Annotated in this window: 53 protein-coding genes, 1 other RNA gene and 3 pseudogenes (2 of these 57 running past the window's edge); 26 read left to right on the top strand and 31 right to left on the bottom strand. The window is 41.2% G+C overall.

Going from position 1 to position 57671, the window contains the following annotated elements; genetic code table 11:
• Positions 1 to 205, top strand: partial view of a UDP-N-acetylmuramoyl-tripeptide--D-alanyl-D-alanine ligase gene (locus tag ACPZ3T_RS26770; protein ID WP_490272463.1) — the 3' end only. Its footprint begins 1133 nt before the window's first position; the window shows 205 of its 1338 coding nt (coding positions 1134-1338); its start codon lies off the left edge, out of view; it ends in the stop codon at positions 203 to 205.
• Between the two features lie 131 nt (positions 206 to 336).
• On the opposite strand, the gene ACPZ3T_RS26775 is transcribed toward ACPZ3T_RS26770, so the two are convergent.
• Complete coding sequence (locus tag ACPZ3T_RS26775) at positions 337 to 2460, bottom strand: hybrid sensor histidine kinase/response regulator (RefSeq protein WP_490272464.1); 2124 nt, start codon at positions 2458 to 2460, stop codon at positions 337 to 339.
• 365 nt (positions 2461 to 2825) lie between these two features.
• Here ACPZ3T_RS26775 and ACPZ3T_RS26780 point away from each other — a divergent pair, with 365 nt between their 5' ends.
• The 4 genes from ACPZ3T_RS26780 (at position 2826) to ACPZ3T_RS26795 (ending at position 5822) form a co-directional block, all read left to right on the top strand.
• The gene (locus ACPZ3T_RS26780; protein WP_490272465.1) at positions 2826 to 3545 is read left to right on the top strand and encodes a pyridoxine 5'-phosphate synthase; all 720 of its coding nucleotides are present in this window, start codon (positions 2826 to 2828) and stop codon (positions 3543 to 3545) included.
• Between the two features lie 339 nt (positions 3546 to 3884).
• Positions 3885 to 4601: a SnoaL-like polyketide cyclase gene (locus tag ACPZ3T_RS26785; RefSeq protein ID WP_490272466.1), complete on the top strand. Its 717-nt coding sequence runs from the start codon at positions 3885 to 3887 to the stop codon at positions 4599 to 4601.
• Between the two features lie 117 nt (positions 4602 to 4718).
• A complete protein-coding gene (locus tag ACPZ3T_RS26790) occupies positions 4719 to 5048 on the top strand; it encodes an MgPME-cyclase complex family protein (protein WP_490272467.1) in 330 nt (109 codons plus the stop codon).
• Positions 5049 to 5171: 123 nt separating this feature from the next.
• Positions 5172 to 5822 carry a hypothetical protein gene (locus tag ACPZ3T_RS26795; protein ID WP_490272468.1) on the top strand — a complete coding sequence of 217 codons (651 nt, stop codon included), beginning with the start codon at positions 5172 to 5174 and terminating at the stop codon, positions 5820 to 5822.
• Positions 5823 to 5833: 11 nt separating this feature from the next.
• Here the strand turns inward: ACPZ3T_RS26795 and ACPZ3T_RS26800 are convergent, their stop codons facing one another.
• The 5 genes from ACPZ3T_RS26800 to folD all read right to left on the bottom strand — a co-directional run bounded on the left by ACPZ3T_RS26800 (position 5834) and on the right by folD (position 9916).
• The gene (locus tag ACPZ3T_RS26800; protein ID WP_490277385.1) at positions 5834 to 7066 is read right to left on the bottom strand and encodes an RNA-guided endonuclease InsQ/TnpB family protein; all 1233 of its coding nucleotides are present in this window, start codon (positions 7064 to 7066) and stop codon (positions 5834 to 5836) included.
• Positions 7067 to 7096: 30 nt separating this feature from the next.
• On the bottom strand, positions 7097 to 7330 hold the full coding sequence (locus ACPZ3T_RS26805) for a hypothetical protein (RefSeq protein WP_490272469.1): 234 nt from the start codon (positions 7328 to 7330) through the stop codon (positions 7097 to 7099).
• Positions 7314 to 7781, bottom strand: a complete 468-nt coding sequence (locus ACPZ3T_RS26810; protein ID WP_490272470.1) for a divergent PAP2 family protein — start codon at positions 7779 to 7781, stop codon at positions 7314 to 7316. Before ACPZ3T_RS26810 ends, ACPZ3T_RS26805 begins: the two co-directional genes overlap by 17 nt.
• Before the next feature lie 158 nt (positions 7782 to 7939).
• Positions 7940 to 8869: a geranylgeranyl diphosphate synthase CrtE gene (crtE, locus tag ACPZ3T_RS26815; protein WP_490272471.1), complete on the bottom strand. Its 930-nt coding sequence runs from the start codon at positions 8867 to 8869 to the stop codon at positions 7940 to 7942.
• 147 nt (positions 8870 to 9016) lie between these two features.
• Entirely contained in the window at positions 9017 to 9916 is a 900-nt protein-coding gene (folD, locus tag ACPZ3T_RS26820; RefSeq protein WP_490272472.1) for a bifunctional methylenetetrahydrofolate dehydrogenase/methenyltetrahydrofolate cyclohydrolase FolD, read from the bottom strand.
• Between the two features lie 434 nt (positions 9917 to 10350).
• Here folD and ACPZ3T_RS26825 point away from each other — a divergent pair, with 434 nt between their 5' ends.
• From ACPZ3T_RS26825 to ACPZ3T_RS26840, 4 genes are all read left to right on the top strand, one after another.
• Positions 10351 to 10734 (top strand): hypothetical protein, encoded by a 384-nt coding sequence (locus ACPZ3T_RS26825; RefSeq protein WP_490272473.1) that lies wholly within the window; start codon positions 10351 to 10353, stop codon positions 10732 to 10734.
• A gap of 33 nt (positions 10735 to 10767) precedes the next feature.
• Positions 10768 to 11193: an NUDIX hydrolase gene (locus ACPZ3T_RS26830; RefSeq protein WP_490272474.1), complete on the top strand. Its 426-nt coding sequence runs from the start codon at positions 10768 to 10770 to the stop codon at positions 11191 to 11193.
• A 227-nt stretch (positions 11194 to 11420) separates the two neighbouring features.
• On the top strand, positions 11421 to 12521 hold the full coding sequence (locus ACPZ3T_RS26835) for an AI-2E family transporter (RefSeq protein WP_490272475.1): 1101 nt from the start codon (positions 11421 to 11423) through the stop codon (positions 12519 to 12521).
• 277 nt (positions 12522 to 12798) lie between these two features.
• Complete coding sequence (locus ACPZ3T_RS26840; protein ID WP_490272476.1) at positions 12799 to 14025, top strand: flavin monoamine oxidase family protein; 1227 nt, start codon at positions 12799 to 12801, stop codon at positions 14023 to 14025.
• 168 nt (positions 14026 to 14193) lie between these two features.
• Here the strand turns inward: ACPZ3T_RS26840 and psaB are convergent, their stop codons facing one another.
• A complete protein-coding gene (psaB, locus tag ACPZ3T_RS26845) occupies positions 14194 to 16422 on the bottom strand; it encodes a photosystem I core protein PsaB (protein WP_490272477.1) in 2229 nt (742 codons plus the stop codon).
• Positions 16423 to 16808: 386 nt separating this feature from the next.
• Positions 16809 to 16967: a hypothetical protein gene (locus ACPZ3T_RS26850; protein WP_490272478.1), complete on the bottom strand. Its 159-nt coding sequence runs from the start codon at positions 16965 to 16967 to the stop codon at positions 16809 to 16811.
• 454 nt (positions 16968 to 17421) lie between these two features.
• Between ACPZ3T_RS26850 and ndhI the strand changes: the two genes are divergently transcribed.
• Together ndhI and ACPZ3T_RS26860 are read left to right on the top strand one after the other, a co-directional pair.
• The gene (ndhI, locus tag ACPZ3T_RS26855) at positions 17422 to 18000 is read left to right on the top strand and encodes an NAD(P)H-quinone oxidoreductase subunit I (RefSeq protein ID WP_490272479.1); all 579 of its coding nucleotides are present in this window, start codon (positions 17422 to 17424) and stop codon (positions 17998 to 18000) included.
• 4 nt (positions 18001 to 18004) lie between these two features.
• A complete protein-coding gene (locus ACPZ3T_RS26860) occupies positions 18005 to 18619 on the top strand; it encodes a DUF4142 domain-containing protein (RefSeq protein WP_490272480.1) in 615 nt (204 codons plus the stop codon).
• Positions 18620 to 18725: 106 nt separating this feature from the next.
• On the opposite strand, the gene ACPZ3T_RS26865 is transcribed toward ACPZ3T_RS26860, so the two are convergent.
• From ACPZ3T_RS26865 to ACPZ3T_RS26875, 3 genes are read right to left on the bottom strand one after another with little or no spacing between them, the layout of a single operon-like run.
• Positions 18726 to 19469 (bottom strand): creatininase family protein, encoded by a 744-nt coding sequence (locus ACPZ3T_RS26865; RefSeq protein ID WP_490272481.1) that lies wholly within the window; start codon positions 19467 to 19469, stop codon positions 18726 to 18728.
• A 15-nt stretch (positions 19470 to 19484) separates the two neighbouring features.
• A complete protein-coding gene (locus ACPZ3T_RS26870) occupies positions 19485 to 20615 on the bottom strand; it encodes a mechanosensitive ion channel family protein (RefSeq protein WP_490272482.1) in 1131 nt (376 codons plus the stop codon).
• A gap of 5 nt (positions 20616 to 20620) precedes the next feature.
• Positions 20621 to 21718 (bottom strand): mechanosensitive ion channel family protein, encoded by a 1098-nt coding sequence (locus ACPZ3T_RS26875; RefSeq protein ID WP_490272483.1) that lies wholly within the window; start codon positions 21716 to 21718, stop codon positions 20621 to 20623.
• A gap of 515 nt (positions 21719 to 22233) precedes the next feature.
• Here ACPZ3T_RS26875 and ACPZ3T_RS26880 point away from each other — a divergent pair.
• On the top strand, positions 22234 to 23013 hold the full coding sequence (locus ACPZ3T_RS26880; RefSeq protein WP_490272484.1) for an S-layer homology domain-containing protein: 780 nt from the start codon (positions 22234 to 22236) through the stop codon (positions 23011 to 23013).
• Between the two features lie 238 nt (positions 23014 to 23251).
• Complete coding sequence (locus ACPZ3T_RS26885) at positions 23252 to 23605, top strand: hypothetical protein (protein ID WP_490272485.1); 354 nt, start codon at positions 23252 to 23254, stop codon at positions 23603 to 23605.
• A gap of 175 nt (positions 23606 to 23780) precedes the next feature.
• On the opposite strand, the gene gcvP is transcribed toward ACPZ3T_RS26885, so the two are convergent.
• From gcvP to gcvT, 3 genes are all read right to left on the bottom strand, one after another.
• Positions 23781 to 26711: an aminomethyl-transferring glycine dehydrogenase gene (gene gcvP / locus ACPZ3T_RS26890; RefSeq protein WP_490272486.1), complete on the bottom strand. Its 2931-nt coding sequence runs from the start codon at positions 26709 to 26711 to the stop codon at positions 23781 to 23783.
• Between the two features lie 185 nt (positions 26712 to 26896).
• Complete coding sequence (gene gcvH, locus ACPZ3T_RS26895; RefSeq protein WP_490272487.1) at positions 26897 to 27289, bottom strand: glycine cleavage system protein GcvH; 393 nt, start codon at positions 27287 to 27289, stop codon at positions 26897 to 26899.
• Between the two features lie 356 nt (positions 27290 to 27645).
• Entirely contained in the window at positions 27646 to 28773 is a 1128-nt protein-coding gene (gene gcvT / locus ACPZ3T_RS26900) for a glycine cleavage system aminomethyltransferase GcvT (RefSeq protein WP_490272488.1), read from the bottom strand.
• Between the two features lie 221 nt (positions 28774 to 28994).
• On the opposite strand from gcvT, the gene ACPZ3T_RS26905 reads away from it, so the two are divergent.
• From ACPZ3T_RS26905 to ACPZ3T_RS26915, 3 genes are all read left to right on the top strand, one after another.
• Positions 28995 to 29168 (top strand): hypothetical protein, encoded by a 174-nt coding sequence (locus tag ACPZ3T_RS26905; protein ID WP_490272489.1) that lies wholly within the window; start codon positions 28995 to 28997, stop codon positions 29166 to 29168.
• Between the two features lie 252 nt (positions 29169 to 29420).
• A complete protein-coding gene (locus tag ACPZ3T_RS26910; RefSeq protein WP_490272490.1) occupies positions 29421 to 30161 on the top strand; it encodes a cytochrome c biogenesis protein CcdA in 741 nt (246 codons plus the stop codon).
• 92 nt (positions 30162 to 30253) lie between these two features.
• On the top strand, positions 30254 to 31630 hold the full coding sequence (locus tag ACPZ3T_RS26915; RefSeq protein ID WP_490272491.1) for a cytochrome c biogenesis protein: 1377 nt from the start codon (positions 30254 to 30256) through the stop codon (positions 31628 to 31630).
• A gap of 89 nt (positions 31631 to 31719) precedes the next feature.
• Here the strand turns inward: ACPZ3T_RS26915 and queF are convergent, their stop codons facing one another.
• The 5 genes from queF to ACPZ3T_RS26940 all read right to left on the bottom strand — a co-directional run bounded on the left by queF (position 31720) and on the right by ACPZ3T_RS26940 (position 33790).
• Entirely contained in the window at positions 31720 to 32118 is a 399-nt protein-coding gene (gene queF, locus ACPZ3T_RS26920; RefSeq protein WP_490272492.1) for a preQ(1) synthase, read from the bottom strand.
• Positions 32119 to 32377: 259 nt separating this feature from the next.
• On the bottom strand, positions 32378 to 32773 hold the full coding sequence (locus ACPZ3T_RS26925) for a hypothetical protein (protein ID WP_490277386.1): 396 nt from the start codon (positions 32771 to 32773) through the stop codon (positions 32378 to 32380).
• 202 nt (positions 32774 to 32975) lie between these two features.
• On the bottom strand, positions 32976 to 33362 hold the full coding sequence (locus ACPZ3T_RS26930) for a phasin family protein (RefSeq protein WP_490272493.1): 387 nt from the start codon (positions 33360 to 33362) through the stop codon (positions 32976 to 32978).
• Between the two features lie 27 nt (positions 33363 to 33389).
• Positions 33390 to 33486, bottom strand: an RNA gene (gene ffs, locus ACPZ3T_RS26935) — signal recognition particle sRNA small type.
• A gap of 37 nt (positions 33487 to 33523) precedes the next feature.
• On the bottom strand, positions 33524 to 33790 hold the full coding sequence (locus ACPZ3T_RS26940; RefSeq protein WP_490272494.1) for a YciI family protein: 267 nt from the start codon (positions 33788 to 33790) through the stop codon (positions 33524 to 33526).
• 60 nt (positions 33791 to 33850) lie between these two features.
• Between ACPZ3T_RS26940 and ACPZ3T_RS26945 the strand changes: the two genes are divergently transcribed.
• The 3 genes from ACPZ3T_RS26945 (at position 33851) to ACPZ3T_RS26955 (ending at position 35754) form a co-directional block, all read left to right on the top strand.
• Positions 33851 to 34414: a 2'-5' RNA ligase family protein gene (locus tag ACPZ3T_RS26945; protein ID WP_490272495.1), complete on the top strand. Its 564-nt coding sequence runs from the start codon at positions 33851 to 33853 to the stop codon at positions 34412 to 34414.
• A gap of 91 nt (positions 34415 to 34505) precedes the next feature.
• Positions 34506 to 35231: a glycoside hydrolase family protein gene (locus ACPZ3T_RS26950; RefSeq protein ID WP_490272496.1), complete on the top strand. Its 726-nt coding sequence runs from the start codon at positions 34506 to 34508 to the stop codon at positions 35229 to 35231.
• Between the two features lie 205 nt (positions 35232 to 35436).
• The gene (locus tag ACPZ3T_RS26955; protein ID WP_490272497.1) at positions 35437 to 35754 is read left to right on the top strand and encodes a hypothetical protein; all 318 of its coding nucleotides are present in this window, start codon (positions 35437 to 35439) and stop codon (positions 35752 to 35754) included.
• 138 nt (positions 35755 to 35892) lie between these two features.
• On the opposite strand, the gene ACPZ3T_RS26960 is transcribed toward ACPZ3T_RS26955, so the two are convergent.
• Positions 35893 to 36471, bottom strand: a complete 579-nt coding sequence (locus ACPZ3T_RS26960; protein ID WP_490272498.1) for a Uma2 family endonuclease — start codon at positions 36469 to 36471, stop codon at positions 35893 to 35895.
• A gap of 46 nt (positions 36472 to 36517) precedes the next feature.
• On the opposite strand from ACPZ3T_RS26960, the gene ACPZ3T_RS26965 reads away from it, so the two are divergent.
• A complete protein-coding gene (locus ACPZ3T_RS26965) occupies positions 36518 to 36691 on the top strand; it encodes a histidine kinase (protein WP_490272499.1) in 174 nt (57 codons plus the stop codon).
• On the opposite strand, the gene ACPZ3T_RS26970 is transcribed toward ACPZ3T_RS26965, so the two are convergent.
• The gene (locus ACPZ3T_RS26970; protein WP_490272500.1) at positions 36685 to 37623 is read right to left on the bottom strand and encodes a phosphoribulokinase; all 939 of its coding nucleotides are present in this window, start codon (positions 37621 to 37623) and stop codon (positions 36685 to 36687) included. The genes ACPZ3T_RS26965 and ACPZ3T_RS26970 overlap by 7 nt on opposite strands.
• A gap of 291 nt (positions 37624 to 37914) precedes the next feature.
• Between ACPZ3T_RS26970 and ACPZ3T_RS26975 the strand changes: the two genes are divergently transcribed.
• Positions 37915 to 39516 carry a peptide ligase PGM1-related protein gene (locus ACPZ3T_RS26975; RefSeq protein ID WP_490272501.1) on the top strand — a complete coding sequence of 534 codons (1602 nt, stop codon included), beginning with the start codon at positions 37915 to 37917 and terminating at the stop codon, positions 39514 to 39516.
• A gap of 385 nt (positions 39517 to 39901) precedes the next feature.
• On the opposite strand, the gene ACPZ3T_RS26980 is transcribed toward ACPZ3T_RS26975, so the two are convergent.
• The 4 genes from ACPZ3T_RS26980 to ACPZ3T_RS26995 all read right to left on the bottom strand — a co-directional run bounded on the left by ACPZ3T_RS26980 (position 39902) and on the right by ACPZ3T_RS26995 (position 45719).
• A complete protein-coding gene (locus tag ACPZ3T_RS26980) occupies positions 39902 to 41023 on the bottom strand; it encodes a DUF2705 family protein (protein ID WP_490272502.1) in 1122 nt (373 codons plus the stop codon).
• A 24-nt stretch (positions 41024 to 41047) separates the two neighbouring features.
• On the bottom strand, positions 41048 to 42154 hold the full coding sequence (locus ACPZ3T_RS26985) for an ABC transporter permease (RefSeq protein WP_490272503.1): 1107 nt from the start codon (positions 42152 to 42154) through the stop codon (positions 41048 to 41050).
• A gap of 35 nt (positions 42155 to 42189) precedes the next feature.
• Complete coding sequence (locus ACPZ3T_RS26990; protein WP_490272504.1) at positions 42190 to 44190, bottom strand: ATP-binding cassette domain-containing protein; 2001 nt, start codon at positions 44188 to 44190, stop codon at positions 42190 to 42192.
• A 155-nt stretch (positions 44191 to 44345) separates the two neighbouring features.
• Entirely contained in the window at positions 44346 to 45719 is a 1374-nt protein-coding gene (locus tag ACPZ3T_RS26995; RefSeq protein ID WP_490272505.1) for an HlyD family secretion protein, read from the bottom strand.
• Between the two features lie 95 nt (positions 45720 to 45814).
• Here ACPZ3T_RS26995 and ACPZ3T_RS27000 point away from each other — a divergent pair, with 95 nt between their 5' ends.
• Both ACPZ3T_RS27000 and ACPZ3T_RS27005 read left to right on the top strand, forming a co-directional pair.
• Entirely contained in the window at positions 45815 to 46444 is a 630-nt protein-coding gene (locus ACPZ3T_RS27000; protein ID WP_490272506.1) for a TetR/AcrR family transcriptional regulator, read from the top strand.
• A 57-nt stretch (positions 46445 to 46501) separates the two neighbouring features.
• Positions 46502 to 48061, top strand: a complete 1560-nt coding sequence (locus ACPZ3T_RS27005; protein WP_490272507.1) for a cation:proton antiporter — start codon at positions 46502 to 46504, stop codon at positions 48059 to 48061.
• Between the two features lie 189 nt (positions 48062 to 48250).
• Here the strand turns inward: ACPZ3T_RS27005 and ACPZ3T_RS27010 are convergent, their stop codons facing one another.
• Positions 48251 to 48454 carry a hypothetical protein gene (locus ACPZ3T_RS27010; RefSeq protein ID WP_490272508.1) on the bottom strand — a complete coding sequence of 68 codons (204 nt, stop codon included), beginning with the start codon at positions 48452 to 48454 and terminating at the stop codon, positions 48251 to 48253.
• A gap of 59 nt (positions 48455 to 48513) precedes the next feature.
• On the opposite strand from ACPZ3T_RS27010, the gene ACPZ3T_RS27015 reads away from it, so the two are divergent.
• Both ACPZ3T_RS27015 and ACPZ3T_RS27020 read left to right on the top strand, forming a co-directional pair.
• On the top strand, positions 48514 to 49692 hold the full coding sequence (locus ACPZ3T_RS27015; RefSeq protein ID WP_490272509.1) for an RNA-guided endonuclease InsQ/TnpB family protein: 1179 nt from the start codon (positions 48514 to 48516) through the stop codon (positions 49690 to 49692).
• Between the two features lie 74 nt (positions 49693 to 49766).
• Entirely contained in the window at positions 49767 to 51683 is a 1917-nt protein-coding gene (locus ACPZ3T_RS27020; RefSeq protein ID WP_490272510.1) for a GTPase family protein, read from the top strand.
• 205 nt (positions 51684 to 51888) lie between these two features.
• Here the strand turns inward: ACPZ3T_RS27020 and ACPZ3T_RS27025 are convergent, their stop codons facing one another.
• The 5 genes and pseudogenes from ACPZ3T_RS27025 to ACPZ3T_RS27045 form a co-directional block, all read right to left on the bottom strand.
• A complete protein-coding gene (locus ACPZ3T_RS27025) occupies positions 51889 to 52908 on the bottom strand; it encodes an alpha/beta hydrolase (RefSeq protein ID WP_490272511.1) in 1020 nt (339 codons plus the stop codon).
• A gap of 521 nt (positions 52909 to 53429) precedes the next feature.
• A pseudogene (gene arfB / locus ACPZ3T_RS27030) lies at positions 53430 to 53735 on the bottom strand (alternative ribosome rescue aminoacyl-tRNA hydrolase ArfB); the annotation flags it as partial.
• A 3-nt stretch (positions 53736 to 53738) separates the two neighbouring features.
• Positions 53739 to 55052 (bottom strand): annotated as a pseudogene (locus ACPZ3T_RS27035) (RNA-guided endonuclease InsQ/TnpB family protein).
• A 317-nt stretch (positions 55053 to 55369) separates the two neighbouring features.
• The gene (locus tag ACPZ3T_RS27040; RefSeq protein WP_490272512.1) at positions 55370 to 56350 is read right to left on the bottom strand and encodes a PEP-CTERM sorting domain-containing protein; all 981 of its coding nucleotides are present in this window, start codon (positions 56348 to 56350) and stop codon (positions 55370 to 55372) included.
• A gap of 112 nt (positions 56351 to 56462) precedes the next feature.
• Positions 56463 to 56603, bottom strand: a pseudogene (locus ACPZ3T_RS27045) (low molecular weight phosphatase family protein); the annotation flags it as partial.
• Positions 56604 to 56842: 239 nt separating this feature from the next.
• Between ACPZ3T_RS27045 and ACPZ3T_RS27050 the strand changes: the two are divergent.
• Positions 56843 to 57671 carry the 5' portion of an RNA-guided endonuclease InsQ/TnpB family protein gene (locus ACPZ3T_RS27050; RefSeq protein WP_490272513.1) on the top strand. Its footprint extends 425 nt past the window's final position, so 829 of the gene's 1254 nt are visible here — the first part of the coding sequence; it begins with the start codon at positions 56843 to 56845; its stop codon lies beyond the right edge, outside the window.

Raw genomic sequence — 57671 nt, forward strand, 5'->3', positions numbered from 1 at the left:
ATTAGATGCTTTGTTAGTGTTAGTTGACGGACAAGATGCCGAAACCATAGCCAAAAGTGCCGATGGCATCCCCTCAGAACACTTTACCACCCACAGCGATTTAGTAGAAAGATTAAAGACATTTATGCAACCAGGCGATCGGATATTATTCAAAGCCGCCCATTCTGTAGGATTAGATCGGGTAGTCATTGAGTTGTGTAAATAGGGGCATGAATCAATTCAAAATTCAAAATTCAAAATTCAAAATTAAATAGTTTTACTCCCCCTGCGTGCGTCTTGTCTCCCTTGTCTCCCTTGTCTCCCTTGTCTCCCCTAAACCCCTACACCCCCACACCCCTACTCCCTAACAACCAACCGACAGACAGCAGCCACCAACTCTTGAGCATTCAGAGGCTTGGCTAAGTGGATTTGATAACCGGCGGCGAGTGCTTGCTGTTGATCGTATTGTCTAGCAAAAGCAGTTAAAGCGATCGCGGGAATTTCTCTATTTTGTTGTGTGGAATTTCTCAGTTGTCGCATCAACATATAGCCGTCCATCTCTGGCATACTAATATCACTAACTAATACATCCTGCCCAGATGTCGCTAATGTTTGTAAGGCTTCTGATGCCGAAGCTGCCACAGTGACATCAGCACCTTCTTCCTGTAAGACAAAAGCCAAAAAATCTCGTGAATCATAGTCATCATCAACGATTAACACCTTCACACCAGTTAGGGATAAGGGTTTAGTATTGAATGATAATAAGTGATTATTTTCATCCCTCACATCCAAATTATTCTCTGGAAGTAACGGTAATCGGACGGTAAATTTTGCTCCTTGTTCTTCTCCTATACTTTCAGCTTTGACTGTTCCACCGTGAATTTCTACAATTTTGCGGACAATTGCCAATCCTAATCCCAAGCCGCCAAATTTGCGCGTAGAACTGCTATCAGCTTGACGGAAGTAATCAAAAACGTAGGGTAAAAAATCTGCACTAATTCCTTTGCCTGTATCAGTTAAGACAATCTCTGCATAATCATCAACTTGGCTTAAGTACACCTCTACCTTTCCTCCCCTGGGTGTAAATTTCACGGCATTGGAAAGGAGATTCCAAACTACTTGCTGTAAACGAGCCGCATCACCCATGACTGGCCGCAAGTTTGGTGTAAAGATGGTTGTGATCTCAATTAGCTTAGTTTCTGCGGCTAAACGCATAGTTTCTAGTGCTGCCAAAACTACAGTTTCTAAGTTGACTGTAGTAACATTCAGCACTAATTTGCCTTGTAAAATTCTCGAGACATCTAGCAAATCTTCAATCAGTTGCACTTGTAATGTCGCATTACGTTCAATTGTGGCTAAAGCTTGTGCTGTTCTTGTCTCATTTAAACTACGACTTTGTAATAATTTAGACCAACCTAAAATGGCATTTAACGGAGTGCGTAATTCATGGGAAAGTACAGCCAGAAATTCATCTTTCATGCGATTAGCTTTTTCAGCTTCAGCCCGTGCCGCTTGTTCCAATTCCAGTAATTTTGCGCGTTGTTCGAGAATTTGTTTTTGCTCGTGAATATCTGTACAAGTACCGAACCATTTTACAACATGACCCTGTGGATTTTTGAGTGGTAAAGCTCGTGCTAACTGCCAACGATAAGAATTATCACTTGCCCGTTTAAATCGATATTCGTTTTCATAAACATCGCCAATGTTAACAGCATTTAACCAAACTTCATAGGCTCTATTCACATCATCTGGATGTAAAGCTGCTACCCATCCAGATCCTATTGATTCTTCTAATGTTAATCCAGTATATTCACACCAATTTTGATTAAAATAATCAGTCTCACCCTGAGCATTACTAGTCCAAACGAGTTGGGGAATTGCTTCCGTCAAGTAACGATAGCGTTCTTCACTTTGTCTAAGAACTTCTAAAATGCGCTGACGTTCAGCAATTTCCTGTTGTAATTTTTCGTTGGTTTTAGTAATTTCATGAGTACGCAAGGCAACTAATTCTTCTAAATGATTCTGATATTTTCTGAGTTCTGCCTCTACTCGTAGTTTTTCAGCAATTTGGATTTGTAGTTGTTGATTTGCTTGTTCTAGTTGAGCAGGACTTGGAAGTGCTAAAGCTTTTGGGACTAAAGGAACTAATTCAATAGCTGTAATTAAAGATATTGTGGCAGTGACCGCTTTGACAAATCCTGATAGCCAATAGGTAGGATACCAAAGTGTCCAAATCTCTAAAAGATGAGTTGTGCCGCAAGCTACGATAAATCCACTAAATAATAGAAATATCCAATGAAAAGGCAAATCCTGCCGTTTACGAACAAAATAGAAAAGTGTGGCTGGAATGGAATAATAAGCTAAGGCAATTAGCCCATCAGATATGATATGTAGCCAAACTAATTCTGTTTTCCATAAATAGCAGTGTCCATGAGGGATAAATGTCCCTGAGTTAAAAAAGTAAGTCCACAATTGTGACATGATGTGTCAGGTGACAGGTGATGTTAAAAGCAGGGGAGGAGGTTAGCAGGAGAGCAGGGGAAGCTCTAGACTAACAATTTCCGTAGGTTTTAAACCTTATGTTTTAAATAAACAATTCTATATCTAATTATCAGGCGATCGCTGTTTTTATCTACAATACTAAGCCTAATATTTCTTCTTACCATAGGTGGAAAATCAACTTTTGGTCATGCCAACCAAACTCTGAACACAACCACTAGTTTGCTTGATTTTTTCTGCTTAATCCTATTCTATGCTGAGAAAGTTGGGGATGCTTGATCATTAATTTTGTTCACAATCTCAGGTAAGATAAATTCCTGTGAAGCTTGGATAGGGAGATACAGGGGTTGCCTACACTTGGTGTAAACATAGACCATATTGCCACCATTCGCCAAGCGCGGCGGACGGTAGAACCAGACCCGGTGGCGGCGGCGGTGCTGGCAGAATTAGCCGGTGCTGATGGAATTACTGTGCATCTGCGAGAAGACAGGCGGCATATTCAAGATCGGGATGTGCGTTTATTGCGTCAAACAGTACGGACGCACTTAAATTTAGAAATGGCCGCTACAGAGGAAATGTTGGGAATTGCCCTTGACATTAAACCCGATTATGTGACCTTAGTTCCCGAAAAGCGGGAAGAAGTGACTACAGAAGGCGGTTTAGATATAGTCGGGCAAATTGCTAGAATAGGTGAGATAGTCACTAAATTGCAGGGTGCAGGCATTCCAGTGAGTTTGTTTATTGATGCTGAACCTGCACAAATCGAAGCTTCTGTCAAGGTGCAGGCAAAGTTTATTGAACTACACACTGGTAGATATGCAGAAGCTAGAGATGAAACGAGTCGTCATCAAGAGTTAGCTGTGTTAGCTGAAGGATGTTCACAAGCCATTCAAGCTGGCTTGCGAGTGAACGCCGGTCATGGGCTGACTTACTGGAATGTATATCCGGTGGCTGCATTGCCAGGGATGGAAGAGTTAAACATAGGTCATACCATCATCAGTCGGGCTGCATTGGTGGGGATGGAAAGAGCCGTTCGGGAAATGAAGGAGGCAATTTGTAATTCGTAATTCGTAATTCGTAATTCGTAATAGCCTAAGGCAAGGCTTGCGCCTACGTAATTCGTAATTCGGATTGGTGATTTCTTTGTTTTTTCCCGTTTTCACAACAATTAGGGGCGGTTGCACGATGAATATTTCGCTCAACTTCCCCTACAGAGTCTAAATTGATGTGGAAAAATCCGGGGTAAACTTACCCGTTGCTATTTAGATGGGTTTTAACTGAGGGGTTTTCACTGCGGAATCTGGAAAATCTTGGGTTTGTACCAGGCTTGGGAACATAGTTCTGACAAGTCAGGATACTTACCATCAATGGTTTTCTCAATTGTGAATTGTGAATTTTAAATTGTTATGAGCGCAACACAATCTAACGAGCTTCCGCTTTGGGTACAAGATAGAGAAACAGTTATTGCTGAAAGCACTGATGTTCAGTGGCGTTATGATGCTCCGCCAGATTATTCTCGTTCCAATGAGAATTTAGCTCAAGAGAGTACACGCAATCATCTTGAGGGTACACTGGAGGCGATGGTTCAAAATTTAGTCAGAACCTTTGAAATGGAGGTTTCTTTCAAAGCTGATCCTCAGCAGTGGTTGTCAATTGTCAATGACCAATTTCGTATCAGTACCAATGGGGGACAGCAGTTTACAGCAGCAGATGTATCAGCCCAAGGTACTTATAATTTATTCATGGCTAATTCTGAGCATTACAAAGCCTCTGAAGAAAGCTTTGAATCATCTGCTAAACTCTTTCACACGACATTTCCCCAAGGTTTCCCTTGGGAAGTTCTGGAAGTTTACTCAGGCCCACCTACTGTTACCTTCAAGTGGCGGCACTGGGGACATTTTCGAGGGGCATACAAAGATTATGCACCTACAGGAGAAACTGTAGAAATTATCGGTTTGAGTGTTGCTCATGTCACCGATGACTTAAAGATTATTTCTATGGAACACTACTTTGACAACACCCTGTTTTTAGAAAAGTTAACAGGTGGTGGTAAAGTAGCAAGTGAAACTCAACAACAGGGTTGTCCTTTTAGTTCTTGGTTTAAAAAATCACCCAAGAACTAAGCTAGTTGTGAGTGCTGAGTAGTCAGTGGTGAGTGTTGAGAGTTGACTCAGCACTCATTTTTGAGCATTGAGTAAGCGTAAGCTTTAAAATAATGAGTTAGTAATTACAGGATGACAATGCAAACATATTATTACGTTTTAGCCAGCCGTCGCTTTTTGTTGCAAGAAGAACCTATAGAGGAAGTGCTGAAAGAACGGACTCGTCATTATCATGAACAAGAAAAAGAAATTGATTTTTGGTTAGTTCCACAACCAGCTTTTTTAGAAGCACCTGAGATGGCTGAAATCAAAGCTAAGTGTCCTCAACCGGCAGCTGCGATTATTTCTACTAATTCTCAATTTATTACTTGGCTGAAACTGCGGCTAGAATACGTGATTACAGGAGAATTTGTAGCTCCTTCGGAAACAATTCCTAATGCTATAGCATCTCTTGCTCCAGTATCTTGAGAGATTAGTTAATCATCATGAGAGACGTGATCAATCGCGTCTCTACAAGATGCAATAGTAAGCAGCTTGTTTACTATTAACTAGTAACTAATAAATAAGAAAAATTTTAAACAAAATTAACTTATGCGTCCCAATTCTGTGCAGAAATTTGCCACTCTATCCAGTGTATTCGGAATAGCGATCGCAGGTGCAGGTTTAATGGGCAGCATAAATCCCGTAATTGCCCAAACAGCCTTGCCTGTGTGTCAACCGCCCACTGCCGGGGAGTATCTGTTGCTGGTAGTCAGTCCCACAGCAGAAAATCAGAAACAGTTACGCAACGCTTTACCCACTCAAATTAAAGCTACTACCTGTAAGTATTTGACCGAGACAGTAACACGCATAGGAGGATTTAGCAGCATTGATGATGCCAACCGTTGGGCTAGGTATATCAATACTATTGTCGGTTTGTCTGCCATTATTACCACTAGACCAGGGCAAGCAGTCCAACCGCCACCCCAAATCACTTATAATCCCCAAATGTTGGGGCAGGGTTTTGCTGTCTTAGTCGATTATTTCAACCGTCCAGAACTCGCAACCAGTTTACAGCAAGCCGTTGGTGGTAATGTTGGTCTAGCATCCTATGGACAGAAACCCTATTTGCTGGCAGTGTATACCACTAACCAACAAGAAGCTTACAACACATTACAGAAACTTAACGATCGCGGTTTTTTTGCTGTCCTAGTAGATAGCCGTAAAGTTATGTTACTGCGATCGGTTGTTAGGGTAGATTGACACTCCCCAGCCTAAAGGCGTGGGGATTCTACATTCACAGACTCGCCGTTAGACGACAGGCCGCGGCCAATCGCCCAAGAGGGTAAATCTCCTGTAGCGTAAGTTCCGGTATGCCCTACCGTACTGAGTCCTCGTCTCAAAATGTTGATTGCTGCGTTGATGTCTCTATCTTCCACATATCCGCAATGTGGACAAACATGAGTCCTTGTAGACAGAGATTTTTGTACTTTCTCACCACAGTTAGAGCAATTTTGGCTTGTATTACAGGGAGGAACAGCAACAGTTACTTTCCCATATTTCTGACCAAAATATTCTAACCACTCTCGGAAAGTTGACCAACCAGCATCAGAGATTGATTTTGCTAGATGTCGATTACGTACCAAACCCTTGACATTCAAGTCTTCATAGGCGACCAAATCGTTAGATTGGATGACGGAGTATGCTAATCTCTTGCAATACTCTTTTCGTTGCCTACTTACTCTTAAATGCTTACGGGCATATCTATTTCTAGCTTTGTGGTAATTGTTGGATTGCCTGGCGCGAGCTTTCTTCTTTTCTTGGCTGAACTTCTTAGACTTTTTGCGATTTGCACGGTTTAACTGTTTTTCTGATTTGCGGTAGAACTGGGGGGATGGTTCTACATTGCCTCTATTATCAGCAATGAAATACTTCAATCCCAAGTCAATACCCACTAATTGATTTGTAGGTTGACTTTCTATCCTTCCATCAATATCAATTGCAAATTGAGCATAATACCCATCAGCACGACGCACCAAACGGACACGCTTAATTTGCTTGATGTCGTAGTAATTCAGGTCGTAAGTCCCCTTTAATTTCAGAGTTCCAATCCCTTTCTTATCTGAGAAAGTTATTGACTTACGATTAAGAGTTAACTTCCATCCCGTTGATTTGTATTCAACTGAACGGCAGTTTTTCTTAAATTTAGGAAACCCCTTTTGACCTTTGACCTTCTTTTTACAGTTATCGTAAAACCGAGAAATTGCACTCCAAGAACGTTCCGCCGCCGATTGTCTAGCCATTGAGTTGAGTTCGTCAGCAAAAGGAAATTGCGCCGCTAATACAGCACAATATTTATTCAATGCGTACTTATCTACCTTTGAATCCTTGTTATCCATCCAATAGCGCAAGCACTTATTTTGAATGAATTGGCTGGTACGAATTGCTTCATCTATTGCCTGATATTGCTTTTCTTTACCCTTAACCTTAAACTCGTAAACAATCATGGGTATCGACCAATTAACCACATACTTATGCTAACACAAAAAGCATAAAGCTGTCCTAGAAGCGATGCACTGAGTGCTACACTGAGCTTGTCGAAGTGCTTGCCGAAGTGGACGGGGTTTTAAACCCAAATTTTCGATAACGCCCCTGCTCTCCCAAGTCAAAAGTCGTTTTCCTACCATGTCTCCCTTGTCTACCTTGTCCCCCTTGTCTCCCTTCCCTTCCCTTCCCTTATCACCCGTCTCCAACCTATTGACTATTAACAAATAAAGACCCAGCTAACAGAGAAATTGTGATTCCTAATGCTGAACCTGCTATGACTTGTACAGGTGTATGTCCTAGCAATTCCTTGAGGCGGTCTTGATTAAAGTCTGGTTTTTCATGAAATAATTCATCAATCATTTGATTGAGAATACGGGCTTGCTTACCGGCGGCTTGACGAACTCCGGCTGCATCATACATGACAATAATGGCAAAAACTGTAGCCAAGGCAAAGTCAGGGGATGCCCAACCTAGGCTTTGTCCAACACCGGTGGCCAAAGCTGTCACCAAGGCTGAATGCGCGCTTGGCATACCTCCAGTAGTTACTAAAACCCGGACATTCAGTTTACGGTGTTGTACTAGCTCAATTAGCAACTTCAATGCTTGAGCTAAAAAACAAGCTAGAAGGGCAACCAGCAGCACCCGGTTGTCTAAAATTTTGCCTATGTCCTGCATGGTCTTGTGGTTCGATTAGTCAGTATTAGCAGTAGTGTGTTTTCAGGGTTAGTTGTTGAGATGCAACCCAAAATATACAAAATATAAAATTCATTACCCACTCAGGTTTATGTAAATGGGTTTTGAAAATTAATTTGGCATTTTCCCCAGCTGTGAATCTAATGATTACGGCTGGTGATAAATTGGGCAAGTGCTTTTAATGGCTGTGCCAATTCCCCAAATGGTTCTAGTTCTTGACAGGCTGACTCAATTAGTTCTTCGGCTTTAGCACGGGACTTTTCCAGACCCCAGAGACTAGGATAGGTAACTTTTTGTGCTACAAGGTCTTTACCTGCGGTTTTGCCCAATTGCTCTTGGGTAGCGGTGATATCCAGAATATCATCAATAATTTGAAATGCTAGTCCAATGTTTTGGGAATAGCGTGAGAGTCTTTGGACATCTTCAGATGATGCACCAGCTAAAATACCGCCACAGACAACACAGGCTTCTAAAAGGGCTGCTGTTTTATGGTTATGGATGTAGTTGAGGGTTTCTAGGGAAATATCTGATTTGCCCTCTGATTGTAAATCAACGACTTGACCACCCACTAAACCAGCCGCACCTAATGCCTTTCCTAGTCGAGCAATTACCTGCAATACCCTATCCCTAGCTACACTTTCAGGTGTGCGGGTAGCGACTAATTCAAAAGCGTAAGCCAATAAGCCATCGCCAGCTAAAATTGCAATGTCATCACCATAAACTTTATGATTTGTCAGCCTACCACGACGGTAATCGTCATTATCCATTGCTGGCAGGTCATCATGAATCAATGACATAGTGTGAATCATTTCTACTGCACAAGCTGTAGGCATGGCCATTTCAATTGTACCGCCCATCATTTCACAGGTAGCTAGGCAGAGAATGGGACGTAGACGCTTACCTCCAGCTAATAGCGAGTAGCGCATTGATTCATAAATTGTTTCTGGATAAATGACAGGAAGACACTCATCTAGTGCAGCTTCACAAAGTTGTTTGCGCTCTTGTAGATAAGCTGCAAGGTTAAATGAGGCTTTTTCTGGCATCTTCTGAAGGTTATCAGCTGCTACCATCCTTAGATTTCCTTAAATTTTTGACTTGTGGCTATTTGTCATACACGTCACAATTTTAAGATGCTCTGGAGTCAAAAGATTAACTGATATTTCATCATTAATGAAAGATGAATGATAAATGATAAGTTATGTTACATTTCATGTTTTTCATTTATCAGTTAAAACTCCCTTCTCCTTTGCGGTTTTTAAATAGCTGGCAAATGTATTTTCTAACAACAGAGCTACCGTCATTGGCCCAACACCGCCAGGAACTGGGGTGATATATGCCGCGACGTTAGCGGTTGCTGCAAATTCAACATCGCCAACTAAGCGACTTTTGCCACTACCATCAGTAACGCGATTTATCCCCACATCTACCACAATAGAGCCTGGTTTCACCATGTCAGCAGTAATTAATCTAGGAATGCCTGCGGCGACAACGAGAATATCAGCGTTTCTAGTGATACTAGTAATGTCTTGCGATCGCGAATGGGCAACAGTAACAGTAGCATCAGCTGCTAACAGCATCAAGGCCATTGGTTTACCAACTAAAATACTGCGTCCGATAACTACGGCGTGTTTTCCGGCTAAAGGAATGTCATATTCTGCTAATAACCGCATGACTCCGGCTGGTGTGCAACTGCGTAAGCCAGCTTCTTCCCGCACCAGTCGCCCTAAATTAACGGGATGCAATCCATCAACATCTTTATCTGGGGCAATTTGATGCAGTAATTTGACAGAATCTAAATGCTCTGGTAAAGGTAACTGTACAAGAATCCCATCGACTTGTTCGTCTTGATTGAGTGTAGCAATGACATCTTCTAATTGCTCTTGGGTGGTTTCTTTGGAAAAGTGTTTACCAAAAGAAGCGATACCTACCTTAGCGCAGGATTTTTCTTTGTTACGGACATAAGCAGCCGAAGCCGGGTTATCACCAACCATCAACACTGCTAAACCAGGAGGACGGCCAATTTTGGTTTGCAATTGTTGAATCTGGGAAGCTAATTCAGCCTGAATTTTTTCAGCTAAAGCTTTACCATCTAAAGTTTTGGCAGTTTTTGTTTCCATGACAATTCCTAAATTTCAATATAAAACGTAAGTGTTAATAGTCAATGGTTAATAGTCATTAGTCAACAGTTACAATAACCATGCTTGTAGATTATTATCGGGTTGCTACCCAATTGTCTATCTTCTCATACTGGGGGTTGGAGATTGGAGACTGGGGAGACACGGGGGAGAAGGGAACACCAAAAAATAAATTATCTGAAATTAATGCTTGTTTCTTAATTAACGCCGTGTGCAACTTTCTCTAAAACCTAACCCCCAACCCCTTCCCTACATAGCTTGCTTCTCCGAAGGAGTGGGAAGGGGAGCAAGATTCAAAGTAGAGACGTTGCATGCAACGTCTCTACAGTTGCTGTTCGGAGGTACTCTACGAGAAGAGCTTCGCTCTATGGAGATGGGTTTCAAAAATAAGTTGCACATCGCGTTAATTAGGAATTATGAATTACTTTAGGGTATCAGGGTGTAGTCGATTAGGAATTGGAATAGGCTTAATATTAGCTGTCGGACTTTGTAGCTGTGCGCCTGTGAATATATCTGAAAATACAATCAGCTTTGGTAGCAATGTGACGGCGATTGAGAAAATTAAAGCTAAACCTAATAAAGAAGGTACTGTTTATGTCCAAGGTAAGGTAGAAAGAAAAGTTCCCTTGTTAAACAGTCGGGCATATTTAATTAATGATGCTACTGACAAAATTTGGTTGGTGACGAATCAAAGCAATTTTCAAGAGGGGGAGTCAGTAGTAATGAAGGGTAGATTACTATACGAAAGTATTCCGATCGCTAACCAAGAATTTGGGGAGGTTTATCTGGAAGAGAAGTAATAATATTTACATAATATTGTAGAAAGCACAGTGATGAATAACGAAAAAGTTCATGTAGCGATCGCCATTCTCTACCAAGAGAATAAATTTTTGATGCAACTGCGGGATAATATCCCCGATATTCCCTACCCTGGACACTGGGCGTTGTTTGGTGGTCATATTGAGCCAGGAGAAACCCCAGAGGAAGCCGTACAGCGAGAAATTTTAGAAGAAATTGGTTATAGTCTCCCGTCTTTTGTGGAATTTGGTTGTTATCCCGATGATAGAGTAATGCGTCATGTCTTCCATGCGCCCTTGTTATTGCAATTTCATCAATTGGTGTTAAACGAAGGCTGGGATATGGCACTATTAACACCACAAGATATTCGTAAAGGTAAATTTTATTCTCAAAACGCTGGCGAAGTCCGACCTTTAGGATCAGTAGCACAGCAAATTTTATTAGATTTTATCAGTAAATAGGCATTGGGAATGGGGCATTGGGAATGGGGCATTGGGAATGGGGCATTGGGCAGAAAAATTCAAAATTCAAAATTCAAAATTCAAGAGTTTTACTCCCCCTGTCCCTTGTCTCCCTTGTCTACCTTGTCTACCTTGTCTCCCTTGTCTCCCTGCTCCCTGCCCCCCTGCTCCCTAATCCTCATCTAACAGGCAAAATAGAATCATAGTGCGCGTGGAGTCACCACTAAATGCAATCAATAAACACATTGCCACGATGGTTAACTGTCGGACTGGGTTTTCCTATTGCTATTCTCAACGGTTGGCTATTACTTCAGGTTGTCCACTATTTTCAACCTTTGGTGAGCGTTCTGGCATCGGCTATCCTGTTGGCTTTTGTTTTAGACTATCCCATCCAATTTTTTCAAAGGCGTGGAGTGCAACGTAACTTGGCGATTGTTGGGGTGTTATTGTTAGCGGTGGTGATTTTAGTAGGGTTAGGTCTAACTTTACTGCCACTGATTATTCAACAGCTCAACGAATTGGTGAATATTTTGCCTCATTGGATTGATTCTGGGGTTCAACAGCTGGATGTTTTCCAAAATTGGATAGCAACCCAAACTTTACCGGTGAATTTGAGCAGTTTAGCTACACAAATTTTAGAGCGATTTTCTAACCAATTGCAGGCTGTGACTGGTAAGATAGTCGGTTTGGCTTTTGATACTATTGGGGTTGTGGTGAATGTACTGCTGGCGGTAGTGCTAACTATTTATATGGTATTAAATGGCGATCGCTTGTGGGATGGTATTTATCAGTGGTTTCCTGCTCACATCGGCTCGAAAGTCCGCCAAATACTCCGGGAAGATTTCCATAATTATTTTATCGGTCAAGCTACATTAGGTGCTGTCCTAGCTGTCACGGTAACTTTAGCGTTTGTAGCGTTGCGTGTTCCTTTAGCCCTACTTTTTGGCATTGGTATTGGCTTTTTCTCCCTATTTCCCTTTGGTACAGGGATCGGAATTACTATTGTCAGTTTATTAGTGGCTTTAGAAAACTTCTGGTTAGGATTTGAAGTTTTAGGGGTAGCCGTGGCTATCGACCAAATCAATTCTAATTTTGTTGCACCGCGAATTTTGGGTAATTTGACTGGTTTAAATCCTGTTTGGGTAGTAGTTTCTTTACTAATAGGCGCAAAATTAGGCGGGGTTTTAGGTTTACTAGTTGCTATCCCTACAGCTAGTTTTATTAAAGATATCACCGATTCTTGGCGGGCTGGAGAATTTAAACAGATAGATAATGCAACATCAGACTCAGCCAAGGTAGAAGGTGAAGTAGTAGTCACCCATAGTTAATTCAATTTGTAGTGGCGTGACAAGGCTTAATTTTGAATAAATAATTGGTCATGGTTGATCAAGCCCCGTTAGGGCGGGGTGTGGGATTTCTAGCTAAGTATTCAAAAATTTACCCTCCATACTCCCCACACTCCCTACACCCTTGTTCATCGCTATTTGGTCGAGCAAACAGGTGATTGAGGTAGAGATTGTTAAGTATTTAGTTGATTAATCAAAAATTTAACAATGGTGGCAGTATTTAAGATAAGCTGTCTTTTTTTAGACTATTTTTGCCTCTATGTTCAATTTAAATCGTCGTCAGTTCCTCTGGCGGAGTAGTCTTGCGATCGCTGCAACTGTCACCTACGATCATGTACAAGCCCAAAAACCCCCATCCCCCGGTGCTTTACCCAAGGGATTCCCCCATCGCAAGGTGGTGATTATTGGTGCAGGTATTTCCGGTTTAGTGGCGGCGTATGAATTAACAGCAGTTGGTCATGATGTGACTATTTTAGAAGCAAGAAACCGTGTCGGGGGTAGAGTATTAACTGTGCGAGATGTCTTTCAAGGAAAGGATGTACTAGAACTGGGAGCAGCTAGAATCCCATCAGATCATCATTTAACCCTTGGTTACATTAAACATTTTGGTTTAAGACTTTCACAGTTTGCACCGACAACGGGTAGATATATGACAATAAGGGATGGCAAACTGCTATTAATACCAGCAAAAGCACTGTTTCAAAATCAAACTCAAATCCGTGCCGAAGAAATTCAAAAAATTACAGATGGATTTGATTTACTTCCTCAAGCATTTGCCCAAGGATTAACCAAAAAAATTAAACTAAATGATCCTGTTGTTCGGATTGTACAAACATCTAATGGTGTGGAAGTATCTTGCTTATCAGGACAACAATATATTGGTGATTGTGTATTGTGTACTGTCCCATTAACTGTTTTAAATCAGATTGTGTTTTCCCCTGAACTATCTCCAGCCAAAAAACAGGCGGCAACAGGAGGATATAATTATCGACCAGCAACCCGTTGCTTTGTGCAATTTCCTGAGCGTTTCTGGGAAAAAGACAACTTAAATGGGTGGGGTTTTTTTGAGGATGAAGAACTGTGGCATCCTAATTGGGATAAACGCGAAAAAACAGGTATTCTTCATGCTTATCTCAAAGGAGAAAAAGCTTTGAAGATGGATCTTTTGCAAGGAGAAAATCAGCAGAGGCAATTACTGCAAGATTGGGAGAAGATTCTACCTGGTGTTAGTAATTATTCTGTACAATCATACTTTCATTCATGGACAAAAGATATTTGGTCAAGAGGAGGTTGGGCTTATCCAACCAAAGAACAAGAGCAGGAACTCTTTTCAGAATTGGGGAAATCTGAAGGCAAGATTTATTTTGCAGGAGATCATACTTCTAAAACGAGAGGTTGGGTGCAAGGGGCATTAGAATCAGGAATTAATGCTGCTAAACAAATTCACACAATAAAATCCCCCTCTAATGGCAATAAAGGGGGATGATGGCAAAATGGTCAGAGGAAATTGAAAACTTGGCGTTGCTGATTAATTGGGATGGTTTATGTTTCGCGCAAAGGCGCAAAGGCGCAAAAAATTGGTAGTTTACTTTGCTAAAAAAGCTTCATTCATTCCGTATTTATGCAACGCCGAAAACTTTATTGCGAATTGGTTTTATCCGAATTTACCGGCAGTTGAAGCTATGAGGAAAGCTGCATAAGTCAACACATAGCCAACGGTGAAATGTGCTAAACCAACTAACCAACCTTGGACAATAGATAAAGCTACAGGTTTATCTTTCCAACGTACTAAGTTGGCTAATGGTGTGCGTTCGTGCGCCCAAACTAGGGTTTCTATTAATTCTTGCCAGTAACCACGCCAGCTAATTAAGAACATGAAACCGGTTGCCCAAACTAGGTGTCCAAAGAGGAACATCCACGCCCACACAGAGAGGTTATTTGTACCGTAGGGGTTATAGCCGTTGATTAACTGTGCAGAGTTCGCCCAGAGATAATCACGAAACCAACCCATGAGGTATGTTGAACTTTCGTTAAATTGGGCTATATTACCTTGCCAAACGCCTAAATGCTTCCAATGCCAGTAAAACGTCACCCAGCCTAAGAGGTTCAGCATCCAGAAAAAGGCGAGGAAAAAGGTTTGTTGCCAAGAGGCACTTTGACAACTACCGCCACGGCCAGGGCCATCACAGGGGAAGGTAAAGCCGAAGTCTTTTTTATCGGGGAACAGCTTACTACCACGGGCATCTAATGCACCTTTCACACAGATTAGTGTAGTGGTATGTAGACCAAGTGCGATCGCATGATGAACCAAAAAATCACCAGGGCCAATAGTCAAGAACAGGGAGTTAGTCCCAGAGTTAATTGCATCTAACCACCCTGGTAGCCACACATTAGCATGATTGGGATAGGCTGTAAAAGCAATACTATCTGGATTAGATAATAAAGCATCCATGCCATACAGCAATTTACCGTGAGCAGCTTGGATAAATTGAGCAAATACCGGCTCAATCAAAATCTGCTTTTCTGGTGTGCCAAAGGCAACTACTACATCATTGTGAACGTATAACCCCAGTGTATGGAAACCTAAGAATAACGACACCCAACTTAAGTGAGAGATAATCGCTTCCTTATGTTTGAGAACTCGATCTAGTACGTTACCTTGATTTTGTTCAGGGTCGTAGTCCCTCACCCAGAATATGCCGGCGTGGGCAAAAGCCCCAACCATTAAGAACCCAGCAATATATTGATGATGGGTGTATAACGCTGCTTGGGTGGTGTAGTCCTTGGCTATAAAGGCGTAAGGTGGTAGAGAGTACATATGCTGCGCCACCAAGGAAGCGGCTGTTCCCAAAGCTGCCAGGTGAATACTCAACTGAAAGTGTAGGGAGTTGTTGTAGGTGTCATACAGTCCTTGGTGGGGTAAGTTAAACTGCCCTTCAGTGCGGATACCAAAGAAATTTTTGGCATTGAGCATTTCTTTGATACTGTGACCGATACCAAAGTTAGTGCGGTACATATGACCGGCGATAATGAAAATAACTGCGATCGCTAAATGGTGATGTGCCATATCAGTCAACCACAGAGATTCTGTCTGGGGATGAAAACCACCCAAAAACGTCAAAATCGCTGTTCCCGCACCTTGAGAAGTGCCAAAGATATGTCCAGTTGTATCCGCATTTTGAGCATACACAGCCCAATTACCACTCCAAAACGGTGCTAAACCTGCGGGGTGAGGTAAAGTTGTCAGGAAATTATTCCAACCAACATGAACCCCACGAGATTCAGGAATGGCAACGTGAACCAAATGGCCAGCCCAAGCCAAAGAACTCACACCAAATAAACCCGCCAAGTGGTGATTCAAACGAGGTTCAGCACTCTTGAACCAAGTCAAACTCGGACGGAAATTGGGCTGTAAGTGCAACCAACCAGCAAACAAAAATACTGCTGCTAATAATAAAAGGAACACCGAACCAATGTACAAATCATTATTAGTTCGCATCCCAATGGTGTACCACCAATGATAAACACCAGAGTAAGCAATGTTCACTGGGTAGTCAACACCACCTTGGGTAAAAGCTGCTACGGCTGGTTTACCAAAATGGGGATCCCAAATCGCATGAGCGATGGGACGAATATGTAAAGGATCTTTAATCCACTGCTCAAAATTACCTTGCCAAGCTACGTGAAACAACAAGCTAGAAGCCCACAGGAAAATTATCGCTACATGACCAAAATGAGTAGCGAAGATTTTTTGATATAAATTTTCCTCTGTCATGCCGTCATGGCTCTCAAAGTCGTTACCTTGAGCCATTGCATACCAGATGCGCCGCGTAGTTGGATCTTGAGCAAGATCCTGGCTAAATTTAGGATATTTTACTGCCATGTATTTTGATCACATCCTTTTTCGCTCAACTAATTTGCTATTGCTAATCAGCTAGCAATTCTTGACGATTTTGATAGAAAAGATGGGAGTGATAGAGATAAATCGGCGATTTTTAGTTAATTACATTCTCAAGCAATTTGATGGATTCGTCTCTATAAAAGTAATAAACAAATTAACTACTACTAGTTACATCACACTAAAGAATGAGATTGGAATTAATTCGTAATTCGTAATTCGTAATTTGTAACTACGCTGTGTACCGCTATCCTCTAAGAAGTAGGGTGTGTGACGCTGCGAAAGTATTTTAACGTAGCCATCAGACTTATAGCGTCACGCACCAAGCATCAATTTTGACACTTGCGTAAGTTCTGTTAATTATTGAATTTTTAAGGATTGATGATGCCGTAGTAAATAGCGGCTACAAATACAATTACTGAAACTCCTAAAATTAAACTACTTCGCACCAGTAAAGTAAATCTGTCTTGTGTTGGTGGAATAATTGATTTATTAGCAATATTCTGCTGATTCACCTTATTTTTTGGCATCTATATAAAAATCTTGTTCAATATTTACACTAGTTGGCTCTGATGATTCTATAGACTTTAATCCAATACAGTTCAGTTAAGAAAATAGTTTGTAGTGAGGACTTTAGTCCTCATCTAAGGACTGAAGTCCTTACTACGAACTTTTCCTTACTTCACAAACCCCAGATTTTAGCCCTAACTGAACCGTATTGGACTTTAATCACCCTTTGACTTTAATCACCCTTTTGCAGCCAGTATATTGCTATATATTCAAAAAAGATTGACTTATTACATCATTCTTGAGAACTACCTTACTGTGATTTTCACATCAGCTAAAGAAATACTCCGTATAAAGTCAATTTGTAGTTAACATTACCTGAAATTTATCAACTAAATCCCTTCATTAGACAGAGGGTAAAGTTAATAAAAGTGATTACTGTTGCTAATCAAAGGGTTAGCCAAGAGTAAGTGAGTTATGTTTAAATTTCTCCAGCAAATTAATGATTATGTCCAAACATCTTTGCAATCTGGTCGATATATAGGGCAAGGACTCTCAGTAACATTTGATCACATGAATCGCCGTCCGATTACTGTGCAGTATCCCTATGAAAAACTGATTCCCTCGGAGCGTTTCCGGGGCAGAATCCATTTTGAATTTGATAAGTGTATTTCTTGTGAAGTATGTGTAAGGGTGTGTCCAATTAATCTCCCTGTAGTAGATTGGGAGTTCGATCAAGCTACTAAAAAGAAAAAACTTAATCACTACAGTATTGATTTTGGAGTGTGTATTTTCTGCGGTAACTGTGTAGAATACTGCCCGACTAATTGTATATCATTTACTGAAGAATATGAGCTTTCTACATACGATCGCCATCAATTGAATATGGATAATGTGGCGATGGGAAGATTACCTTACAAAGTTACTAATGACCCAATGGTTACACCACTTAGAGAATTAGTGTACTTACCCAAAGGAGTATTTAATCCCCACGGTGTTCCTGATGATGCTCATCGTCCAGGTTTATTACCATCGGAAATTTTAGAACAAGATTAAAAAAATGAAAGTATTACAAATAAAAGTTACCAAACAGTTAACCAATCTGATCAAAACTGTAGGATTGAGTGCAGCGATCGCAGTTGTTGGTTATTCACAAATTAACTCACCAGCTATTGCTAAAATCATCAGCCAAAATCCTCCTACTAAACAGCAAACCCAAATCACTCAACTTGAGAGGGTATACGTAACAGAAGCGGCTCAAACTGGGATGGCAGAACTAGCAATGGCAAAATTAGCTTTAGAAAAGTCTCAGAATGATAAAGTTAAACAATATGCCCAGCAAATGATCAAAGAACATACACCTGTAAATCAAGAATTGCAGCAGTTGGCCACCCAAAAAGGAATAACTTTACCAACTGATATGGGGATGAAATATCAAGCTTTAGTTACGCAACTATCAAAATTATCTGGTACAGATTTTGATCAAGCATACATCAATGAAGCTGGTATTAATACTCACATGGAAGGTTTAATTCTCAATAGTCGTCTGTTACAGTTGGGTGAAGATAAGGAGTTAAAAGCCTTTGCTGCTAAAAATATACCGCTAATAGAAAGCCATTTGCAATTGCTTGAGAAACTTTTTGCTGCACCAAATAAAGTAAACCTTAAATTTTAGGGTGTGTTATACCAATTCTCTATCAAGTTGAGCCAAATAAATGATGTAGAGACGTTGCATGCAACGTCTCTACAGTACAGAATTTTTCAAATTCGTCGAACTCACGTTAACTGTTAAGAAAGTCTAAATATCCTTGACTAAGTTCTTTGACAGCTAAATCATAAAACTGTTTACCATGTTCTGGTGTCGCTAAAGCAGGATTAGAACCCATGCGTCCATCTGGGTAACGTAATCTAAAATCTGTGGCACTATAAATTTTATGTCCAGATGCCACTTCTGGGGATAAATATGCTTGCTTAATTGCCTCTGGATAGATGTATTGGGTAACAGCTACTTCGCTAGGGGTAGCATGAGAACCTTCTTGATCAGAATACAATTCTTTTGCAAGTTTATATACAGAACTGCACATAAACCAATTAGCAACTTGACACTGTACTTGTGCTGCATTGTGGAGTTGCAAATCTTCTAAATAAGCGTAAGTTTCAGAAAATGCAGCCTTGAGGGTGGCGATATTACCACCGTGTCCATTAATAAAATAAAACTTAGTAAAACCAGCTTTAGCTAGACTAGTTACATAGTCGCGCACTACTTGAATTAAAGTGCTAGGACGCAGACTCATAGAACCAGGAAAAGCTATGTGATGTAATGCCATCCCTACATTGATTGTAGGGGCAACGATCGCCTGTGTCACCTCTCCCACACCACGGGCGATCGCTTCTGCACAAATTGCATCAGTACCAATTAAACCCGTAGGGCCATGTTGTTCTGTTGAACCAATGGGAACAATAATTCCTGTGGATGTTTGTAAGTAAGTTTCTACTTCTTGCCAAGTGCTTAAATGTAGTAACATTTTTATTTAAAATCCTCAAATAGTCACAGGTGATTCTACATAAATTGTTGGTTCTTGCATGGTAAACTCAATTCCATGATTGACTAATTTTTTAGATATTTTGTCATTGGCTAATTCTAAAAGACGCTTACGCAATTGTAAGGAGTTATCGCTAGAACCCAAAATAAAAAATGTTACTCTGGTACGAGTAATTTCCTGGCTGGAATTGTGATTTAAAAAAGTAATGCTAGTACTTCCTGGGTCAATGCCAAACAAGGCATTAGTACTTTCTACAATTACCTGCTGTACTAAAGCTTGTTCTTGTTCTACTAACAGATGTAAAAAATCTAGATAAAGTAAAACCATCACTTTTTTACCGCGAGTAATATTTTCTATTTCTAAATTAGCCAAAATCGAATTAGGAATAATAAATAAGGTACTTTTGGCGGCTGTACGAATTTTAGTAGAACGAATGCCAATTGATTCCACTCTGCCAAACAAACCTTCGGGAATTTGTGCTGATTTTTGCAACCGGATATATTCCCCAGGCACAAAAGGTCTATCTAAATATAACACTATTGTTCCTAGTAATTGTTCAAGGGTTTTTTGCGCCGCAAAAGCTACGGCTAAACCCCCAATTCCTAAACCAGTTAATAACCCAATTAAATTGAATTGTTGACTTTGGGCAAATGCCAATACAGCAATAAATCCGATAATGACATTGGCTAGAGTTTCAAATACTAAAAGTAATTCGTCTACTTCTCTGCCAAACTTGCGGACTAATTCAATGCCATACACACGAATAAATTGCCGAAATAAACTAGATGCTAGCCACGCTAAACTAATAATCACGGCTAAATCTACAATAGGTGACAAAAATCTATAAACTGATGTATATTCTTCAATCCATGATAAAGATAAGGAAATCAGAATTAATGTACCGGCAATTTTAAATGAATTGCTAATTGGTTCAATTAAATTATTGTAAATACTGGCAAATTGCTGGGGTGCAAAACGTTGAATGGCAATTCTCACAAAGCTAGGGGTATAACGTCCTATTAGCCATGATAAGAGAATAAAAAATAGAAATATGCCAAACTTAGTTAAAGCATATATTGTAGTGTCCCGTTGTAGAAACTGGAGAATGAAATTAGAAAGTTCTGTCATCTTGTCTAGATTGTAATTGGTGAGTCTACATAAATTGTTGGTTCTTCTATCTCGAAGGCAATACCATATTCTTTTAAATATTGAGTGATGCTTTGAGTAGCTAAATCTAAGAGTTGACGACGTAATTCCATTGAGACATCACCAGAGCCTAAAATGAAAAAAGTAATTTGTGCTTGTGTGATTTCTGTATCTTTCAAATGATTAATATTTTTAAAAGTGATTTCTGTGTTGCGGGAGTCAATACCAAAAATATCATTGGTACTGGCAAGAATTACTTGACGAATTAAGGCTCTTTCTTCACTGTTAATAACCCGAAAGAACTTTAAATACAAAATAGACATGACTTTTTTAGCACCAGTGAAGTTTTCAATATTCACTTGTGTTAAAGAACTGTTAGGAACTATCACTAATGTTCCTTTGCCAGAGGTTCTAATGCGGGTAGACCTTAAGCCAATAGATTCTACTCTACCAAAAGTTCCATCAGGTAAACCAATATAATCATCAATTACAAAAGGTCTATCAAGATAGAGAACAATTCCCCCTAGAATTTGCTCTAAGGTTTTTTGAGCAGCAAAGGCTACTGCTAAACCACCAATTCCTAAACTAGCTAGTAAACCAAAAATATTAATTTGATGTGTTTGAGCATAAACAAAAATAGCTACAAAGACAATAATCAGATTAGCTAACCATTTAAAAAGGATTAGTAATTCACTACTGACTTTTTGTCCACTCTTAAAAGCTGCGTTTAATAAGTAGAAATCAAAGAAATTTTTAAATAATTGTGCTGCTAACCAACTAGTAGCGATCGCTAATATTAAACTATTGATGATTTCAAAGGTATTAGTAACCTGATTTTTGGGTAATATTACTGTCAGAGCCTCAATTATACCAATGATACTCACAACAGTTACTAAACTCTCATTGGGCTTGATTAACTTCTGATAAATATCGCTTAGTTGTAGACGAGATAAATTATCCCAGAATGACTTAATCTTTCCTATAAATAAACCGCCAACTAAAAATATGCAACATCCTAATACTAAACCGAATAAACCAATTTTCAGGTCTGCACTGGTCAGAGTTTCTGGTAAATAAGTTAGCATTTATCTCAAAAATTACACAAATTACTACTAGGCAAATCTCTCAGTTATTTGCCATAAAATGACAAACTATCTCTAATAATTAGAGGCTAATCATGATTTACACTGCATTGTACAACAGTCAGTTCACCCATTTAGGTACTCACAAACAAAAAACCACCAGCAAATAGTGCTACTGACTCTGTCTCTAGCTATTATCCTTTTTATGTAGGCAAGGCAAAAAGCAGTGTGGATTTTCTTCCCCCTTTATCGCCGTTGTGTGACGCTGTTAGAGTATTTCAACGTATTGACAAGACTTGTAACGTCACGCACCAAGCATTGATTGTGACACTTATGTAAGTCCTATCTTATACATGGGGCAATTTTCTGCATATTCTTTTTCCCTGATACATATTTATATTAGCACCTAGTACCAAGTGATTTGGTGCGTTACGGCTTACACCTAACACACCCTATTCGACTATATTAAATTTTGAATTTTGAATTGCTCTACCATCTACAACTAAGGGAAAAATATCATGTATTCTCAGATGCAATTGACTGTAAATGCTCTCAGCTTGGCTGCTATCGCTTTAGTTTCTCTAGGTATCAATGATTCATCATTTGCACAGTCCCCCAGACTACTGTTAACTGCTGAGAGTCAAATTAGCCAATCAAATTCCGCAACAACTTTCAGTGATATTACTGGTGTTGCCGGGGAAACAGAAATTAGACAATTAGCAGCACTAGGAGTATTAGAAACTACATCAGGTCAATTTCAACCACAAACAGCAATTACTCGCGGTGAATTTGTGGCTTGGTTAGTTAAGACTTATAATTACTTACACAAAAAGCCAATTACCATAGCTGAAAATAATAGATCAGCTTTTCCTGATCTTACTTCCTCTCATCCCCACTTCAACTTTATTCAAGCTGCTTACAAAGCTGGTTTGCTAGCTGGTTTTGATGATGGTAACTTTAGACCTGATGATATTTTGACACGAGAGCAGATGATTGCCCTCAAAACCTCTGTAGATTCTACTGTCAGAAGTAATCGTTCATCGGCTACGCTGCGTGATTTTATTGGTAAAACTAAAGGGTTTACTGATGTTGAGCAAATGAGTGAAAGGTATCTTCCTCACATTGCTTTTGATTTAGGTAATGCGGCTAGTGGTAGAAACTTTGTTCGCGTTTATGGTACAAATACCCGCATCTATGCACCCCAAAAAGCTGTGACACGGGCTGAAGCTGCTGTACTTTTATCTCGGTTTCGTAAAGGTGGAACAGTAGAACAAGCTTTAAGACGGAGAAACAGATAAATCAATTCAAAATTAAATTCAGTATTAAATTTAGTAGCCTGACACCACTAAAATAGTGCAGAAATATAGTTATTGTGGTGTGGGCATCTTGCCATAGGTGACAAACTCAATTGCGTTAGTGACAAATTCAATTGTGTTGGTGACAAAACTGAATTGCGTGGTAACGAAATTCAAGTTCAGCTTCAGGTACCTGATTTTTTCAAAAAATCGGGTATCTAGTTGAGTCGGGTATCTAGTTGTGCGTGAAGTCATTCACTTTTCATCATCCAAGGTGCGATCGCCTTTTACAATTAAAGTATTAATTGTCTTGACATCTATGAACTTTCCTCCCCAGCTACAAGCAAAGATTGAAAAGTGGGCAAACAGTCAAGGAATATCGACTGAGCAATTTATTATGCAAGCCATCACAGAAAAAATTACCGCGCTGAGTCGGCAAGAGATAGAAGCACATACTCAACTCAACCTTAACCAAGCAAACCTCTATCGCAAAGATGGCATTTTAGTTGTAGAGGCAGAATTACCACCAGATTTTGATATTAATACTTTCATAGATGAGTTGAGAGAAGAACGCATTCAGGATCAAATATTTTGATGAAATTTACTCGTTTAGGAAATGCGATCGCTCAAATTGTCCAAATTCCTCAGTAACTCACTAATATCATACTACAAATTTAATCTGCTACAAATTCCCCCTTCCCTTGTAGGGAAGGGGGTTAGGGGGTTAGGTTTCAAGTTAACTTTTCCACATAACTTGAAAAGTCAAGCTTCTATTGATAAGCATCCATTGGTAAACAAGAACAAACGAAATTCTTATCCCCAAAAGCTGCGTCAATTCTACCTACACTCGGCCAGAATTTATGTTCTCTTGTCCACGGTGCAGGATAAGCGGCTTGTTCACGAGTATAGCCATGAGTCCATTCGCCAGTGATGAGACTGGCGGCGGTGTGGGGTGCGTTTTTCAAGAGGTTATCTTGTGCATCCATCTTACCTGACTCAATTTCGGCGATTTCTTGGCGAATAGCTATCAACGCATCACAAAAACGGTCTAATTCTTCTTTTGATTCGCTTTCTGTGGGTTCAACCATAATTGTACCCGCCACAGGCCAAGAGACAGTCGGGGCGTGGAAACCGTAGTCCATGAGGCGTTTTGCGATGTCATCAATTTCGATGTTGGCGGATTTTTTGAGCGATCGCAAATCTAAAATACATTCATGGGCAACTAGACCATTTTGCCCTTTGTACAACACAGGATAGTAGTTTTCTAATCTCTTGGCGATGTAATTAGCGTTGAGAATTGCGGCTTTGGTTGCTTCTGTCAATCCATCAGCCCCCATCATCACAATATACATCCAAGAAATCACCAAAATACTAGCACTTCCCCAAGGTGCAGCCGACACAGCACCGAATTGGGCATGGGGCATGGGTTTTTTCTCAGTCCCTAATACTGGATGTCCTGGTAAGAATGGTACAAGATGGGATGCAACACCAATTGGCCCCATCCCAGGGCCACCACCACCATGAGGAATACAGAAGGTTTTGTGTAGGTTCAGGTGACATACATCTGCACCAATATCACCAGGGCGACAAATCCCTACTTGGGCGTTCATGTTTGCGCCATCCATGTAGACTTGTCCACCGTGACTATGTACGATAGCGCAGATTTCTTGAATGGCTTCCTCAAATACGCCATGTGTTGAGGGATAAGTCACCATTAACGCTGCTAGTTCATGACTGTGTTTTGCTGCTTTGGCTTTTAAGTCAGCCACATCAATATTACCGTCAGCATCACAAGCGACAGCTACAACTTTCATCCCACACATTACCGCACTGGCGGGGTTTGTACCGTGGGCTGAGGAGGGAATTAAACAAACGTTGCGGTGTGCTTCTCCCCGGCTGGCGTGATATTCTCGAATTACCAAAAGCCCGGCGTATTCTCCTTGTGAACCTGCGTTGGGTTGCAGTGAAACCCCTGCAAATCCGGTGATTTCTCCTAACCACGCCTCTAATTGTTGGAATAAAATTTGATAACCTTGGGTTTGTGATGCTGGTGCAAAGGGATGTATCTTCCCAAACTCTGCCCATGTCACTGGTATCATTTCGGCGGTGGCGTTTAACTTCATGGTACAAGAACCCAAGGGAATCATTGATGTAGTTAGAGATAAATCCTTGGTTTCTAACTTGTGCAGATAACGCAGTAATTCTGTTTCGGAATGATAACGGTTGAAGACGGGGTGAGTTAAATACTCGCTAGTACGGGGTAAGGGAATATGGGAAGAAGTTGTGATTTCTGCGGTGGTGAAGGGTAAGTCATCAGTCAAGGCGAAAATCTGCCAAAGTTCAATGACATCTTCTAAGGTAGTGGTTTCATCTAAAGAAATACCAACAGCCGTATCATCGAAAACCCGCAAATTCACATTTCTGGCTTGACAATCTGCAAGAATTGTTTCTAGAGTTTGTGTGCCTAACTCTACCCGCAGAGTATCAAAGAAACTTTCTGAACTAATCTTATACCCTAGCCGTTTTAATCCTGCTGCCAAAGTCGCGGTTAACTCGTGGATATTCTCGGCAATATTTTTCAGTCCATCACTTCCATGATAAACGGCGTACATACTCGCCATCACTGCCAATAACACCTGTGCCGTACAAATATTACTAGTAGCTTTTTCTCGACGGATGTGTTGTTCACGAGTTTGCAAAGCCAGACGCAAAGCTGTTTTACCGTGGATATCTTTAGAGACACCGACAATACGCCCTGGAACTTGTCGCTTGTATTCTTCCTTAGTAGCAAAGTATGCCGCATGAGGACCACCAAAACCCAAGGGAATACCGAAACGTTGGGTGCTACCAACAGCGATATCAGCCCCAAATTCACCGGGAGTGGTGAGTAAAGTTAAACTGAGGGGATCTGCTGCTACCGTTACCAATGCACCCTGAGCATGGGCTTTTTCTATAAAAGCGCGGTAGTCATAGATAGTACCATCACTGGCGGGATATTGCAGAACTGCGCCGAAAATTGGTTGAGCAAAATCAAAGGTCTGATGATCACCGATAATAATTTCAATGCCTAAAGGTTTTGCCCGTGTTTGCAGGACATCAATAGTTTGGGGATGACATTCACGGGAAACAAAGTAGGCAGTGGCTTTATTTTTACACACACCGTAACTCATGGTCATAGCTTCGGCGGCGGCTGTACCTTCATCTAATAATGAGGCGTTGGCGATTTCCAAACCTGTTAAGTCAATAATCATGGTTTGGAAATTTAGCAAGGCTTCCAGTCGTCCTTGGGCAATTTCTGGCTGATAAGGGGTGTAAGCTGTATACCAACCCGGATTTTCTAAGATATTGCGTTGAATTACCGGGGGGGTAATACAGTCGTAATATCCCATCCCAATGTAGGAGCGAAACACCTGATTTTTCGCCGCAATTTGTTTTAATTTTGCTAAGGCTGTGTACTCAGTTTGTGCTGTTGGTAATTTTAGCGGTTGATTCAGCCGAATGGCTTTTGGTACGGTTTTATCTATCAAATCGTCTAGGCTAGATAGTCCTAAGACATCAAGCATGGATTGAATATCTTGAGAACTTACGCCTATATGCCTTTGTGTAAAGTTATCCTTTTTGTCTAGTGATTGATTTTGGCGATCACCTTCGGTGGGGCGTAGCCCATCGCTAGACTGAGAAATAGAGGCAAACAATACCACAAACTTAACACTCCAGATGTAACTAATTATTAATATTCTGCAATAAATACTCTTGACAAGCTGCCGTAATTTGTAAATTTTTTAACAGATTATGAAATATTTCGTATTTAGACAGAGATAACGCCACAGGTGACAGGTGACAGGTGACATTGAAACCCAGTCCCCAGTCCCCAGTCCCCCGTTAACTATTCCCCTTCTACCGCCGCGCGATACTCATTAGCCGTCAATGTATCTTCTAGTTCATCAGCATCATTGACACGGAGTTTTAATAACCATCCTTCACCATAGGGGTCTACTGAAATTGCTTCAGGATCATCAATTACAGCCTCATTACGTTCTATTACTGTGCCGGTAATGGGGGCATATAAGGTTTCAACTGCTTTGACTGATTCAATCGTACCAAATTCATCACCTTTAGCAGTCAAATCACCAATCTCTGGTAGTTCGACAAAAACCACTTCACCCAATTCATTGACAGCAAATTCCGTAATACCGATAGTGGCAATTTCACCATCTAGCCGCACGTATTCATGGCTATCCAAATATCTTAAATCTTCAGGGTATTCAAACGACGACATTTCTGTTCCTCTAAAATATCAAAAAAAATCGCTCTCACAGTAATTCAAATCATATTTAGGAATTGACCATACTGTAAGCTTGAGTATCTTACAACACATGAGAAAAAGTCAAAACTTAAACAATTTTGGATTTTAAAAGTAGAACGAGTTGAAAAAAACAACTATGTTAATTAATGTAAAAATAATAGGATTCAGTTTGTAGTAAGGACTTTAGTCCTGATTTGAGAACTAAAGTTCTCTCTGCGAGACGCTCCGCGTAGCTTGCTTCCCCGCAGGGGTACACTACAAACATTTAATTATTTACCCTGTTCTACTAAAATCTAAAATCCGGTGGGTCAACTGTCAACTGTGAACAGTTATTTATGTTTCGACTTATAAAAAGGACGTTTGACTACGGTAGCTGGATATGCTTTGCCGCGAATTTCTACAGCTATTTCCCGTCCCACCTTCGAGAATTGGGTGGGAACATAAGCTAGAGCTACAGGATAACCAAGTGTAAGAGATAAAGTTCCGCTAGTGACTTCCCCTACTACTTTACCGTCTGCCATCACTGGGTAGCCGTGACGGGCAATGTTTCGTCCTGGGGTTTGTAAACCTACAAGTCGGCGTTGCACACCAGCAGTTTTCTGTTGTTGTAAAACCTCCCGACCGATAAAATCGCCTTTAGTATCGAGGTGAACTAACCAACCTAAACCAGCTTCTAGGGGTGTGGTGGTGTCATCGATATCTTGGCCGTAAAGTGCCATTGCAGCTTCTAAACGTAGGGTGTCCCTCGCGCCTAGTCCACAGGGAACAACACCAGCCTCATACAAACTCCGCCATAATTCTACACCGACATCTGGGTCTACTAGCACCTCAAAACCATCTTCCCCAGTGTAACCAGTACGAGCAATAAAGGCGGGTTTACCAAAGATTGTGGTTTGGGTATGACCAAAGGCTTTAATTGGTTGTAAGTCTTGTTTAACTAGAGGTTGTAGATAATTAATGGCTTTTGGCCCCTGCACAGCAATTAAGACTTTATCTGGTGAAAGGTCTTGAAAGTTGACGAGATTTTGGTCAAGATGCTGCAATAACCAGGCTTTATCTTTAGCGGTGGTGGCTGCATTGACAATGATAAATACTTGTTGTGTACCAGTAGAGTCTTCCCCTTGGTAATAAACAATAATGTCGTCAATGATTCCCCCTTGGGGATTTAATAATACAGTGTATTGGGCTTGTCCTGGTTGCAAACGATTTAAATCTGAAGGTACTAAACCTTGCAGTTGCGAAATCAGGTTTTTACCTGTCAAGGCGAATTTACCCATGTGGGAAATATCAAACATTCCGGCGGCATTTCGCACCGCTTCATGTTCGCGGGAAATACCGCTATATTGTACCGGCATTTCCCAACCGCCAAAGCTCGTAAAGCGCGCTTGCAGTTCTACACCCTGTTGATATAAGGGGGTTCTTGCTAAGGTTTCGGTAGTGTTTTGTTGATTAGCCACGGGTAGTTTTACTTATGCGATCGCATTTCAATAATATATTCTATGGGAATGGGGAATGGGGCATAGGGCATTGGGCATTGGGCATGGGGAATTGAGGACTATTCAGAAAAGCTCACTATACCAAAACATTATTCATACTGACGTATCTTAATCCTTTGCGAAAAGTTAGATTAAAATTATGTAGTTAAGCAAGTAGTAATCATCAAACCCCAAGGATAACGATGAATAGATATCTACGTGGCTTCATCACCGTCGAGAAATTTCTTCAGGTTCTCACTTTGGTGGGATTAATTTGGTTTTTGGGATACTTGGGTGTTGAACAATATCGCAACAATTCTCAGCCTTCTGTTTCCACCACCTCACCTACAACTTCAAAATCATTAAACAGCCTCTAGACACTTCCAAAAAATAAACTATCCAATTTATAGCGATTCCCAGTTAAGTGAGGTACAGACAATATTTTGAAACGCAAAGGGGCGCAAAGTAAAGCGCAGAGGTACGCAAAGATTTGTACCTCACCAGAGTAAAAAACGCTATATTTTCTTCAAAACAACTGTCTTTCTCCCTGCCCCCTGCCCCCTGCCCCCTGCCCTTCAAATTAAGCTACAATGCAAGCAGATTAAGCATTTGTTGCCCTCTAATATCCCATGCTGGAGAATCTGCAAACCCAAGTTTACCAAATAGAACAATTTGCCAATACTCTTGTTGCTCACCAACTGACACACCTGAGCTTCTTGAGTGTTGGTATCATTTTTACCGCAGGTTTGCTGACTAGTCTCACACCCTGTATGTTATCCATGCTACCAATTACTATTGGTTACATTGGTGGATATGAAGCTAAAAGCCGTCTGCAAGCCGCAGCACAATCAACATGGTTTGCCTTGGGATTGGCGACTACCCTAGCAGGCTTAGGTATAATCGCTGCTTTGGTAGGTAAAGTTTACGGTCAGATAGGTATTGGTTTACCGATTATTGTCAGTATTATCGCCATTCTCATGGGGTTAAATTTATTAGAAGCCCTACCGCTACAACTCCCCTCTTTTGGTGATACTAATTGGATTTCTCAAGACTTACCGCCGGGTGTGCGTTCCTACGGTATTGGGTTGACTTTCGGTTTAGTCGCTTCCCCTTGTAGCACACCCGTTTTAGCTAGTTTGTTGGGTTGGGTGGCGAATACACAGGATTTAGTTTTAGGTGCTGTGTTGTTAATTTCCTACACAGCCGGATATGTCGCACCATTAATTTTAGCTGGTACTTTTACAGCTGCTATTAAAAAGCTACTAGAATTACGTCGCTGGTCTGGTTGGATTAATCCAGTTAGCGGCGCGCTTTTAGTAGGATTTGGCGTATTTTCTCTAATTTCTCGCATTCCCCTAGGCAATTTCTAACCATAAGTCCTATAAACCCTCCTACACCCCTACACCCCTACACCCCTACACCCTTACACCCTTACACCCCTAAACCCGCTATTTCTCAACTAATGACTATAGATAATTCCACCTCTACAGCGTCCCCTTGGTGGTCACTACCAGGAAAATACTTGCGGCGAGAGTTTTTACCTGTACTGACAGATTTAAGATTAGCGATCGCACTCTTACTAATCATCGCTCTATTTAGCGTCACTGGTACAGTCATCGAGCAAGGTCAATCACCTGCATTCTACCAAGCTAATTACCCAGAACACCCCGCTTTATTTGGTTTTTTGACTTGGAAGGTCATCCAAGTAGTAGGGTTAGATCATGTTTATCGGACTTGGTGGTTTCTGGCTTTATTGGTATTATTTGGGACTAGCTTAACTGCCTGCACTTTTACCCGTCAGTTACCAGCCTTAAAAGGTGCGCGTCGTTGGAAATATTACGAAGAACCACGACAATTTCAAAAACTCGCTTTAAGTGCAGAATTAGATACCGGTTCGATAAACTCTTTAACTCCCCTATTACAAAACCGTCGTTATAAAATCTTTCAAGAAAAAGATAGTATTCTCTACGCCCGTAAAGGCATAATTGGCCGCATCGGCCCAATTATCGTTCATATTGGTATCGTCACAATTCTTTTAGGGGGAATTTGGGGCGCAATGACGGGATTTATCGCCCAAGAAATGATTGCTAGCGGCGATACTTTTCAAATTCAAAATGTTATCGATGCTGGCCCTTTAGCTGCACCAGTCCCCAAAGATTGGTCTGTGCGCGTCAATCGCTTTTGGATTGATTACACACCCACAGGTGGCATTGATCAATTTTATTCTGATATGTCGGTGTTAAATAATCAAGGGCAGGAAGTTGACCACAAAAAGATTTTTGTTAACCAACCTCTGCGTTATCACGGTGTAACTTTCTATCAAACTGACTGGGGAATTTCTGCTGTCCGTGTGCGTCTGAATAAAAGCCCTGTGTTTGAAATACCAATGGCATTATTAGATACCAAAGGTAAAGGACGTATTTGGGGAACTTGGATACCCACCAAGCCAGATTTAAGTGAGGGTGTGTCTGTATTAGCTAAAGACTTGCAAGGGATGGTATTAATTTATGATGCTCAAGGTAAGTTAGTTGATACTGTCCGCAGGGGGATGTCAACTCAAGTTAATAATGTCACATTAAAAATCGTCGATGTAGTTGGGAGTACAGGCTTACAAATTAAAGCTGACCCAGGTATTCCCATTGTTTATGTTGGGTTTGCGGTGCTGATGTTGGGGACAGTGATGAGTTATTTTTCGCACTCGCAAATTTGGGCATTACAAACAGGCGATCGCTTGTATATTGGTGGTAAGACTAATCGCGCTCAAGTAGCTTTTGAGAGGGAAGTTTTAGAAATTTTAGATACTCTGAGTGCTAATTCCCCAGCCAAAGTTGAAGCGTAAGTAAAATAATTTTCTTGTCTACCCCTGCCCCCTGCCCCCTGCTCCCCTGCCCTACAAAACAATTGATTATTTTGTAAATTAGAAGTCCCCTACTTGTGATGACGCACTTCTACCACAGTGTGAACATTACCACGAGGTGAAAAATCAGCTTTCACTGTCACCTCTAAAGGATCACAAGCAGCGACAAAATCATCGAGAATTTGGTTAGCAGATTCTTCATGAGAAATGTAGCGATCGCGGTAACTATTAATATAAAGCTTCAGTGCCTTTAACTCTACCACACGCTGATCAGGAATGTAGCTAATATGAATGGTGGCAAAATCAGGATAACCGGAAAATGGACACTTACAAGTAAATTCCGGCAAACTAATATTAATATCGTAACGTCTACCCACACGGGGATTAGGGAATGTAATTAGCTCCCCTTCCGCAATGTTTCGTTCGCCATACTTCATTTCTTGGCTAGATTCAGATGATAAATTACTCATAAGTCAAAAGGTAAAAATAAAAGTCAATCTCAAAACTCTGCAAGTTTTAATTTTAACCTCTTTTGCCTTTTACCTTTACACACATCTTGCACCTCGGTTAAAAAGCGGGTTTCTTGCAAATCCCTCAGCTTAAAACCTTAATCTTTCGTTCAGAAACCCTTTAAAAACCGGGTTTCTTGCAAATCCCTCAGCTTAACTTAATCTTTCGTTCAGAAACCCGGTTTTTTAGGGCTTGTTGAGAATGGTGCAAGATATACGTTTATCCTTGTTCCCAGTCTGGGCAATTCCCATCATCCCAGCCGTGGGGGTGCATACCGCAAACTAACAAATTACCCCCATAAACATGGCCATGATAATTCTGACAACCGACACAAGCGGGGTTTTGTTCAGCAGAAGGTTCGACGGAGTAAGGAAAACCAGGATCAGCATCTACCACAAGGTCTTCCAATTCCCAATAAGCTTCTAAAATTGGTTCAGTGATGTCCTGTAAATACTGATCTACTTCAGTAGCAATGGAGTTTTGTACTTGTTCAGAAATTTCTTCTGTTAGCTCAAAAAAAGTATCTACCATTTCACTCATTCCTAGGAAGAAACGCTCTACTTCATCCGCTACCGTTTCTACAATTTCGATTAAATCTTTTTGCCATTGTTCCATAATGTTACGCCCTTCATTTCTTCCCAACAGGACGGTTAGTGCTACTTGGCTGGAAGCACTAGAGTACACCCTAGGTCATGTATATTATAAGTTCTGAGGGGCGCGAGGTGCGACATTTCACCAAAGTTTTACGGTAGTCACTGCCAAAGAGTACTGAGGAGAGTTTGCGGTAGGGGAATGTTGAGCAATCAACACTGCCTTACTACTCGTTTTGCAGTCTTTTTAACTCTTCTTGCAGGTCTAGCACCTGTCGGCGTAGTTGATCTACGTTATCAGTGGATTCCTCTTTTACCTTCACCGTGGGTTCTTCATCTTCCTCTAAAATTTCGATGCGACGAGGTTCAGAAGGTGGTGATTTTTCAGCAGTGTCAGCAGTTGCTTGTGGCTGTTGTGCTTGTTTCATCATGTCTTCCACAAAGCGGCGGGCTTCTTCTGTGTTCATTTCGCCCTTTGCCACCATTTCATCTGCCAGTTTTTGGACTTGCGATCGCAGTTCAGATAACTTTCCTCCAGCTTTCTCACCAGCGTAAGAAGCTAACCCGACACCAAGGTAAAAAGCTTTTTGAACTAAATCTCCAAAACCTGACATCGCTGCTGATTGCTCCTAACAAAATAGGGCGACCCGGAGACTACGCCTACTACAAGCATCCTGTGTTGCTGCTACCTTCCGGTCCTGACAAGGTTTAGGCGTTGCAGCCGCATAGATCCAGGTCTAAACAAAGTATAACACTAATATTCCCTAAGTGAGTATTATTCGACAATGATTTTCCATTCGTATAATTTGTAGTTGACACAGCCGTTATATACCAAGGGGTCACGAGCCACAATTGATTCAGCTTCCTCCATAGAAGCGGCTTCAAACAGTAACATTCCCCCGCCCAGTTTTGCCCAATAGCCTGTTTTAGCTTTATGTCCTTGAGCAATTAACTCCTGCACGTAGGCTTTATGGGCAGGTACGTATTGATCAAAGGTAGTTTTATCAACTTTGCCCTCTTCTATTTTGACAAACCACGGCATCTGACTGGCAACCTCTGCAAATGTGTTCTAATATTCTTAAAGGTTATCTTTTTTTGCATTTTGAATTTGTCCCAGAGACTGTTTTTTATTGCCTTAGTACCATCGGCAGAAATTCAAGATTACGCCAACGACATCAAGCAATACTTTGCTGACAACTACAGCAGTAAACACGCCCAAAAGTCGCCACCCCACATTACACTACAACCGCCTTTTCAATGGCAAGATGCTCACTTGTCAGATTTGGAAGCGGCGTTAAGGGAGTTTTGTTGTCAACAGCAATCAATATCTGTTACGTTGAGTAATTTTGCTGCTTTTGCGCCCCGTGTCATATATATCAATGTGGTGCGGAGTCAAGAATTGTTGTCATTACAAGCTCAGTTAATGACACACATGGAAACCAAATTAGAAATTATTGATGAAGTGGCTAAAAAGCGTCCTTTTGCACCTCACATGACAGTGGCGTTTCGAGACTTAACTAAACAAAACTTTCATGCAGCTTGGCCAGAGTTTGCTCATCGTCAGTTACATTTTGAGTTTGTTGCTGACAAATTAACATTACTTAGCCATGATGGTAGAGCCTGGAATATCCAATCAGAATTTGATTTTTTGTCTGGTAGCAGCTAATCAAGTTTTGTTACAGAATAATTGCAAATCTCAGTAAATACCCTTTTACTAATAATTAAGGTAATTATTAGTCATAATTAACACCCAGGATATGAGCATTACTGAAATTATCAGGAAAGGTTCAAAAGGCTCAGAAGTTAAACAATTACAAGAAATATTAACTAAACTCAAATTAGATCCAGGCAAGATAGATGGTATTTTTGGTGACAAGACTGAAGTGGCTGTGAAGCAATTTCAAGTACAACAAGGTCTTGAGGCTGATGGGGTAGTGGGAAAAGATACTCAAACTGCTTTAAATAAGTTGATTCAAGAAAATTTGTATGGTGGTAATTATGGTAAATTACCATTGCCTGGTGTGGCTTTGATTAAAAAATTTGAAGGATGCAAGCTAGAAGCTTATCCAGATCCTCGGACTAAGGCTAAACCATACACTATTGGCTGGGGTTCTACTTGCAAAAAAGATGGTAGTGAGTGGAAACTGGGAGAAAAAATTAGCCAGCAAGAGGCTGACGAATTGTTAATTTTGCAATTAGAACGTGACTATCTCCCACCGCTAGAGAAAATTCCTGGCTGGGATTATTTAAACGCATATCAACAGGGAGCTTTATTAAGTTTTGCTTACAATTTAGGTGCTAACTTCTTCGGTGCTAATAATTTCGAGACTATTACCAGAGTCTTGAAAAATCAGACATGGGATGAGATAGAAGCAGCATTAATTTTGTATATAAATCCTGGTAGTCCAGTTGAGGATGGATTAAAACGCCGTAGACTAGCAGAAGCCACACTATTTCTTAATTCTGAAATGCACATAGGTTAATTATCAGATGAGTGATGCCTACGGCTGGCTGCGCCTACGCCTTTTTTCATCTTCCCAAGCCATGAGATGTATTCCTAGAGATGGTAACAAAAAGATGAAATTGTAAACTGATATTACAAACCTTGGAAAAATATTGAGAAATTGTCTGGTAGCCAAACATAGTTTTAACGTAGAACCTATAAGACTAAACTTGAGGCAAATTATAATGAACAAAGATAATATTCAAAACTATCGCTTTGTCTGCACCTTAACTTTTGGTGATATCTACGGTCAAATAATTGTTTGGTTAATTGCCATTACCGTCAGTTTGGCATCAGCTTTAGCACTGATGGGTGCAAGAAGACCTGTATATGCTTTAGCTACAGTCGGGCTTGTGGTTCTACTGTCCCTACCGTTTTTATTGTTTGCGTTCGTAACTACATTGTTAAATCATATTGAATTAGTTTCCATAGAACCAGGAATGAAAACTCAACCTATCCCTGGTAATGTTTCTCAGCAAAAACCTGTACAAGCAGCTAGTTAAAATCTAGGGAGTAGGGAATAACAATTCAAAATTCAAAATTCAAAATTCAAAATTCAAAATTGAAGAGTTTTACTCTCTGCTCCCTGCTCCCTGCTCCCTGCTCCCTGCTCCCTGCTCCCTGCTCCCTGCTCCCTGCGACTATATCACTGGTGGTAACATCTCTAAAACACCAATCTGTAAATCGGGAAACGCCAGGGGTGTAATAGTCTTGTCTGCTGCCAAAATAGTTTTACTTTGATAACCTTCTGGAGTTGGTTGGCGGAAGACGTAAAGTTGACGGCTAACTACATCTAATACCCAATAGTCTTGTATTCCGGCTTGGGAATAAGCCTGAGCTTTAATTTCACAATCTAATTTCAGACTGCTATCTGCTACCTCAATAATTAGATAAACTTCCGATGGTGTGGGATGATGATCTGCATAGTCTAAAGGATCTAATTTAACAACAGCAATATCCGGTTCTGGTTCAGAGCGTTCATTTAACTTAATTGGGTCTTGAATGGATACCCAAGCCCGATTTACGAGTTGATTTTTGAATAAGTAATCAGTTCTACCCACTGCTGAACGGTGAGCTGTTCCTTTCGCAATCATCCAAATAATTTTTCCTTCTAAAAGCTCAACTCTTTCCTCTGCACCAAAAATCCCAGCCTCAGCCATGCGATGATATTCTTCAACTGTCCACAGGCGAAGTTGTGATGTAATTTGTGTGTTTTGCATCGCTCTTTCTCCATCAGGGGGAATGAACTTTTAAGGAGGCAGGAGGTTGGGGCAGGGGGCAGGGGGCAGGGGAGCAGGGGACAAGGGGGACAAGGGAGACAAGGTAGACAAGGTAGAGAGTAAGTCATATCCAATGCCCAATTCCCTATGCCCAATTCCCTATGCCCTATGCCCTATGCCCAATTCCCCATGCCCTATGCCCAACAAAATGATTCATTGATATGTCTGCGTTGCTTTGAGCATATGGTAAGTGATAATTAGCTGTGTGAGTGCTAAGGGGTAACTTTGTAGTGTCTCGCCGGTTGTACCAGCGATTTTACCAATTTCGGGGTTGCTCTCCCGATCGCATACACTTCTTAAATGGGGCATATCGGAACAGATGATATGTTCGATTTTGTTCACCTGTTCTAAGGTGGCGTGACCGTCTACTGCTAACACATCTACTGGTTTACCCATATCTCGGTCTAATCCCAGGCGAATCGCTGAACCAGAATCACCATCGGTTAAATTGATAATCGGGGTAAAATCTGGGTGGGGAATGGTAGGACGCAAAACTAAACGCACGTTCAGGTGTCCGTTAGTTTCATCTCTTTCGCCTTCTGGGGGATAGAAACTCACTACTATATCCGACCATTGTCTTTGAGGACGAATAAATTGCTCTGAGTCTGGTTCGCGTTTTTCCAATTCTGCTAACACTTGTTCTGGGGTGTAGCCGCGTTTTTGAGTATCTCGTTTTACTTTCCAGGTGGCGCGGAGGTCTTCTGGCGGTGCAAGGTAGACTTTCACATCATAACAATCACGGGCGGCACGGGTAGAATAACCTAGTAAGCCTTCGATAATGACAAATTTATTAGGTTTAATATAATGCGGTGCTTCAAAAGTCCCGGTTTTGTGGCTATATACTGGTTTGAGAATTGGTTGACCTGTGCGGAGCAGTGAGAGATGCTGCTGCATGATATCTAAATGATTGCAGTCTGGATGCAGAGCTGTAATGCCAATTTCTGCCCGTTGTTGGCGGTCATATTTATGGTAATCGTCGGTACAAATGAGCGTGACATTTTCCGGGCCAAGTACCTGAGCAATTCCTCTCGTGAGTGTAGTTTTGCCAGCAGCACTATCACCAACAATACCAAGAATGATTGGACGGCTCATGTGTACCCCCCGATACAAGTCAAGTTCAGTAATTAATTCGCAAAGAATGTTTTCTTATTTTAGAGTGCTTTTGCAAAAGTAAATCAGTCATTAATATTTGTGCAACATCTCTATACATAATATTGGGGAATGGGCTTAGGGGAATAGGGAATGGGAAAGAGAATTTTTGAGTTTTATGAAGGTTTTTAGAATTATTAGATAAAAGAAGTGTTGCAATATCTGCAATATGGTAGTTGCTTTGAGATATATAAGAGTTATAGTCTGCATGGGGATCATGATGGGGTAGGGATTATGGTGACATTAAATGTGGCAGAATTAGAACAAATTGATCAGTTTCATCGTCTGCAAATAACTTTGCGCGATCGCTGGAACACTATCGAGTTGTTTGATACTGGTGAGGCGGATATTATCGTCATTCCTTCCCTCAGTATCGACCAGCGCGAAATTCAGAAAGTTGAAGGGTTTGAACATTATGAAGAAAGGTTACTTTTTGCCTTGATGCGGTTAAGAAATCCCCGCACTCGGTTAATTTATGTGACATCAATGCCATTACATCCCAGTATTATTGATTATTATTTACAATTACTTCCTGGTATTCCTTTTTCTCATGCTCGTAATCGTTTACTCTTACTTTCGACTTACGATTCTTCGCCTAAACCTCTCAGTCAAAAAATTTTAGAACGTCCGCGCTTAATTGAAAGAATCCGCCAAGCTATCAGACTAGAAAAATCATTGATGGTTTGCTATAACTCCACCAATTTAGAAGCAGAATTATCTTTAAAATTAGATGTGCCATTATATGCGGCTGCACCAGAGTTGCAAATTTGGGGGACAAAAAGCGGGAGTCGGCAAATTTTTGCAGAAAGTGGTGTTCCTCATCCAGATGGCAGTGAATTAGTCTGGAATGCTGAAGATTTAGCGGTAGCAGCGAGTGAATTATGGGAACGTCAGCCGACATTACAACGAATGGTAGTCAAACTCAATGAAGGGATTTCTGGGGAAGGAAACGCACTGCTAGATTTACGTCCAATTATGCACACAGCACCAGGACAAGGTACTCATGTAGAAAGAGTAGCAGCAATTAGCGATCGCTTTTCGACAATGCGTTTTCAAGCTAAACAAGAAAACTGGCTGAATTTTGCCAACAGAATTGTCGAATTAGGTGCAATTGTTGAGGCGTTTGTGGAGGGAGAAATCAAACGTTCCCCTAGCGTTCAAGGACGTATTACCCCTACTGGAGAAGTAGAAATTCTCTCCACCCATGACCAAATTCTCGGCGGACCCGACGGACAAATTTATCTCGGTTGCCGCTTTCCCGCCGATGAAAGTTATCGTTTGCAATTACAGCAATTAGGTTTACAAGTAGGGAGAAAATTAGCAGAAAAAGGTGCTTTAGAAAGATTTGGTGTAGATTTCATTACAGTAGATCAAGGTAACGGTGAATGGGATATCCAAGCAATTGAAATCAACCTCCGCAAAGGTGGTACTACCCATCCATTCATGACCTTAAAATTATTAACTAATGGTCGTTATGACCTATCTACAGGATTATTTTATAGTCAACAAGGTCGTCCCAAATATTATATTGCCACAGATAACTTACAAAAAGACCGCTATCGGGGATTATTACCTAATGATTTAATGGATATTATCGCTCACCACAGATTACATTTTGATAGTTGCACAGAAACCGGTACAGTATTTCATCTCATGGGTTGTTTGTCTCAGTCTGGTAAATTAGGATTAACTAGCATTGGTGATTCACCCCAACAAGCAGAAGATATTTATAACAAAGTTATCAAAGTTCTGGACACAGAGACCAAAGCAGAAACGCCGAATTTTTCTCTGTTTTCAGATTATACTTTTCCTGTAATTTGGGATGGATATAGTTAGGGGTGTAGGGGTGTAAGGGTGTAGGGGTGTAAGGGTGTAAGGGTGTAAGGGTGTAATACCAATTCTCTATGAAGTTAAGCCAAATAAATGATGTAGAGACGTTGCATGCAACGTCTCTACAGTACAGAATAAAGTGCATCTATGGCTACGCCAGGTAAGCTACATCAAGAAACGGTATAAGGGTGTAAGAGCGTAGGGAAAATGAATATTTTGCACGAGCTTTGGGTGGTGCGTTACGCTGTCGCTAACACACCCTACTGGACTACCAAAATATAGAAGAAACACGTTTTTCTTCCCCTACACCCCTACACCCCTACACCCCTACACCCCTATACCCCTACACCCCTACACCCCTACACCCCTATACCCCTACACCCCTACACCCCTAACTTAATTGACTGCGAAACTTACTAACACTAATAGTTAATAAAACAACAGCAAAAGCAACCAAAGCTAAAACATTCATCCACAGAACATCTAAACCAACACCCTTGAGCAAAATACCCCGCACGATCGCAATATAATGACGCAGGGGATTAAGTAGAGACAAAGTCTGAAAAAATGGTGGCATAGCTTCAATGGGTGCGATCGCGCCAGAAGTCTGTACAATTGGTAAATTAATAAAGAAAGATGTCAAAACTACTTGCTGTTGAGAACTACTCACAGTAGCTAACATAATCCCTAAACTAATTCCTACAAATACATACATACTTGATAAAGCTAAAAATAGCAGAAAATTACCTCGAAACGGCACATGAAATATTACAGTTGCTAAAGTGATAGCCAGTAAAACGTCTCCCATTAATAAAAATGCCAAGGGAACAATTTTAGATAATAATATTTCCCAGTTCGCCGCCGGAGTCATTAATAATTGTTCTATCGTTCCTGTATCTTTCTCCCTCACAACCGTAACGGCTGACACTAATGTGCTAATTAATGTCAACACTAAACCCATCACTCCTGGTACAAAAAACCAACTACTAGTTAATCCAGGGTTATACAGAAATACAACTTGTGGTGATACTGGAGGACTAGTTTTACCAGGAGTTAACCGCAGATTATACTGCTGAATAATTTGATTCATATAATTACTAGCAATCCCGGCTGTATTGGCATTTACAGCATCAATAAATACTTGAATCTCTGCTGATTTTTTTGTCAATTGACGGGGAAAATCGGGGGGAATAATCACACCCACATCTAGCTTTCCTTCTTCTACTTTGCGACTCAATTCTGTTTCACTACTTGGTATAGATTCCAAAGTAAAAATCCGATTTGATGTCATAGCTGAAACTAGCTCACGACTGGCGTTAACATTAGCATAGTCAATGACACCTAAGCGTAAATTATGCACATCAGGATTGAGAATAGTTCCGTAAAGCAATAATTGTACCGTTGGCGGTATAATCAACAAAACAATTAACTGTTTGTTGCGTAAAATTTGATTAATTTCTTTACGTACCAATGCCCAAAATGGACTTTCAAATAATTGTTGAATAAATTTCATAATTGCGTTTCTCTGCGTTCAAATTTAATTAGGTAACTGCATCCTGCTCAAAATCCGACGCGACACATTGAAAAACAGTAATCCCAAGACAGCAAGCATGAATAAATCAAACCAAACTCCAGCAAACCCGATACCGCGTACAAAAGCATCACGAGTAACATCAATGTAATAACGTGCAGGAACTATATTAGGTGCTAGTGATAAGGGGAAAGGAATATTATTGAGGGGATAAATAAATCCAGAAAGTAATAATGATGTAATAAAACCCACTAGAGAAACACCTTGCACAGCCGCATTTTGATTACTACTACGAACTCCTAAAAGTAGACCGAATAAAACACTATCTGCAAGAAATAATAAAGTTCCAATTAGTAATGTAATGGGGTTTTCAACTATGCCTACTTGAAAAATAATTGCACCTAATCCCATGACTACTAATGTCTCAGCAATGGCAATTAATAAATAGGCTAATCCTTTACCAAGTAATAGTTCTGTGGCACTAATACTAGAAGCATAAACTTGTAAAATTGTGCCTTTTTCTTTTTCTCGAACCATTGCGATCGCAGCTAACAAGGAAGGAAAAATCCACAGAACAACCCCATACACTCCCGGCACAATATACAATGATTCTAATCTACCAGGATTAAACCATAAACGCATTCTAGCTGTAATAGTATTAGTATCAGGTAAAAGTCCATGCTCTTGCATGAAAAAGTTAGTAACTCGTTGAATACTACCTCTAATTACACGGGCATTATTCACATCTGTAGCATCAATTAATATTTGCACAGTGGTATTTCTACCCGCTTGAATATCACGGCTAAATTCTGGCGGAATAATCACCGCAGCTTTGGCAATTCCTTTATCTATAGCATCCCGTGTAGGATGATCGCCAGACCATGCTTTTGGAATAAATTGATTCGTGGCATATAATCTTTCAATATAACTTTTACTTAAGTTACTACGGCTAAAATCTTGGACAATGAGAGGAATATCTTTACTTTCTAATCTAATAGCAAAACCAAAAATTATTAAAGTAATAAATGGCAAGAGAAATGCTAAGGCTAAAGTTAGGCGATCGCGGCGAAATTGGGCTATTTCTTTGATACATTGACTAATAATTCTTTTCATGGCGATTGGGGATTGGCGAGAATTTCCGTTTTTTATTAAATTTGCGATCGCTCTACTATACCAATAAAGGCATCTTCTAAAGAAAAGGGGATAGAGCGTAGAGAATTGATGCTGATTTGAGATGATGCTAAAAGTTGCCTGATTTGATTAATTTCAACTTCGGGATTGTCGAGGACAATATGTAAACTATCAGCAAATATTGAAACTCGCCACGCTTCAAAATGTTGTTTGAGTAACTTGGAAGCAGCTTGATTTTGATTAACCATAATTTCTATTAACTTGCCTGGTTGTGAGGCTTTAATAAAACTAGGTGAACCTTCAGCGACGGTTTCCCCTGCCACCATAAAACTCATCCGATTACACTGTTCTGCTTCTTCTAGATAATGAGTAGTGACTAAAATAGCTGTACCATTACGAGCAAAATCATTAATTAGCTTCCAAAATTGACGACGTGCTAAAGGATCTACCCCTGATGTGGGTTCATCCAAAAATAAAATATCTGGTTCGTGCATAACCGAAGCACCAAAGGCTACCCGTTGTTTCCAACCGCCTGGTAACTGTCCGGTAAGCATATTTTCTCGCCCTTCTAAGCCACAGGTAGCAATTACCCAATCAATTTTTTCCCGTCGTAATTTCCGAGGTACGCCGTAAACGCCGCTATAAAATTCTAAGTTTTGCAGAATGGTTAAATCATCATAAAGGGTGAACTTTTGACTCATGTAACCGATGCGCCGCCGTAAGTCTGCACTCCGCAGATTTCCAGTTTCACCACCCAAGGAAATTTCGCCATCACTTGCTGCTAACAACCCGCACAGCATTTTAATCGTGGTAGTTTTTCCCGCACCGTTAGCACCCAACAACCCAAAAATTTCACCATAACGCACCTCAACGTTAACATCCTTCACCGCCTGGAACTTACCAAACACCCGGCTCAGGTTACGCGCATAGATAGCTAATGCTGACGGTTGACTGTTGAGTAAGCAATTCTCTAATTTTGAATTTTGAATTTTGAATTTTGAATTGATTAGTCCCCTTTTTCGAGAACGCGGAAATAGGAAAAACTGCGGCGCAGAACCTTGTTGACGTAAGCGGGTGACGAAGACGTTTTCTAATGTGGGTTCGCCATGTTCAATACTGGGTGAGGGTAAGTTATTTTGTTCTAATAATTCACGAACTTTACTTTCTCCAATATCTAAATCAGGAACGAGGACATCTAAGCGATCGCCAAATATCTGCACATCTACTATACTTGTCTGATCACTCTGGGAAAGTAGTTCTTCGGTAGCTTCTAGATTGTCTGTCCGTAATTCTAGGCGATGTAAGCCTAAGTTAGCTCTTAATTCTGCTGGTGTGCCAATTTCATGAATTTCTCCACTGTACATCAAGGCGACACGGTGACAGCGTTCAGCTTCATCTAAATACGGTGTGGCGACAACAATTGTCATCCCCTCGGCGGATAATTCCGCTAGCACATCCCAAAATTCTCGCCGGGAAACAGGATCAACTCCCGTGGTAGGTTCATCTAGTAATAAAATCTCTGGTTGCGACACCAAAGCACAACACAACGCCAGTTTTTGTTTCATCCCTCCTGAAAGTTGTCCCGCCAAGCGATCGCCAAATCGCTCTAAACTCATTAATGTTAAATATTTATTGCGCCTTTCCCATAACAAATCGTCTGCTACCTGTCGCAACCCGGCTGCATAACGCAAGTTTTCATCAATACTCAAATCTAAATACAAGGAAAACTGTTGAGTCAGATAGCCTGTCATTAATCTGGCATCTCTTGCAGGTTGATTAAATATCTGCACTTCTCCGGCGGTGGCTTCCATAACTCCCCCCAAAATGTGAAAGGTGCTGGTTTTCCCTGCGCCGTCAGGGCCAATTAGTCCAAACATTTCGCCTTTGTGGACTGTAAAATCAATTCCTCGTACTGCTGCTAGGTTGCCATAATGTTTGTGTAAGCTACGAACTTTGATGGCTGGAGGTGTAGAGGATGGGGGTGTGTTTTTGGGGGAGGTTGTAAGTGATTGTTGCATATTTAAGAATCAGGATTTTTTCTCACGCAGAGACGCGGAGGCGCAGAGAGAGTGTGTGAGCAATTCTTGAATTTTGAATTTTGAATTTTGAATTTTGAATTTTGAATTTTGAATTTTGAATTTTGAATTGATTCTCCCCCTGCCCAGACTTGCCTTCAACTTCCTTTTGCCTCTAAATCAATCTCGGCATCTGCTGGCATTCCTATCTTGGCGCAGGGTAAATTTGAGTTTGTGTAGGGATTTTCGGGGTTGAAGCAGCCATCCGGGTTTTGTACTTGGATACGGATGCCTACTACTTGTCTGACTCTATCTTTTTGAAAGTAAATATTTTCTGGTGTGAATGAGGCTTGAGGATCAATGGCGATGACTTTACCGTCGAGGGGTTTATTTGGTGCAGAGTCGATGAAGATTTTCGCTGTTTGTCCGAGGCGGACTTGGCCTATATCACCTTGGGGAATAAATCCGCGAAAATAGACTGTTTTGGGGTCAACAATGGTCAAAATATTTGTCTGACTGCTAACTATTGCACCTGGCTCAACACTACGGGCTGTAACTACGCCATCTAAGGGACTGACTACGTTTAAATCTTTTTTGGAGTCTTCTATTTGGGTGAGGATTTGCTGTTTTGATGCTTGGGCATCTTTGACTTTGGCACGGGCAGATTTGACTTTGGCTTGGGCTGATTTGAGTTGGGCGTAAGCTTGCTGTTGTCTTCTGACTAATGCCACATACTGAGTGTTACGAATTTCAGGATTTAAACCTGTGGTTCTAGCTTGTCTTAACGCGCCTAATGCTGCACTTAATTTTTGACGCTCGGCGTTGACTGCGGCTTGTCGTGCTTCGAGGGTGGCTATGGCTGTGTTCAGGGTGGTTTGGGCTTGATCAAATTGTTGTTGATTTATTGCCCCTTCTTTGACTAATTGGGCATAGCGATCGCGGTTGATTTGAGCTAAACTGACTTCGGCGGCTGCTTGTTTTACTTGCGCTTGTGCCTGCACTAGTTGGGCTTCGGCGGCGGCTACATTTGACTGTGCTTGCTCAATTTTGCCGACGCTATCTCCTTGCGACTGTCGCCAATTCAGTTTGGCTTCGTTAATTTGACTGTTAATTTGTTGAATTTCTCTGGCGACTTGCTCGACATCGGAAACTGCTTGCTGTTCATCATATTCAGCCGATGTCACTCTCGCTTCTGCACCCCGTAGTTGTTCTTGTAGTAATTGATCTGCGGTGTCGTCTAATCTAATTAACTCTTGTCCCTGCTTGACTGCTGCCCCTTCCCGCACTGTTATTGATTCAATTCTACCCCCACGCTTCACCCCAATCTCGGTTTCGTAACCTTCAATGCGTCCACTGACTTTCAGCACATCCCCTAAACTTTGCGGTTGACTACGCCATACAGCATAGCCAATGCCACTAACTAACAGTAATCCCCCTATCAGTAAAGGAATGGGTGGTTTGCGGTGCTGCGGCTGCTTCGATACTGGGGTATCAGTGAGATTTTCTGGTGGAATTGGGGCAGTCTGTGTCATATTAGCACCCTCAATGACGATTAAATATTTTTGTCATCATACTAGACTGTCCAGTATGATATAGGCAAGATATTATGCAAAAAAGTTTACTCTTTATGGCTAAACCCCCTACTTCCGAACTAGAAGCACCCGCCTCAACCGCCCCTTTAACCATCCCACCAAAACGGGAACAAATTTTACAAGGTGCTACCCGGGTATTTTTGCAGGAAGGTTACGCGAGAACTAGTATGGATAGGGTGAGTGCGGCGGCTGGAGTCTCAAAACAAACGATATACAGTCACTTTCGAGATAAAGAAGGACTGTTTAAAGCATTGATGGAAAGATTAACTATATCTTGTTTTCAAAGTATATTTAATAACACACAATTACACGGTGAACCAGCAATTTTACTACGTCAAGTAGCCGAAATTTATTTAACAAAAGTAGCTGATAACCCCGATTATTTAGGATTGTTGCGGTTGATGATCACCGAATCAAACAACTTTCCTGAATTAGTCAAACTTTACAACCAAAGCGTTGTACAAAGAAGTCGGCAAATACTCAGTCAATATTTTACATCTCATCCAGAGTTAGGCATTAGTGATCCAGACGCAATGGCGCACATTTTCTTCGGTTCACTGGTATCCTACGTAATTGTACAAGAGATTCTACACGGTAAAGAACTTACATCTTTATCACGCGATCGCCTTTTAGATACCTTGATGAATGTCGTCATCAGTCAATAGAATAACTAACTGTTTACTGTTTAATAAGCAGTGCAGAATTATACACAGATTTTCCCTATGGTAATTGAATCAACAATGGGAGAAGAAGCGATCGCTTCTAATCTTAAGCAGTTTCTTTTAGTTCTCTCCGTCTCTTTAGGCGTAGCGACTCTACCACAGATATTTAGTTGGTTTCGTCAAATTCCCTATACCCTACTACTAGTTATAGTTGGTTTAGGTTTAGCGGTGGTGGATGTCCGCCTTGTCACTCTTTCCCCGGCTTTAATTCTGTTTATCTTTCTCCCACCCCTCTTATTTGAAGCCGCCTGGAATCTCAAATGGTCAGATTTAAAGCAATATTTTGTGCCAATTTGCTTATATGCCATTTTGGGGGTAGTTATTTCTATTGCTGGAGTCGCCATTGGACTCAATCAAATAGCGGGAATATCTTTAACTACAGCCTTACTCATCGGCGCAAGTCTATCTGCAACTGATCCTGTATCTGTCACCGCCTTATTCCGGGAATTGGGTGTGGGAACGCGCCTAGTCACCCTCATGGAAGGAGAAAGCCTCTTTAATGATGGTATGGCAGTAGTTGCTTTTGGTTTTTTGGTAGCCTTACCCTTGGGAAATGCCGAATTAGGAATACAACCAATATTATTAGAGTTCTTTCAAGTAGTCGGTATTGGTTTAGCGGTGGGAGGTTTAATTGGTTTTGGAATTTCTTACCTCACCCAACGCTTTGATTTACCAATGGTAGAACAGTCATTAACCTTAGTTTCCGCCTACGGTACTTACCTAATTACAGAAGATTTGGGTGGTTCTGGAGTCATTGGAGTCGTTACCACAGGCTTAATTTTAGGTAACTTTGGTTCTCGTATTGGCATGAATCCCCGCACTCGCATTATCGTCTCTGAGTTCTGGGAATTTTTAGCCTTTTTCGTCAACTCCATAGTGTTTCTGCTAATTGGTGATCAAATTCGCTTCGCTAGCCTCAAAGAAAATTTACCCATCATTGGGGTAACTGTAACTGCCATGATTTTAATGCGATTTGTGGCAATTTACATTCTGAGCTTTGTCAGTAAAAATATCACCAAATCAGGTATTAGTTTACCTGATCAAACTATCTTATGGTGGGGTGGTTTACGAGGTTCTGTTTCCATTGCTTTAGCTTTGAGTGTACCCACAATTTTAGGCGAACGAGAAACTATTATTGCTACTGTTTTTGGTGTGGTTTTATTTACCTTACTCGTTCAAGGATTGACCATCAAACCCCTATTACAAAAATTGAATTTGTTAGGTGATGCACCCTTAAAAGAAGAGTATTTAGAAATGGTAGCGCGCAATATTGCCTTAGAAAGAGTTTTGCAATATCTCCAGACAGAACAACACCCTGGAATTGAACCGGAGTTTGTTCGCTATCAAGAAACACTCATCACAGGGGAGATGGCAGAAATTCACACCAAGCTCGAAAAATTACAAGATGAGTACCCCAATATTCAGCATTTCATCACTGAACAGTTTCAAGAAAAACTACTAGCAATTGAGGCAGACACCTATGCAGAATTTGTCAAAGCTGGTAGGTTAAATCAAGAATTAGCACCCCTGTTAGAAAATGTTCTCCACCATCAAGGGTAATTCGTAATACTCGCAAAGCGAGTTCGCGGAGCGTTACGCAGTAAAGCAAGCTAAGTAATTCGTAATTCAGAATGTGTAGGGTACGTTACGGCTTACGCCTAACATACCCTACATATACTACGAACTTAAAATAATATACAAGCTGCGTGAGTCCTGACCAAAATATCAACGGCGAGCAAGCCCCTGACTTTAGACATGGGGGTTAGCCGTTGGCGAATTTATTCGCCGTCCCCATTCCTCGATTAACTCGCTAGCACTAATTCCCCTCTTTTGTGCCTCCAATTTAATATTCTGCCAAGCGAATGGTGTTAAAACTACGGTTCTTTTGGCTTTAACTTCATCATGCAATATTGGTATATTTTTTATTCTTTTTTGTCCTTTTTTGGTTGTCATTTTTAGATATTCCGTGTATACTAAATAGAGTATAGACAATAAAAGGAGGTGCTGCAAGAGTGTTGGTAATGGAGTACAAAGCAGTTGTCAAAAAAGCACAGGTTAAAGCCATAGATGAAGCTATCCGTACAAGCCAGTTTGTCAGGAACAAAGTACTTAGGTATTGGATGGATAATCACGGTATTAGCAAAAAGGGATTGTACCAATACAACACTCAATTAAGGGCAGAATTTAAATTTGTTAATGATTTAAACAGTCATGCTTGCCAAGCATCAGTAGAAAACATAGAACGCGCTATCAACAGGTTTTTTGATAACTGCAAAGCAAAAAAACCAGGCAAAAAAGGTTATCCAAAATTCAAAAAATATAGTCGTTCTGTTGAGTACAAAGTATCTGGATGGAAGTTACATCCAACAAAACGCCGAATAACATTCACTGATAAGAAAGGTATTGGTGAACTCAAATTATTAGGTAAATGGGATATTCATACTTATCCTGTTGAATTAATCAAAAGAGTTAGGATTGTTCGTCGTGCAGATGGGTATTATGTGCAGTTTTGCGTGAAACTTGATAACAAGCAAGAAACTCCATTAACTACATCTGAAATCGGACTTGATGTAGGTTTGGAGTATTTTTACTCTGATAGCAACGGCAAGCATGAAGAAAACCCACGATATTTGCGTAAAGCTGAGAAAGATATCAAGCGGGTTCAGCGCAATATTTATAAGAAAAAGAAGGGTTCATCTGGCAGAAGAAAAGCTTGTGGTGTTTATGCTCGCAAACATTTAAAAGTAACTCGACAAAGGAATGAACACGCTAAAAGATTAGCGCGTAACTTATGCCTAGCTAACGCTAAGGTAGTCGTGGAAGATTTAAATGTGAGTGGGTTGGTGAGAAACCACAAGCTTGCTAAGAGTATTTCTGATGCGTCTTGGTATAACTTCCGCCAGTGGCTCGAATACTTTGGCGAGAAATTTGGACGGGAAATAATTGCTGTTCCCCCTTATTTTACTAGCCAAGAATGCAGTAATTGTGGTGCTAAAGTCCAGAAATCACTTAGCACTAGAACTCATTCTTGTCCACATTGCGGATACATTGAACAACGCGATGTGAATGCTGCCAAAGTAATTTTGAATCGTGCAAACGCTAGGGGTGGGCAACCCCAAAGTAACGCCAGTCGAGATGTTTCCTCTACTTCTGTTGGACGCAAGTCCATTAGGAGCAAGGAACGTCAGTGACGCTGGAATCCCACGGCTAAAGCCGTGGGGAGTGTCAATATAACTAATATGCAAGTGAAATTAAGTATAAGATTATGGTGCGTTTAAAGCTGTGGCAATGGGTGGTATTGGCAGTGCCGATCGCCTCTATCATCATTTTCTTACTAGTATCCGCAGGGATGCAAATCCATGAGTGGGGAATCAATTGGATTTGGGGTGTATTTACGCTGATATTTTTGGGTTGGCGTTGGTTGTTGGTGCGGTGGACTCAACCAGCTATTAAACAAGTAGAAGCTGCACTTGTGGAAGTGAGCGCGGAACTACAATCAACTTTAGAGAATACTACCACAGCAGTCAGCAGTGATACAACACAGCAAGTTGAAGCCGCACTCCAAGAAATTTTGACAGTTGCCCAAAGCGATCGCCCGATTTGGGAAGATTGGACAACTTTTTGGCAACGCTGCCAAGATTTAGTCGTAGCTGTGGCGCGGATATACCATCCAGAGGTGCAATATCCTTTACTGAATATCTATGTTCCCCAAGCCTATGGACTGATTCGGGGAACGGTCGATGATGTAGATCAGTGGATGCAAAAGTTATCACCTGCACTCAGTCAAATCACTGTCGGGCAAGCTTACCAAGGTTACGAAGTTTACCGTAAGTTAGAACCATCAGCAAAGAAACTTTTGCGGGCTTGGGGTTGGGCGCAGTGGCTATTAAATCCTGTGGCGGCGGCAGCTAACCGGGCTACCAAGGGTTATTCTCAGCAGGCAAATCAGCAATTATTGGGGAATTTGGGGCAATTATTCCGAGAAGCCGCCTTAAGAAATTTATGTAGACAGGCGATCGCCCTTTACAGTGGTGATATGTTACCCACAGCTACAGCTGCCGTCTCTACACCCAGCCCACCCAAAACTAAAACCGCAACTTTACAAAATATCCTATCCCAAGCTCAACCAGTCGAAAAAGTCGAGCAGAAACCAGTCAGTATTTTACTGGTGGGCAGAACAGGAGCAGGCAAAAGCAGCTTAATCAACACTTTGTTTCAGGGATATCTCGCAGAAGTTGATGTGTTGCCTAGCACCGACCAAATTCAAGACTATCATTGGCAAACCCAAGACGGCGAAACTCTGCATCTGTGGGACACCCCAGGTTATGAACAAGTCAAACGGGAAGATTTGCGGCAAATGGTGTTAGATTACGCCTCTAACGCTGATTTATTAGTGCTAGTGACTCCCGTACTTGATCCAGCCCTGCAAATGGATGTAGATTTTCTACAGGCAATCAAAGCTGTCATTGCAGATATACCAGCGATCGCAGTTGTCACCCAAGTAGATCGCCTGCGCCCCATCCGCGAATGGCAACCCCCCTATGATTGGCAGTGGGGCGAAAGACCGAAGGAAATCGCCATTCGAGAAGCTACAGCCTATCGTCAGCAATTATTGGGGGAATTTTGTAATTTAGTTTTACCTGTAGTTACAAGTGATCTGCAAACAGGTAGAATTGCTTGGGGAATAGATGCTTTATCTTTAGCATTCATAGAAGCGATCGCACCTGCCAAGCAACTGAGACTAGCCCGGTTTTTGCGTAATCTCGAAGCCCGTACCGTAGCGGCGGCTAAAATTATCGATCATTACACCTTCCAAATGGCAACAACCCAAGGATTAACAGCCCTGCTCAAAAGTCCTGTGTTGCAGTTTATTGCCACCCTGTCAACTGGTTCTCCCACCTTAGCTTACATCCTAGCCGACCAAATTCCAGTGGAACAGTTACCAATTGTCATTGGTAAACTTCAGATGGCCTATGATTTATTCTCACTCTTGCAGACAGAAGATGCTAACCCCCTGAAATTTGACTTGTTATCTCTTTGGCCGCTCCTATTAGAAAACTCCGCCACCCCAGACCGCAACGCCTGGGCATTTGGTCATGCCCTGGTAGAATACTGGACACAGAATTTAACTATAGAACAACTACGCCAACGGTTTGACCACTATTTAGTAATTCACGCCTAATGTGAAAATTAGGAAAAAAGGCGGGAGAGTTGATAGGTGAGAGGGCAGGATTATTTAATGGCACTCATTGCCCTCTCTGACTGGGATAGAAGTTCCTTACTCACCTTCAGGGTGGTGTTGTGCATTCCAAAAAGGAGATGAACTTAGCTTTGATTTTTTAAGAAGTTTAGTAACACAAATGCACAATGCAAAAAATATTGTGTATCTAAACTTTAAGATTCGGATTGATACATTTGAGATCATCACAACCAAAACGTTGAGTCATCATTGCAGATAGTTCTTGGAAAGCTTGAGGATCAAGTTTCAATTTTTGCTGGATTGGGTAATAAAATTTTCCCTGTATTATCCTCATTGCCATTTCCTGAAACTGTTGCCAAGTTAAATCACTGTCTACAAATGCTTTGGCTAAGGTAATTACTAGTTCCTCATAACCATTATCTTCCATTTTGGTCATCATTCGATGTTCAATTTCTAGGGATTCATCAAAGCAGTAATACCAGGATTTAGGTTGCTGCTTGAGTATCATTGTGAAATAATCCTGCTGTTTAGAGCGACTAACAGCGCGATCGCTCTCACTACACACCATTAAAATAGGTGCAGAAGTATGAGTTTGAGCCTGTTGGAAAACCCGTTCTCCCAATTCTAAAAATATGCGTAGTGCTGGAATCCGAAAACCTTTATAACCAAAATTACCAGATGCGTCTTTGTTGAACCACTCAAAGTAAATTGGCAAAATTTTAATTAATATAGTAAATAAAAAATTTCGATTAGCTAAATAAGGCGTAAACAATAAAGCCCGTTCAACTTGTTGGGGATATTCCAATCCTAACCAAGCCGCTAAAGTTCCTCCCGTGGATAATCCACCGACTACGACTTGTTCACCAAGGGTTTTGGCAATCTGCAACCACTCCAGTACAAACTCTTGATAAGTCTTAATATCTGTTGGGAGTGGGGGAGGGTTTTGGCGATTCCAATCTCCTGCTAGTCCGTGACCTGGTTGTAAGGGAACTAAGACATTGTATCCTTGACTAAATAAAGCTTTGCCAAGTGGCTCAAATTGATATGGGCCAGCCGTAAAGCCATGCAGGAAGAGACAAACTTTGGATGTAGTGTGGGGATAAATAAAGAATTTGGAACGACAAGCTTCGTTCCTGAGTCCAACTCCTGACTCTGATTGATTAATTTTCTCAAGAATATCTATTGTCTTCTGGATGCTAACTCTCATCTTTGAAATTATGTATGTATATATACATAGTCTCAAATCAGTAAGCTTCCCAAATCTAGCAGAGGATGTATTGTTGAGTTAAAAATTTCTCAAAAAATCCTAAATAAGACAGGTTTTTCCCTATTCCCTACTTTCCACACAGATCAAAGCCCCTTTTGGGTTCATCGTGCCAAAATTAAAATAATTTATTCTTTGGAAGTCTCTAAGGGACTTCCAGAAAATAAACTATCCAAATCTATCGTGTTCCAAACAACTGTTTTTCCCCCTGCTCCTCCGCAATTGCTCCACTTGGGCAAAGCCCAAGACCGCATTGCTCCCTGCTCCCTGCCCCCTTGCCATCAACAGAGATGGTATATTTTTTTAATTGGAAGTCTCTAATTTTCTGGAATTTGCTATCTAGGCGTGGTAGTTCTTATTACTAAAGCGACTTATTAATAACTTCTATAAATTACCCTGGGGAATATAACCCCAACAAAAGCCCAGTCAACCCGCCTGGGTTTTTGGTTTAAGAGGATCATACTTTAATCAACTATCTGCCTTCTCATTGACTTAATTTGTCCTCGCTTAGTTTTACTGTCAAGACGTTTTTTTTGAGAACTGCGAGTTGGTTTGGTGGGTTTGCGTTTTCTTTTCAGTACGACTGCGCTTTTGATAAGTTCTTTGAGTCGTTCTAAAGCTTCCTCCCGGTTTTGCTCTTGGCTGCGGTGTTCTTGAGCTTTGATGACAATAACCCCCTCTTGGGTAATGCGTCGGTCATTTAACTTCAAAAGCTGTTCTTTGTAGAAAGCGGGTAATGATGAAGCCTCAATGTTAAAACGTAAGTAAACTACCTACACTGACGCTTCTCTACGAGAGGCTTCGCCAACGCGTACAGTGTAGGCTTTTAGTAGCCCTGAACTATCCGTACTGAGTTCACAGCACAAACAGTTCGAGCCTCTGGGCGAGTTTACAAAATTCACCCCCTTCGGGTTCGCAGTTGCCTGCGGAGGGAAACCCTCCCGCAGCACTGTCTCACCAATAGCAGCAATATTTTTTGCCCCGTTTAAATCAGCGTCACCACTCTAAGAACAAGCTTCATTAGTACATTTGAAACGCTTGTCAGAACGCAGTCCAATGTGCAGGCATTGATGGCAAGTTTGACTTGTCCAAGCTGGAGGAACAGCAATTATCTCTACTCCAAATTGGATGGCTTTGTATTCCAAAAAAGACCTTAACTGATAGAAAGACCAAGAGTTAGAACGTCTACGTTCTGTTTTATTTCTTGGTTTTTGATTAGTCCTTTCACGAATACCTGTTAAGTCCTCAATTGCTACTGCTGCATTATTTTTTAATGCGTCCTGAATAATGGACTTGCTAATGTTGTGGTTTAGCCATTGTTGAAATCTTCTCTCCTTACCCGACAACCGTTTCAATATCTGTCTTGCCCTGCGGCGAGTAGACCTTGTGCCTTTCGTGGCTTTCTTCTGGAGAGAACTTCTCACTCTAGAAAACTTGTCTCTAACATCGTTGATTTGCTTTCCATCCCACTTATCACCATTACTAGTTACAGCAATATCTCTGCGACCAAAATCAATACCAATTACATTAGTGAGCCACTGCGTTGCCGGGGTTCCCTCGGTTGAAGCAAGTGGCGTTGATTTGATTGGTTCTGGTGCTTCGTCTTTAATTTGAATGTGGATGTAGTAGTTACCATCACGATGTTTACATAACTGTGCTGACGTTGGCTTTCTACCTTTTAACTTACCTCTTTGATAATTACCAGCATCAATTTTGATATGTTCCCTACCGTTCATTAAAGTTAAGCTAACAGTCCAGTCTTTTTCTCTAAATGAGAAAATTCTGGCATCATAATCAGCCGATGTTGGCTTAAATACTTTAACTGGCTTGTCTTTTAGTTTGGCAGTTTTGCGATTAGCTCCAACCCTGGCGCAAGCACGAACAGCTAAATTTGCGCTTAACCCAAACAAAGCACGAATCTCGTTATAAACCAGATTCTGAATAGTCATCTTACTGGTTATCTGAGGTTTAACTTTCTGATTGGCATAGTTACACGCATCAGCAAAAGCTGTCAGCACCAATTCGATTTCTTCTGCTTGTTTTTGGGAGGGGTTGAGTTTGCAAACTAGCGTCAAAACTTGTTCCATGACTTCGACCTAATCACATATGAACATAATACATTAAAATAGTCGTGTTGCATCAAAGATTTATTTGTTAAAAACTCAACTGTTCCCACTCCCTCAACAACCTGCGGTTGTTATTAGTCAGGGAACGTTACCCTTCGGGAAGGCTTGCGCCTACGTTTTTAACCCGCAATTCCTCTCGACACTGACCTGAGTACAGGTTCAGTGTGAGCCTCCTTGCGGGAATAGGTGAGGTTGGTTTTTTAAAATTTTGGCAAACTCTTTTAGTTTCTCAGTTTTGAGAAGAAATTAGATATAGCGTAGAGATCACCTTGCACTTATTAGCTTTGGGAGTCGATGAGAGATTGAAACCGCGCCTTGCGTTTGAGTAGGAACGAAGTACCTAAAACACCCAAAAGCGCGATACTTAACGACGGCTCTGGTACTGACTGCGTTTGACGCGATTGGATGTATGTGGATAACCCAACGAGATTATCGGTATTAATCAGGTCAACATTAGCATCGAAAAGTGGCCCCCAAACACTGGGCGCATCTTGTGGCAGATTCCAAAAGCGCAGGATTTTGTTTTCACTATGAACCTGAGCCACAATATTGTCTAAAGCTGCTTTTGTGTCTTCAGGGATAGCCCCAAGACCGTCCCAAGCCAAATCACCATTAAAGAAAGTATTCCAGTTACCACTGATTAGGGGAATAAACTCAGGTGCGATGCCCATACCGATGTCCTCCTGGCGACCATCGTAGGCGGCATAGCGCAAATCCTGGGAGAGCATATAATCTCGTGGTCGATTACCGGAGATGATGACATTAACCGCTCCCTTTTGTGTGTCATAGCCACCAGAGGCGTTTTTGGAATAAGTAGTAAACAGCCCAGGATTGGAGAGCGCGTAGCTAGTTAGGCTTTGGTGTAGACGCTCGTAGGTTGAAACACCTTCACTCTTAATGTCAACCAACAGGAGTAGAGGTGTACCATCGCCATAAATGCCACCGTTGTTAACCTTAGCGGCTAAGTCCCCCAATGGTGTCAGGTATAAATCCTCAATCGTGGGTAGTGTTGTAGGGTCAGCTACAGGGTCATGAGCCACACGCAAATCTGTGCCGTAAAGCCAAATATCAGCCTCAACGCTGATAAAACCGTTGTTAAGGGCATCAAATAGCGGGTTCTCGTGTTCATAGTCGTTGTGTGCATGGGTGCGTGGTACAGACTGGGCGAAGGGATCTGTTACTGTATCAGCATAAGCTTGACCGACATAGCAACTCGCTGCAATTGCGCCAATCGCCAGTGTACGAATGAGACTTTTCATGGCATATTTTCCTTAAAGTCTCTCTCAACATAATTGGCTTGTATCTGAAAGAGAGTTAAGCTTCGGTAATCTTTTTTTTAAAAAAATTAGCTTCTGCGGTAGGCGATCGCCACTAACTTTGTGCGAGTTGTTCTATCAATTGCAGTATATGTTGTTCAATTTGTCCAAGGGCAACTGTAGCAGAGGTTTTATCGATGTCGTGAACTAGCCAGTATTCAATTGCATCTGCCCATTGGGGAAAGCGTTCATTCATCTAACACCCCAGGAGACTCCCGCCATATCCGTTAAGGATTGGCGGTGAGACGGCAGTCGCTACAAGTCGGCAGAGCCGCCCAACGCGCTGCCTCAGGAATGGAAGCGAGAAGCTTCACCCCTGAATCAAATTGCTGCTTTGCGGCAATTTGATTCAGGGGTGAGCGACGAGTGAGTAAATAAACTTTGGTACATAGCGGGTTGTATGTATTTTACAGATTTAATGGTAAAATGTGAGGCATGGAAAAAGCCTACCGCTACAGAGTGTATCCAACTGCCGAGCAAGAACAGATATTGCGTCGGACAATTGGTTGTGTGCGGTTGGTTTTTAACAAAGCTTTGGCGGCAAGAACCGAGGCTTGGTATGAGAGACAGGAGAAAGTTGATTACGTTCAGTCTTCTGCTATGTTGACGCAGTGGAAGAAACTTGATGACCTCCAGTTTTTGAATGAGGTTAGCTGTGTACCACTGCAACAAGGTTTGAGACATCTGCAAACCGCTTTTAGTAACTTCTTTGCTGGTAGGGCGAAATACCCCAACTTTAAAAAGAAACGTAGTGGCGGCAGTGCAGAGTTTACTAAATCTGCTTTCCGGTGGAAAGATGGGCAAGTCTACTTGGCTAAGTGTTCTGAGCCACTGCTAATTAAATGGTCTAGGCAACTTCCCAAGGGGTGCGAACCCAGTACCATCACAGTTAGACTTGAACCCTCTGGGCGATGGTTTGTTAGTTTGAGGATTGATGACCCGACAAACCAGACCATGCAACCAGTTGATAGTGTTGTAGGGTTGGATGTTGGAGTGAGCAGCCTTGTTACCTTGAGTACGGGTGAAAAAATTGCTAACCCCAAAGCGTATGAGGCGCACTATCAAAAGCTCCAGGTAGCGCAGAAGTCTTTGAGTCGCAAACAGAAAGCTTCTCGCAACCGAGATAAAGCAAGACTCAAAGTAGCTCGTCTTCAAGCTAAAATTTCTGATTCCAGGAAAGACCATTTGCACAAACTGACAACTCGACTGATTCGTGAAAACCAAACGATAGTGGTTGAGGATTTGGCAGTTAAGAACATGGTCA

The organism is Aliinostoc maniaoense, assembly GCF_058172895.1.

Excerpts from the sequence above, each read along its gene's own strand:
- ACPZ3T_RS26775 (WP_490272464.1), bottom strand. The coding sequence starts at position 2,460 with ATGTCACAATTGTGGACTTACTTTTTTAACTCAGGGACATTTATCCCT.
- ACPZ3T_RS26785 (WP_490272466.1), top strand. The coding sequence starts at position 3,885 with ATGAGCGCAACACAATCTAACGAGCTTCCGCTTTGGGTACAAGATAGA.
- ACPZ3T_RS26790 (WP_490272467.1), top strand. The coding sequence starts at position 4,719 with ATGCAAACATATTATTACGTTTTAGCCAGCCGTCGCTTTTTGTTGCAA.
- ACPZ3T_RS26795 (WP_490272468.1), top strand. The coding sequence starts at position 5,172 with ATGCGTCCCAATTCTGTGCAGAAATTTGCCACTCTATCCAGTGTATTC.
- ACPZ3T_RS26800 (WP_490277385.1), bottom strand. The coding sequence starts at position 7,066 with ATGATTGTTTACGAGTTTAAGGTTAAGGGTAAAGAAAAGCAATATCAG.
- ACPZ3T_RS26810 (WP_490272470.1), bottom strand. The coding sequence starts at position 7,781 with ATGCAGGACATAGGCAAAATTTTAGACAACCGGGTGCTGCTGGTTGCC.
- crtE (WP_490272471.1), bottom strand. The coding sequence starts at position 8,869 with ATGGTAGCAGCTGATAACCTTCAGAAGATGCCAGAAAAAGCCTCATTT.
- folD (WP_490272472.1), bottom strand. The coding sequence starts at position 9,916 with ATGGAAACAAAAACTGCCAAAACTTTAGATGGTAAAGCTTTAGCTGAA.
- ACPZ3T_RS26825 (WP_490272473.1), top strand. The coding sequence starts at position 10,351 with ATGAATTACTTTAGGGTATCAGGGTGTAGTCGATTAGGAATTGGAATA.
- ACPZ3T_RS26830 (WP_490272474.1), top strand. The coding sequence starts at position 10,768 with ATGAATAACGAAAAAGTTCATGTAGCGATCGCCATTCTCTACCAAGAG.
- ACPZ3T_RS26835 (WP_490272475.1), top strand. The coding sequence starts at position 11,421 with ATGCAATCAATAAACACATTGCCACGATGGTTAACTGTCGGACTGGGT.
- ACPZ3T_RS26840 (WP_490272476.1), top strand. The coding sequence starts at position 12,799 with ATGTTCAATTTAAATCGTCGTCAGTTCCTCTGGCGGAGTAGTCTTGCG.
- psaB (WP_490272477.1), bottom strand. The coding sequence starts at position 16,422 with ATGGCAGTAAAATATCCTAAATTTAGCCAGGATCTTGCTCAAGATCCA.
- ACPZ3T_RS26850 (WP_490272478.1), bottom strand. The coding sequence starts at position 16,967 with ATGCCAAAAAATAAGGTGAATCAGCAGAATATTGCTAATAAATCAATT.
- ndhI (WP_490272479.1), top strand. The coding sequence starts at position 17,422 with ATGTTTAAATTTCTCCAGCAAATTAATGATTATGTCCAAACATCTTTG.
- ACPZ3T_RS26860 (WP_490272480.1), top strand. The coding sequence starts at position 18,005 with ATGAAAGTATTACAAATAAAAGTTACCAAACAGTTAACCAATCTGATC.
- ACPZ3T_RS26865 (WP_490272481.1), bottom strand. The coding sequence starts at position 19,469 with ATGTTACTACATTTAAGCACTTGGCAAGAAGTAGAAACTTACTTACAA.
- ACPZ3T_RS26870 (WP_490272482.1), bottom strand. The coding sequence starts at position 20,615 with ATGACAGAACTTTCTAATTTCATTCTCCAGTTTCTACAACGGGACACT.
- ACPZ3T_RS26875 (WP_490272483.1), bottom strand. The coding sequence starts at position 21,718 with ATGCTAACTTATTTACCAGAAACTCTGACCAGTGCAGACCTGAAAATT.
- ACPZ3T_RS26880 (WP_490272484.1), top strand. The coding sequence starts at position 22,234 with ATGTATTCTCAGATGCAATTGACTGTAAATGCTCTCAGCTTGGCTGCT.
- gcvH (WP_490272487.1), bottom strand. The coding sequence starts at position 27,289 with ATGTCGTCGTTTGAATACCCTGAAGATTTAAGATATTTGGATAGCCAT.
- ACPZ3T_RS26905 (WP_490272489.1), top strand. The coding sequence starts at position 28,995 with ATGAATAGATATCTACGTGGCTTCATCACCGTCGAGAAATTTCTTCAG.
- ACPZ3T_RS26910 (WP_490272490.1), top strand. The coding sequence starts at position 29,421 with ATGCTGGAGAATCTGCAAACCCAAGTTTACCAAATAGAACAATTTGCC.
- ACPZ3T_RS26915 (WP_490272491.1), top strand. The coding sequence starts at position 30,254 with ATGACTATAGATAATTCCACCTCTACAGCGTCCCCTTGGTGGTCACTA.
- queF (WP_490272492.1), bottom strand. The coding sequence starts at position 32,118 with ATGAGTAATTTATCATCTGAATCTAGCCAAGAAATGAAGTATGGCGAA.
- ACPZ3T_RS26925 (WP_490277386.1), bottom strand. The coding sequence starts at position 32,773 with ATGGAACAATGGCAAAAAGATTTAATCGAAATTGTAGAAACGGTAGCG.
- ACPZ3T_RS26930 (WP_490272493.1), bottom strand. The coding sequence starts at position 33,362 with ATGTCAGGTTTTGGAGATTTAGTTCAAAAAGCTTTTTACCTTGGTGTC.
- ACPZ3T_RS26940 (WP_490272494.1), bottom strand. The coding sequence starts at position 33,790 with ATGCCGTGGTTTGTCAAAATAGAAGAGGGCAAAGTTGATAAAACTACC.
- ACPZ3T_RS26950 (WP_490272496.1), top strand. The coding sequence starts at position 34,506 with ATGAGCATTACTGAAATTATCAGGAAAGGTTCAAAAGGCTCAGAAGTT.
- ACPZ3T_RS26955 (WP_490272497.1), top strand. The coding sequence starts at position 35,437 with ATGAACAAAGATAATATTCAAAACTATCGCTTTGTCTGCACCTTAACT.
- ACPZ3T_RS26960 (WP_490272498.1), bottom strand. The coding sequence starts at position 36,471 with ATGCAAAACACACAAATTACATCACAACTTCGCCTGTGGACAGTTGAA.
- ACPZ3T_RS26970 (WP_490272500.1), bottom strand. The coding sequence starts at position 37,623 with ATGAGCCGTCCAATCATTCTTGGTATTGTTGGTGATAGTGCTGCTGGC.
- ACPZ3T_RS26975 (WP_490272501.1), top strand. The coding sequence starts at position 37,915 with ATGGTGACATTAAATGTGGCAGAATTAGAACAAATTGATCAGTTTCAT.
- ACPZ3T_RS26980 (WP_490272502.1), bottom strand. The coding sequence starts at position 41,023 with ATGAAATTTATTCAACAATTATTTGAAAGTCCATTTTGGGCATTGGTA.
- ACPZ3T_RS26985 (WP_490272503.1), bottom strand. The coding sequence starts at position 42,154 with ATGAAAAGAATTATTAGTCAATGTATCAAAGAAATAGCCCAATTTCGC.
- ACPZ3T_RS26990 (WP_490272504.1), bottom strand. The coding sequence starts at position 44,190 with ATGCAACAATCACTTACAACCTCCCCCAAAAACACACCCCCATCCTCT.
- ACPZ3T_RS26995 (WP_490272505.1), bottom strand. The coding sequence starts at position 45,719 with ATGACACAGACTGCCCCAATTCCACCAGAAAATCTCACTGATACCCCA.
- ACPZ3T_RS27000 (WP_490272506.1), top strand. The coding sequence starts at position 45,815 with ATGGCTAAACCCCCTACTTCCGAACTAGAAGCACCCGCCTCAACCGCC.
- ACPZ3T_RS27005 (WP_490272507.1), top strand. The coding sequence starts at position 46,502 with ATGGTAATTGAATCAACAATGGGAGAAGAAGCGATCGCTTCTAATCTT.
- ACPZ3T_RS27010 (WP_490272508.1), bottom strand. The coding sequence starts at position 48,454 with ATGACAACCAAAAAAGGACAAAAAAGAATAAAAAATATACCAATATTG.
- ACPZ3T_RS27020 (WP_490272510.1), top strand. The coding sequence starts at position 49,767 with ATGGTGCGTTTAAAGCTGTGGCAATGGGTGGTATTGGCAGTGCCGATC.
- ACPZ3T_RS27025 (WP_490272511.1), bottom strand. The coding sequence starts at position 52,908 with ATGAGAGTTAGCATCCAGAAGACAATAGATATTCTTGAGAAAATTAAT.
- ACPZ3T_RS27040 (WP_490272512.1), bottom strand. The coding sequence starts at position 56,350 with ATGAAAAGTCTCATTCGTACACTGGCGATTGGCGCAATTGCAGCGAGT.